The sequence below is a fragment of the Leptospira langatensis genome (genome assembly GCF_004770615.1).
GTDB classification, from domain to species: Bacteria; Spirochaetota; Leptospiria; order Leptospirales; family Leptospiraceae; genus Leptospira_B; species Leptospira_B langatensis.
The window spans coordinates 346,029-396,314 of the sequence record NZ_RQER01000010.1 but is presented as its reverse complement, the minus strand read 5'-3'; the positions used below and the strand labels follow the sequence as shown (position 1 = coordinate 396,314).

Here is a 50,286-nt window from a genome sequence, read left to right as displayed (position 1 = left end):
CTCATCACCTTACATCAATCTCAGCTAATAAAAAATTTAATTTCTCATTCGCAGTTATTAAGTTGTAAAAGAACTATTTTTTCCTTCGGCTCCCGATCGGAAGGGCAAATGCCGTTCCTTTCAAAGGGCTTCAGTTACTGGCAGTAAAAACAGCCAGAAGACCAAAATACAAAATCGGCCCGACCAGTCAAACCGTTTTTATAGATTTTTTACCAACTTTCAGAACTGATTGCATCAAGAGAAGATCCGCTAATGCGACATAATGCAAAAATAAGGAACGCTCCGCAAAAGCGATCCTAAGGCTTGGGGACATAGAAGAATAATATTATAAAATCATAATATTTTACTGTAAAAGTGATCAGCGAGCAAGAAGAAGGAAACGCGCACTGGTAATCAGAATTCCGCGCTAAAACACGAAGTTCGTTGTAAGAGAGGCCTTGATGTGATATGGGGATTCGCAAGGATCACTCCCACGAACCGCTCCCCCCACCCAAGCCCCGGGTGGGGGCCACAAAAAAACAACACTGAAAAAGTCTTGTGAACGAACGGAAACGACTCATTTTGACCAAAATCTCCAATGAAACTCCAACGCTCCCTTAATCTCTATGATTCCATCTCCCTTATGTTTAGTTCGATGGTGGGACCGGGAGTTTTTATCACCACAGGCTACATTCTTAGCCAGATCCCAAACCCGAATCTCGCTCTATTCTGCTGGATCTTGGGGGGATTTTTAGCGGTAGCCGGCGCGATGAGTTATGCAAAATCGGCGAGCATCTTCCCTTATGCGGGAGGAGATTACGTTTATTTAAAAGAAGCCTACTCCCCTATCGTAGCCTTTTCGAGCGGATGGCTATCTCTCTCCGTAAACTTCTCCGCATCCATTTCGCTTTCTGCAATCGCTTTCTCTAAGACACTTTTGTCCTTACTTGCTCCAGCTTTAGATTTTTATTATATAGAAGCGAAGTTCCTTGGGATCACCTTCTCCTTAGGAAATGCGCAAATCATCGGGATCTCTACGATTCTATTCTTTACGATCGTGAATTTCTTTGGAATAGGAATCGCTTCCAGGATCCAGAACTTCTTTACTACTTTTAAGATCTTAGGTTTAGTCGCGTTCGTAGTCTTAGGATTAACGATAGGGAACTATGATGTGGGAAATTTCGAATCCTTCTCCTTGATCCCTTCTGAACCTAAAGAATGGGGTTTCCTATTAGCGGGCGTTATCCCTGTCACATTTTCCTATTTGGGATGGAATATGATCACTTACGTGGCAGAAGAAGTCAAGGATCCGGACAAAAACATATACAAGTCTGTGCTCATCTCCTGCTCCTTAGTAACCCTACTTTATGTTTTAATAAACTTCTTATATTTAAGCTCAGCACCTAGCCAATTACTCGCAGGCGACGAGAAGATCGGAGTGACTGCCGCTGGATTCCTATTCGGGAAGGAAGTAAAATTACTCGTTACCGCGTTTATCTGTTGGGTATTTATGGGTGGAATTTCCGCCTATATCATCGGAGGCTCTAGAATATACTTCGCAATGGCAAGAGACGGATTCTTCTTCCCAAGCATGTCCAAATTGCATCCGAAGTATCATAGCCCCTACAAGTCCCTGGTTTTTCAATTTGCATACGCATGTCTATTCTGCTTTGTAAAAGAGATCGAGTCATTGCTCTACCTGATCACTTGTTCGACTCTTTTACTAGCCACAATCACCGCCTACACCCCGATCATCTTTGAAAAAAAACATTTGAAAACGGAATTTAAGATCCCTGGATACCCTTACTCCACATATTTATACATACTTTTTAATATTCTAATTATCTCAAGTCTTGTATGGAGTAGACCTGCTGAAGCATTATGGGGACTTGGATTTACTCTCCTCAGCGTCCCGATGTATTTTTATTTCAAAAATACCAAACCCAGACACGGTTCAAAAGGATTTACCGCTCCGGAAATACTTCCGGATGCTCCTGTGGTCAGCCTATTACCCGAAAATGAACGAATCCCCGTAGTCAGTGGAAATCGAAATTAAGACTCTTTGACCTTGGAATTTTCTCCAAAAACAAGACTCAGAACCCATCGCTATATCGGAATATTATCCCTGTTATTCCTGTTCCTCAGGCCTTTGGCAGATATATTCAATTATTATAATATATCTCCTTTCGCACTTGAATCCATCTACCTAGGAAGGATCGGGGCCATTTTCGGAGCCTTGGCCTTTTTTACGGGAGGAGGACTGGGAAATTACCTTTCGGAAGAAAAATCCAAACTCGCAGAGATCCACACGATCGTAATATTGGCAGGTCTCCTTCTTCAGATCCCGATCTTGGCGGAAGCACAATCCAATTTTCTACTAAATTCTGTTTCTGCTCTTGGATTAGTATTTCTGATCGTAGGTTGGGTTTTGGGAAGAAGAGTCTTTCCGAACAGAAAGAGAATCCTTCCATTTTGATCTAAAGCGATCAACACTCATCCAAATAGTTCCCACATGAAAACGCCGAAATAAAAAGGCTTGCGAATAACGGGAATTTGTGATAAACAAGGCGAGCAAACCCACGGGCCACTCCCCCCACCCGAACTCGGGCGGGGGCTCTCTGCGCCGCTTACAAAGAGTTCCTACAAATTACCGACTCAGACCGGAATTCTTGTACAAAGCTTCCTCGAAAGAAGAAACAAATAGATCCACGTCCTCCGCCTTCCAGCGAGTGCGATCGAAGTTCATATTAATGGTCATTCTATTTTGGAATGTGGTAACAGTGGTGAAAAGTTTTTGGGTCAAGGCGGGATGGACGGTAAAGGAAAGCTCGTTTATCTTCAGGCCTTCGAGCTTCAGGTCCGGTATGATCCCCACATTACTGATCACACTCGACTGAGGATTGCGCACCATAAGAGAATTGAATACCCTCATCCCATCTTCTCTTTCCAAGAATTGTTCGGGAGACGGAAGAAGTTCGTAAAAAGCTCTACCCTCACGTTTCGCAAGTCTAGCCTTGATATCCTTAATGACCGTCATTGCCTTCTCTTGGAACGAATCCCTAAGATCGACGATTGTCGTGAACAAGGAAATATACAGCCCAAGAGCGGAATCCGGAATAGAATGACTCAAGTAAGGACGAAGATCCACAGGAGTAGATAGATACAAAACTCCTTCTTGGTATTTCGGAAAGAATTTAGAAAAGGCAGTCACCTGCACTGCTCCTAAAAATCCATGCACAGACATTCCTTTCTGTTTCACGTTTTGGATCAAAGAAGAAAGCTGATCTTCGTCCAGAGAAAGACTCACGATCTCTGGATCCGCTTCTCCGCTCTTTCTCATAAATTGAGGAACTAAAAGAGGCTTTTCATTCTTCTTGTCGCTCTTATACAACTCCTCCGCAGGATATAAGTCCATAAGAGAAGAGAATTCGATTGGTTCTTTGGGAACATCTGAACTCTCTTCCGAAAAACTGGACTTCATAACATCCAAGAGGAAATGGCAACCGGAACGACCATCTGAAATACTATGATGGAATATGATACCTAACGCAAATCTGGAATCTTCCGACTCATATAAAATCGCACGGATAAGAGGAGCATCTTCTAGAGAGAAAAGTCGGATCGTTTCTTTTGCGAGTCTCGTCTTCCAGTCGGAAGAATACGTTTCCTTTTGGATCGGTATCTTCTTTTCAGACCGAGCGAAATAAAGATGGGAGTCTTCTCCCGTTTGTTTTAAGATTTGTGCCTTGGCAAGTACATGCTTGGACTGTACACGATCCAAGCCTTTGCGAAATTGTTCTTCGGAGAAGGTACCTTCTCCCTCCAGCATTACGCTGAAATTCATGGAGGATGAACGATCGTATAACCAAAAATTTGCCTCCGCTTGGTCTAAGGAGCGGAGGAAATTTGTCTTAAGCTCTTCCGGTTCTTGCAAATTCTGCATGTATACCCGTGTATTAATCTACGCGGTAGCAGGAATCGATTCAACCTCTTTTTCATACCGATTTGCCCTTGTCATACTCTCGAAATCGTTAAAACGTACCCCGTACTTCTTAAGGATAGGCCTAACCTTAGGAGCAACTGCTTGTCTTAAATAGAATGGTTGGGTCACCACGAAATGATGGATCCCGTGAGTCGCTCCAAAATTAAAGCAGAACAAATGCAAAGGAAGAACCCACCATGAATCCAGTACTTGCGTCTGCTGGTATAAGCTCTTTACGTCTCCGTAATAATGCATATTGGAAGAAACGATCTGGATAGAAGTTTGTCTCAACCAACAAGGGATCAAATACACTACGGCAGCGGTATTTAAGAAATGGTGAATGCTCGCAGCGACACCCGTTTCTTGGATCGGATTTCCCAAGGCTAAATTGACCAAGGAGAAAAGACCCCAAACCAAGAAGGAATACCAGAGCAAAAGAAAGATGGACCTGTAAGGCCCTTTAATCGGAGAAGATTTGATCTTCTTCAAATAGTAGATCGCATCTTTACGGATCCGAGGGCCTTGCAAAGCCACAGCCATAATAGGATCTATCATTACTAAGATCCTTCTAAGCCCCCAAGGCATTCCGTTACTGATAAACCTTTCTTCTATGTCTTCCTTGTTTCCGGAAAGTTTATGATGAAGAAGATGGATCTCTTTTCTAAACCATGGATTGACAGTGTTTGCTCGGAACAGCCAAACCATCCAGAATAGGAAATTCTGCATCTTAGGACTCTCTTTAAAGTAGATGCTATGGATAAGATCGTGCTCCATCTCATGCAGAAAAGAAGCCAAGATACCGTTCCCGATAATACAGGCCCAGAAAGGGATCAAGCCTATCACGTACAATGTACCGAGAAGTATCATTCCTCCCGCGGAACCGATCGTGATCCCAAAGCCGATCGCATTTTGGTATTTCAAGAAGGAGAATTTCTTTCTCAGCTTTGCATCCGAATATCGGATCCATTTAATAATACGTTTCGTTTTCTCTTTGTCGGGAATTCTTTCCGCCGACAATCTTCTCTCTAACACTAAGGAACCCATTGATAACTCCGATGCACTCAAGTAAGATCTATTATACTCGGATCGGAATTCCGGTCGTTCCATTCTATAAACCGAAACCGGCCCATCGGTATTAAATGATATTCTGGGACAGCTACTTAGGCCTTTTTTCCCTAAATTCCGAGGGCGGAACTCCCACTTGTTTCGTAAACGCCCTGTGAAAGGATGTTTTACTCCGAAACCCTACTTCGTAGGCGATATCCAGGATCGATCTATCTTCTTTTTCCTGAAGAAGGCGACATGCTTCCTTGATGCGATACTCATTTACGAAAACCGAGAAATTCTTCCCCATTTCCTGATTGATCAATTCGGAAAGCTGGTGAGAAGAAAGCCCCAATTCATCCGCGAGACTTGCAAGGCTCAAGTCTTCGTCCTGAAACAATTTCTCTCTCTCCATGGTCTGCAATAGATTCTCTCTCAGGACTTGGATGTCCATTCCCTGCAATAAGGATCTTGCGTATTTCTGATTCGTGACCCTGGCTACCTCTTGTAAGTTCTGGAAATAAGCAGGGTATCTTCTACCGATCAAATAGGAAATACAGAGACTTAAGGCCATCATAGAAGCACTGATCAAGAGAAAGATGGAATTCTTTCCCACCAAGAAGAAGGCCCCAATGGAATGGTTCACGATCGTCGCAATGATAATATAGAGTAGAACCCTTGCGGTCCATTCTTCTTTCAGGACCCCAAGTTTAAAAAGGATCCTGGTCCCTCTTAAGAGCCCGAGTATATAACCGGCCAATATGATTAGAGGAATGTAAAATACGAGATCGTATGTTCTGACTTCGCTCGCAAAGACCAATATTCCGTTTCGGATCTTCTCCGTATCGGGAAGAAAGCTCAGAAGAAAGAAAAACCAAATGATCGCAGGAAGAATTGCGTGTTTTGCGCTCAGACCGAAAGCCGACTTTTCCACTTCCGAATTCTGTATGATCCTATGGATCCCGTATAAGATCGGCCCAATCGAACCTAAAACAGGAATATGTAATAGAATCAAATGAGGAAGGGAATACAGTCCGAAGATAAAGCAAAGTCCGCTAGCCTGCAATAACCCTAAGCAAATAAATAAAAGCGAAAGAAGTCGATTTAAAGCGGTCTTCCTTTCTAATACGTTCTGTCCTATGAAAAGAAGGGGCCCCAAATACGTTCCGAAAATAGAGAAAGAGACTGGAACCCATAAGATCGGATGATCGGATAACCAAGTAGGGATGGATATCGACAAATTCTGCATTTAGAAAGGCTTTATCCTCTACTCCTGCAAGCTGTCAACTCTCCTAATATGCCTAAAAAACCGGTGTTCGGTAAGAATTCGGTCGCATATCGGACAATCGATAGAAAGCACCAGCTCCTTATGTTGGAAACGAAACAGGATCTGTAAGCTCTTGCGAAAGCGTAAGCACAACAAAACCGATCGTCTGTTTCGGATCAAAACTACTTGTTTGATATCAAATTTTGAAAAACTAAAGACAGGAAAGATACGATCTGCAAGGATAAGTCCCTGTCACTCATCAAGGAGAAGGTCTATGACATCGTATGCTTATATTCTTACCGAAAAGAAAGGACCCGTATTTTCCATCATTCTGAATCGCCCAAGTGAAAGGAACGCGATGAACACTCAGATGATCTTCGAGCTATGTGATGCCCTTACAAAGTATGAGGACGATACGGAAGCGAGATGTGCAGTAATCCATGCAAACGGTTTGCATTTCACCTTCGGATTGGAACTTCAGGAAGTAGCGAACACGCTTTTAGAAAGAGGAGAAAACCTTTTCCCACCAAAAAGCATCAATCCTTGGGATACTGGAGGAACCGGAAGGATCCGTAAGAAGCCTGTGATCTGTGCGGTCCATGGATTTTGTCTAACGTTAGGTATTGAACTCTTACTTGCCTGCGATATAGGCCTCGCCGCAGAAAAGACAGTCTTTGCGCAAATGGAAGTACAAAGAGGAATCCCTCCCTTCGGAGGAGCCACAGTTCGTTTCGTCAGGACAGCCGGTTGGGGAAATGCAATGAAATATATCCTTACAGGAGATAGCTTCGATGCGAAAGAAGCCTACCGCATGGGGATCGTGCAGGAAGTCCTACCTAAAAAGGATCTTCTCCCAAGAGCTTTCGAACTTGCAGAAAAGATCTCCGCCCAAGCTCCCCTTGCAGTACAAGCAAGCATCGCAAATGCAAGAAAGGCTTTAGAAGAAGGCCAAGCTCCGGCAATCTCCGAATTATTCTCTATTACGATCGAAAACCTGAGATCTCCGGACGGCCAGGAAGGAGTACGTTCTTTCTTAGAAAAAAGGAATGCAGTGTTTAAGGGCAAATAATCGAAAACAGACTTTAGATCGATCCGAACAGTATTCGGTCCTCGTTTACAGAATTCTTCTTGCCTTAGTCAAAAGATTTCCAAGCTTAGCAGCATTATAGAGGACCAATATGGATTTCAACCTTTCTCCAGATGAACAAGAGTTCACTGGATCCTTTCGTAATTTTTGTAAAAAGGAAATTCATCCCTACGCGGAAGAAGCAGATAAGAAGAAGGAGTTCCCAAGATCTCATTATACTAAGCTTGGAGAAGCAGGATACCTAGGACTTCTACACGAAGACGAATATGGCGGACAAAGCGCAGGACTTTTCCTAAGCACTCTTGCTATGGAGATCGTTTCCGAATTTTGCGGTTCTACTTTTTTTAGTGCTGGTGCTTCAGCCGGTTTATTCGGGCTTCCTCTGAAACATTTTGGCACCTCGGAACAAAAGGCAAAATACCTGCCGGATATCATCACCGGAAAGAAGATCGGCTCCTTAGGAGTAACCGAACCCGACGGAGGCTCCGACGTTTCCGCAGTTTCCTCTCTCGCTAGAAAAACGGGATCGGATCGTTATATTCTTTCCGGCCAAAAGACGTATATCACAAACGCACCGAATGCAGACTATTGCCTGGTCCTAGCAAGGACCCAGGATGAATCCGGAAAAGAAAAAGGACTCACTCATTTCATTCTGGACCTGCATAGCAAAGGAGTCTCTAGATCCGCTCCTATGGATAAGATGGGACTCAAGGCATCTCCTACGGGAGCCTTGTTCTTCGAAGATGTCGAGATCCCGGAAGAAAATATATTAGGAAAACTGGGTAAAGGTTTTCGTCAGACCATGCAAACCTTCAATGCGGAGCGACTCTCCTTGGCCGCTTATTCTCTCGGGGTCATGAAGGCATGCTTGGACGAGTCCAAGGCATTTTCTTCCACCAGAAAGAGTTTTGGTAAATCCATCTCCCAACACCAAGGAGTGGCCTTTATGCTCGCAGAGATCTACTCCAAATATGAAGCGGCCAAATGGCTGACATACAATGTGGCTTGGGAAATGGAAAAAAGTGATCAGGAAGGAAAAGGAAATATGAGTCTCGCCGGTAAATGCGCCGCTTGCAAACTATTCGCCACCACTGCCGCGAGAGAAGTAACGAATCTTGCCGTCCAGATCCATGGAGGCGCCGGTTTTATGGATGAATACAAGGTTTCTCGTTTATATAGAGACGTAAGGCTCGGCGAAATTGGTGGAGGAACAAGCGAGATCCAGAAGCTCATCATCTCCGGAAGCATCATGAAGGAATAATATATCTTCTTTAATAACCCTCTTCGGAAAGATTGTATAAGCCGATCGGATCCAGAATCGTAATCCTGCTTCCGTTACTGGATACAAAGCCTTCTTTCTTTAAGCCTCTTAATTCTCTGACGATCACTTCTCGGACTGTCCCTATCGAATCCGCAAGACTTTGCTGGGAAAGCCTTACGGAAAGAAAAGGAGGCTCCATATCACTAGTGGCATTCAAAAGCAAATGTTTCGCCAGCCTTTGCCTAACGCTCGTAAAACTGGCCCCGTACAATTCCCTTAATGCCGCGAAAACCCTTTCGGCACATTCTTCAGCAAATAGCCAGCCTAACTTCGCTGACTTCTTTCCATAATATCGCAAATCGGAAAACGAAATCGCAAGTATTTCCGAATCTGTGAGAGCCTGTACAAATGTATCTTCCGGTCGCCCGCTTTTCGGTTCCGGAACTAAGGCACCCACGATGCCCATCATATCACCTTGTTTCGTATAACGGACTGTAGTCTGACGTCCCGATCCCGAAAATAAATACATTCTAAAAAAACCCGATACTACTAACCCTGCGTATTCGGGATCCCCCTCCTTTCTTTCCACGATATGGCCGGCCCTTAACTTTACCATTCTGCCGCACTTTAAAAGAGGTAAGTATGCCTCTTCCTCTAAGGAAGAGAAAATGCTTAGTTTGATAGCCCTGAATACTTCGTTAGTGAATTCCATTGCGCGCTTTTTTTAGTTTTGGTGGAACAAAAGTCCCAAGCGATCTCTCGCCATCCTTGTATCCTTCTTACTCAAGATTCGAAAATCTATTTTTCTAAAATCGAGGGAAATCAAATGCATAAACACCGCCAAAGAATATTTTTCTGGGCTTTTTTCACAATCTATCTGTCAATTTGTGCGAATTGCTTTTTAGGAGCCCCTTTAAAAAAAGATGCCAAAAGTTGGAGTAAAGATGCCACAAGAGACCACACGCCCAAAACTTGGGAAGAGGTCTTTTCCAAACCGACCCGTTTGGAAATTACGGCATTGTTGACCGGGTATGTTCTTACTGGTCCTGCCATCCTTATCGACGCAAAGGATCCTAAGACTCCGGAGGATCAAAAAAAGGAGCAGTGGGTCCCGTCGCTTAGCTATCTGGTCAAGCACCCGAGGAGAGGGTATTTTCTTTTGGATTCGGGAGTACCGAGTATCGACACTGAAAACCGATGCGATTTCAGCCTTATCGGCCCTCTTTTTAATATACAATGTAAATCGGAAAAAGGTAGGGACACAGCGAGTCAATTGGACGAATTAAATATTCCTAATACGGATCTTGACTTTGTCTTAGCTTCGCATCTTCATTGGGATCATATAGGAGGTATGGAGGCTCTAAGAAAAAGAGGACCGATCCGAGTTTTACTTTCTGAGGAAGAAGCACGCGACGCTGGTAGAAACTTCGCAGTATTCCACGGTTACTCTCACAAGGCACTCTCGTTCGATTTCGAAGTTTCCACTCTACCCAAATCTGGATTTATAGATATGCCTATACTCGGACAAGTTTACGATCTTTATGGTGACGGCTCGGTCTGGATCGTTTCGGCGCATGGACATACCGAAGGAGAAATCGCGGTCTTGTTGAACTCGGTTGGCGGCCCGATCCTATTTACTTTCGATTCTTCTCATTTAAAAGCCGGATTCCAAAATGGCGTGCCTCCCGGAGCGACGGTCGACAGAAAAAAAAGCTTAGAAACCTTGTCGAAGATGCGAGCTTTTGCCCAAAAGTTTCCCCGGCTTAGAGTAATCTATGGACATGAGCCGTCACAATGGACGGATAAGGCACGGGTTAATTTGGAAAAATAAGATCGAGACGGAGGACTGACTACAATGGGAGTGGTTGGGATTTATTTCCCTTCTCCCAATTTTTCCTCTAGATATCTATTGATCTCAGGATCATTGTCTTCGATCAACTGCCAAAAAGAAAATCCGCGAATTTTATATTTCTCTAATATTTTCATTTTGGCCTCGAAAGCGGAGCGATTCATGTAGAAGGCTACTCGATCACAGCCACCCATTCTATACCAAAGAGAAGGATCCGAATACACATGTCCTTCGTGTCTATATAAATATGGTCTTAGGTATTTCCAGTCCCCTAATTTAGGTTGAGTCTTAAAGATCTCCAGTATATCCGTCGGTTCTTCTTTTCGGGGAAGCATCTTATCCTGGATCCATTTTGCTCTAGAATAATATACCGATTTAGAGTCTATATCGCAGTTCAGAGGCCAATCGTATCCGTAAGTAGGAATTGCCATGTACAATTTCTCATTCGGAATTCTACCCGAAGCATACTCTAGGATCCTATCGATCCACCAATCGGGAGCTTGCGGTCCTGGCCCAGGAAATCCGTTCTTGCGAGGATGAAGTTCGTAGGCCATGATCTTTACCTTATCTGCGACCTTTCCTAAGAACTCATAATCGTGAGTAAGCTGTCCTCTATATGCTTCGTAAAAATCCACCTGGATGGGAGATTTCAATCCTTTGCAAGAATAAACGGAAGGCTTTTCCGCAAGGGTCTTAGGATGAATGGCGACGGAGAGCAACTTTCCCCGCTTATGAAGTTCGTCCCGAAGCAATATTAAGAATTCCTGAAATGCTTCCTTCTTCTCGCAGGTCATTCCTTCATAGTCGATGTCTATCCCGTCGTAGCCGTATTTCTCCACCTCTTTCAGGATGGACTGGATATGAAAATCGCGAGTTTTCGTATTTCCGTTCAGCCCAATTACATCCGCAACCTTCTCGAAATCATTCTCCCAACGAAAGATAGTAGGAATGATCAAGGTCCGAGGTGACATGATCCGCAGCCATTGGATCCTTTCAGCGATCTCATCCGGTTTCCAGACGGAGAGAATGCGTCCGGTATTCTTTCTTCCTCCTTCCAGATTATAGATAAACGGATGCATCTCATCGTAGAGATGGATGTATTTCATCATCGCGAAGAAATCCTGGGACCAAGTAGAGGCCCGGACTCGTTCCATTGATACTGAATTCTTTAGATTCGATTCGTTCTTTCTTTCTGTTTCCGAAAGCGAACAAGTTTGAAAATGAATTAGAAGGGAAATGAAAACTAGGAAACTGAGGATTCTATTCGGAAACATTTCGGAGGATCCAATATGACAAAATGCCAAGTCCTCCGAATTGAGATAGGATAATTCTTCTTACGTAATGATTTTAGGTTCCTTTGCGAACAGTTAGGTTTTTTTCTTCCCCCATCTTTTCTCCAAATGTTCCTTACAAGCAGGAGCGAGCTTTTCAACATTCTCCATCAAGCAGTCTCTCACCCTTCCTTGGCCTTTGACCATATCCTTACAATACTTTTCCCGATCTTCAAAACAAGGACTCCCCGGCCCGCCCATTCTAGATTTACGGGAACCGCCTCCTTGCGCGTAAATCGAAACACCAATGACCGAAACTATTAACAATAATATTATACGTTTCATATAACCAATCCCCTTTTCATTTCGATCATAGATCGATGAATTAGGTCTTGTCAAATCATCCGACATGCGCTGCTATCCCGATTGTCCTTGATAATTCTCAGAGACCGGAATATCAAAAAAGGAAGATTTCCATTCTAATCCTTCTAATCTGTAGAGGCAATATCTGAGGAGAGATGATGAAGACTGTCGCAGGAAAAAGATTACTGATCACTGGTGCTTCCATGGGCATGGGACGGTTATATGCTCAACTCGCCGTCCAAGAAAGAGCGGATGCGTTAGTGCTTTGGGACATAGATACAAAAAAATTGCAGAAGCTAAAGGAAGAACTATCCTTTGGAACAACCAAGGTCTTTACAGAGACCGTAGACATATCGGATCTAAAGCAGATCCGCAAGGCTCTCTCAAAACTAAAATCCTACGCACAGAGAATTGATATCATCATTAATAATGCCGGGATCGTGAGAGGAAAATATTTTTGGGAACATGATCTCGAATCGGATATAGACAGAACGATCGCAGTCAATTGCCTGGGTCCTATGTATATCACTCGATTGCTCCTTCCTCAAATGCTATCCGATCGAGATAACCAATGTAGGATCGTTAATATTTCTTCAGCAGCCGGTTTGATCTCCAACCCTAAGATGAGCGTCTATTGCGCTTCGAAGTGGGCCCTGACCGGTTGGAGTGACTCATTACGTTTGGAATTAGTACAAACAGGAAATGAGCATATCAAAGTGACTACGGTGAATCCTTCTTATATCTCTACGGGAATGTTCCAGGGAGTGAAGCCCATGCTCTTCACTCCGATACTGAAACCCGAATACGTCGTTTCTAAAGTTTGGAGTGCGATGAAAAAGGGAAAGGCTAGGGTATTATTGCCCTGGACGATCTATCTTTCTAATATGTTAAAAGGGATCTTACCGATTTCGGTATTCGACTGGGTGGCGGATAGGATTTTCGGAGTGTATGGAACAATGGAAAGCTTTACTGGCAGAAGTACTTCCCTAGATTAAACGGACATTCCATTCTTCTTCAGAATATCCAGAGCAGTCTGGCGAAGAATAGGATGCACTATAAAATCTTCCGGATCGGGAGCCTTTCTTTCCGGCTCTTGGACCTTGAACTTGTCCGGACCGATCCATTGAGACAGAGCCCAAAGCATTCTTTGGAAGATCTCATCAATCCTTCTTTGATAGCCTGCCTTTTTATAGTATCCGTAGGCGAGGATCGGGAGCTTTTTCTCAAACATGAAATAATCTCCCAGGCGAATGAGCCCGTCCTTATATTCTGTTTTCAGAAAGCATTCTCTGGCCTTGCGAATATCACCCTCGTTAAAGGCCTGATTTCCCTGGCGGATGAGCTCCATTCTTTCCTTAGGATCCATACCCAAACTATCGGTCGATTTTGGAATTTCGCAAGGCTTTTTAGTCCTCTTCGCTCTCCTATGCTAGCTCGAAAAACAAAAAATCTTGTATAGTTCCCGAGTTCCCTGTCTCTTGTCTTCTGTATGAGCAATTTAAAAGCGGGTGCCAAGGCTCCCAGTTTTACAGGCGTGAACGAAGAAGGAAAAAAGGTCTCCCTGAAGGACCTGGCGGGAAAGAAGGGACTGGTATTATATTTTTATCCTAAGGACCAAACCCCGGGCTGTACCACGGAAGCCTGCGACTTTAGGGATAATTTCGCTAGGTTAAAGAAGGAAGGCTATAACGTAGTTGGGGTTTCCAAGGACTCGATCAAATCTCATCAGAAATTTATTGAAAAGCAGGAGTTGAATTTTACCCTTCTTGCGGATGAGGACGGAAGCATCTGCGAGGCATACGGAGTCTGGCAGCTCAAAAAATTCATGGGTAGGGAATTCATGGGGATCGTTCGAACCACCTTCCTGATCGGGACAGATCTAAAGATCCAGAAGGTTTATCCAAAAGTAAGCGTGAAAGGACATGTGGACGAAATACTCGCAGACATCAAGGCACTAGATAAAAAATGAAGATAGAAAAATCCAAAATCAATTTTGCAATCGGAAAGAATTCCTCAAAGAACATCTACAAGATCATACCGGTAACCAAAGACAATCTTCCAAAAGAGTTGGAAACCAAGTTTTCCGACCAGATCCGTTCCTCTATCTTCACGGGAGAAGCAGGACAAAGTCTTACCGATGAATCGGAGCGCATTATCTACCTAGGGTTGGGAGATCCTTCTAAGGTAAGCATTCGCTCTGTGGCTCAACTATTCCTTACTATCGGGGAGAAACTCCGCAAATGGGATTCGGTAGGCTTGGAAATCAAGCTCACTCGCTTCTTAACAAAAACATTGTCCCCTTCTACTCTTGTGTATCAGATCGCAAACTCAATCGATCTGGGTGCCTTTCCGATCAACGCTCTTGCAAAAGACTTTAGAGAAAGAAAACTGAAATTCGGCACAGTGACTTTCTTGGTAGAAGATCCCGGCGCGGAGAAATCCGCTAAGGCAGGCTTAGACAAGTCCAGAGCTGTAAGTAAATATGTGAACGGAGCCAGATATATCGCACATCTTCCGGCAAACCATTTTACTCCGGAAGAATTTGTTGCCCGCTCCAAAGAGATCGCGAAAGAAAACGGATTGAAGATCACTGTCTTCGACGAGCCTCAACTCAAGAAAGAAAAAATGGGAGGCATCCTTGCCGTTTCCCAAGGCTCTGATAAGAAACCTAAGATGATCGTCTTAGAATACAATCCTCCCAAACCTAAATCCAAAAAGAAACTGGCATTGATCGGAAAAGGACTTACCTTCGATTCAGGTGGGATCAGTATCAAGCCCGCACAAGACATGCACGAAATGAAATATGATATGTGCGGGGCCGCTGCAGTCATTCACGCGATCGGTGCGATTGCGGAGTTAGGACTGTCTGTGCCTGTGATTGCCGCCATTGGAGTCGCAGAGAATATGCCGGATGCTGCCGCTTTGAAACCGGGGGACGTATATACGGCCCATAACGGACTTACTGTAGAAGTGCAGAACACGGATGCAGAAGGAAGACTGGTTTTAGGCGATGTACTTTCTTATATAGGAAAGAAGTACAAACCGGATTATATGATCGATCTCGCGACCCTAACGGGAGCCATCATCATTTCTCTGGGACATGAGGCGGCAGGAGTCATGAGTAATTCCGACAAACTGCGTTCCCTTCTGGACGATGCCTCCTCTTCTTCCGATGAAAGGACCTGGAATCTACCTCTCTGGGACGAATACGGCGAAGATCTAAAGAGCGATATCGCGGATCTCAGAAATATTGCGGGTCGTCCGGGAGGAAGTCTTTCTGCAGGAAAGTATCTAGAGAGATTCGTAGATGCTGGGATCGATTGGGCACATATCGATATCGCAGGTACAGCTTGGAGAAAAAAATCCTCGGGCACTCAAATAGGCAACGGACCGAGCGGTTATGGAGTTCGTTTGCTTGTAGACCTTGCAGAAAAGTTGGAAAAAAACCGGGGAGCCTAAGCGCTCCCCGTAGAGTCTCACTCTGCACCGGTTAGGAGATCGAGCCGGACGAATGTCCGTTTCTGGGGTTGCTCAGGTCTCCTAACTTTTAAAATTTATATTTCCGAATACGGCGAAAGAAGGTACCGTATATTGTCTTAAGTAAGTATAATCGGATTGTCTTGTATACAGATTCGATTTAGGGGTCAGTCCTGGATCGTCCGCCTTAGAATCGTATAAGTTTTGTGCCGCTCCCATTTCGGATTGGCTAGGTTGAAAGACCTTGCCGGTCAATACAGGGAACATTAGATCCTGTGGATCCGGAGAGTGACGAAGACCAAGACAATGTCCAATCTCATGAGCCAAGGTAGCTTGGATATAATCCTTAGGATCCGTAGCACTATCCTCGTTCATCATCGCTTCCGCAGTCGCCTCTACTCTATCGGTAAAGATAAAGATCACGCTACTTTCTATATGAATGTCTGCGCTGATGGAACAAGCCGCCAAGTAAAACGGATTCGAAGAGAAGATCTCACAGGCGACTATGCTCTTAGGAGAGACGCCTTCCACATTGCATTTACGCGATTCGGTAAAGACGATAGTATTTCTCATTCTATCGACCCTTACTTTTGCGGGATACACATCGATCCCCATTCCCCATTTCTGAGCGGCCCCTTGGGTAAGATCCAGACCGTTCTTCATTTCCTTACCGTACATCATCCAGAGGATCTGTTTTTCTTCCCAAGTAAGATCTCCGGACGGAGTCTCCATTTGAGAGCAGTAAGTAAAAGCCATAAACCAAATAAACAATAAAGAGAAAGATACCCTCATCAAAATTTCCCCAGAAAAATTCGATCTCTGAATCTGTTTTAAAATCGAATCGCAGCTAGCTTTGATAAGCGAGCTCGGTGTATCTTTTAAAAATTCCTCAGTCGCCTTCTTTGTTTTTTAAGAGCGAAAGAGTTTTTATTTTTCTATTTCTTTCTGGTTCGTTTGTTCAACGAATCCCCGGTTCTAAAATTTAAGACGGTTGAGTAGGGAAGATTTTGCACAAAAAAATATTTTTTTGAAAATTTAGTATATTATATAAATCGAATGTTATATTTCAACATTTCGGGATGGATCTTAGGAGGAAGTACGAGAAGAAATACACATTTCAGCTTAGTAAATTTTTTTCTATTTTGTTTATCTTAGTACGTTTACACTTTCGTTTTAGTTTTTCTTCTCCCTTACACCGAAAGGTCTATCGAAGGATAAGAAATAATTTTTTGACAATAAAGGATCCGACAATCCATTCCAAATTCCAAGTATTTCATTCCTAAGATCAGGATCTTGGAATGTTCCTGTTAAATTTTGAGAATGCCTCTCTGTTCAGAGCCGAGTTTCCCTTCTCCGTTTGCGAATTCTGTCTCCTAAAACCTATCCCTGTAGGAACTCCAGATTTTCCGTTTTTTGCTTTGTCCATAGTGCGTTGCAAAAAGAATGGTCATATATAGTGCATTGCACAATAAACAAGTTGGAAGAAACAGATGCTCCAGCCCAAAGTTAGAAAAAGATACCTATTCATCGCCGCCCTTCCCATGGTGTACCAGTCCTTGGTTGCCCCAATTACGGGATCCTTATTAGGCGGCAATGGGACTTCTCCGGCTCCGAAGCCGGAAACAAGTTATATCCGGGAATTCATTGCCTCCCAAAGACCCAGCATACGGGAAGAAGAGCTGGAATTGCTCACCCAAACCGTTCTCAAGGAAGCGCTCCGGATCGAGGATTCCGCTTGTGGGATCTATTGCGAAAAAGGAGAGAAGGTTGGCCTTCTCCTGGGACTGATCTGGACAGAATCCGAATTCTACAAGAAGGCAAGATCCAAGAAGAATGCCCGAGGTTATATGCAGATCATGCCTGGCACCGGAGCCTGGATCGGTTCCTGGGAAGGGAAGACTGTGAAAGAGAAAGACTTGTTCGAAACGGAGACAAATCTCCATTTAGGAGTCTCCTATCTGAACCACCTTCTGGAAACGGAAAAAGGGGACGTGAGAAGGGCGCTTCTGGCATATAACGCAGGCCCCGGGGCAGTGAAAAAATGGGGTGGAGTTCCTTCCTACGCGGAGAATATTTTCTCAACCCAATCGGAATACCTGGGTAGTAGAAACTAAGCCAGGTCGGAAAGTCCAAAGCCTTTGCAAGGATTGGAAGTCTGCCTGGTTACGAGGGTGAATCGAGCAAAGACTGCCTCCTCACCTACTCTCTATCCAAGTGAGTGACACGATCTTATCTGCTCTCCATCCAGGAGACACAAGCGAGAAGCAGTTCCTTCATCTTCTCTTTGTGGGAGTGAGTCGGATGTCCATGACCGGGGAGAACCCATTCAAAATCATATTTCTCTAAATTTCTCATGGATTTTGTCTGCTCTTCCCAAGAATACCAGCAAGCGTTCCGAAATGCGATCAATCGTTCCCTCTTAGGGTCGAATGCAAGATGATCTCCCGTGAACAGGAATTCGTTCTTATACAATAAAGTACTATGACCTCTCGTATGTCCCGGTCCCGGAAGAATAAGCAGATCCTCCGCTAACAGATATTCCTCATTCCCTCGGACTACGATCTCTGCTTCCGGCAATGCGGATAGATCTCCTTCATGAATGATCCTTTGTGTCCCGAATTCTTGGTGGAATTTTTCGTGATCGGCAATATCATCCCTATGAGTCAGGAAATGGTATCGAATCCCACCCAGGTCCTTGATCTTCTCGGCTAAAGAGGGAAGGTATCTAGGAGAATCTATGAGTACGTTCCCTTCTTCCCGTAAGATCAAATAGGAGAAGGCACCGAAAGAGGATTTGGAATGGAACCCGCAATGATATACATTGTCTTGGATCTTTCTAGGAAAGGAGGCCTTTGCCTCCTGCTGGTCCAAACGATCTTCCGTTCCGATGGAAGCGGTAGGACAGGATACCAATGCTTGCAACGCTTGGAAGGTTTCTTGTGCCGACTCAGGTTGTTTTTGGACGAAGGAACCGATCCGATCCTCTCCGAATACTTGCGGCGCGAGAATACGGCAAGTCTCGCAATCAATACAACTCGAATCCACATAAAACGGACCCGGAAGATTTTCGGGTCTTCTTTTGGAGAGAGTGGCCATGCTACTTAGACTAAAAAAGCTACTTCACCCAACCGCTTCTGTTGAAGTATTTGTCTTCTAAGGCCTTCAGTTCGCCTGTTCTTCTCATCTCGGAGAGGAAGAATTCAAAATTGCGTCCGAAGACAATATCTCCCTTCGGCAAGAATGCACTCACATGATTCTCTTGGACCGGTTCGATCAAAGCCCTATAGTTAGAAAGAATGGCTGGTTGTTTGAGAAGATTTCCCTTGATATATAGTGAATCCCCGACGAAACAATTCGCCTTTCCATCCTTCACAGCATCCCAAGCGGCATCCGAGGATCCGTACGTAAAAATACGGGAATTGGGAAAGGATTTCATAATATACTCATGGCTGCTGGAAAAGGCACGGACCGCAAAACTCAATCCGCTCACATTCTCCAAGTCTTTCAAACTTCTGAAATATACCGTTGAGATAATATTTCCTTCCGGAGGAGGAGGGATCGCATTCTTGTTAACCAACGCTCCGGGAGTAGAGATCAGATAGGGAGAACTGAATTTCCCTCTTTTAGATCTTTCTAATGTAGAACTTAAACCGGCGAGCGCGATGTCTATGTCTCCGGCCTTCATCGCCTCCGCGTAGTCCTCGAACTCGGGAAGATTGATGAATGTGTATTTAACGCCTAAGAAATCGGCGTATTTCTTTCCTAACTCCACGTCGAAACCAGGATAGCCGTCCTTAGGGTCCGCGATATAGAAAGGCTCGTAGTTCCTGTTCCCGGCTACTTTTAGCTCTCCCCTCTTTTTGATCTCGTCGAATCGGGAGAAGGTTCCCTCCTGTGCGGGAAGAGAGAAAAAACCGAAAAGAAGGAGGATGATTGCGAATCTGCCGACCACAGTTCTTTTATAAGAAGGAACCACTTAAGGATCAAGAAAAAATAATTCGATTTCCGTTCTAGGATCTTCTTCCGGCTTTTTATTCTAAAATCGGGAACGTTTTCCACTCTTCGGGTTTACTTATATAAAAGAAAAAGACGGGACCCTCGGTTTGGATCAGAAGAATCAACGCGCAATAGAGAATTCGAATTTACTTTCGCTAGCGAGACCTATATTTCGTTATACCCTTGCGTGTTTCTGTTTCTCTTCCGTATTCCTGGTTTGCCAGAATGCAAGTTCGGACAAGGTCAATCTGACTGTTTACGGAGACGGAGAAGCGTTCAGTATAGACGGAACAGTGGACATGGACAAGACCGCAAGTTGCGGCACGGCAACCCCTTATAGTTCTTCTTCGACTACAACGACTACTACCACAACCACGTCCACCTCGAGCAGCACGAATCTATTTACTGTGATCAGTCGTTTATATTTTACGAGCGGAGAATATATCTATCTGAAATTCCTGTACGATAGTACCCAAAACCAAGGCTCCATAGATTCCACGCAAGGGTTCTCTTATTCGGGCGGGATCGGTACTAAGGCCGTTGTTGCAAATTATGGCAAGATCTATTGGGGAGGGAGTGGGGTTCCTGTGGATACCAGTGTAACTTCTTCTCAGGCTCTCTCTTATCTAACTGTGACCTTGGATCTAGTCGGGACTGCTGTTGCCAGCGGAAGCACTGCCCTTGCTCTCACTCAATGTTATACTGTGGACTTTATCAATTGTACTTCGGCAACTTCTACCAGTATGTGCTATACGCAAGACGGAAGCACTTGCTATAATACCCAGTCGGTCACCGGACCTTCCGTAAGTATTCAGGGAGAAGTGAACTGCACGAGCAATACTGTCTCTTCCGGTAGTTCTTCGAGTTCCAGTACTACGCAATAGAGAAACATTTCGTCATAAAATAAAAGAAGAGGATTTCGCTTTGAAACCGAATACATTCAAAAAATTTCTACTCATACTGCTGATCTCAGGAAGTTCCAATCTGCTTCTTGCGGATCCTCCTCCGCCACCCCCTCCTTTCGGTCCGGAACCTTTCGATATGTTCGGTCCTGGTCCGGGAGGCGGCCATGGACATGGACATGGCCCCAGAAGAGAAGAAGCCAAGGACTTCGAGAGATTCGCAAAAGAGCTCGGACTGAGCCAAGAGCAGCTCGATAAGGCAAAGGCAGCCAGAGAAAAGAGATTTTCCGCCAGTCGAAATATGAGCGAAAAACTCCCTAAATTGCACGAAGATCTCAAACAAATATTAGAATCTACTAAAGTAGACATGAATGCCGTCCGCTCCAAATTGAAGGAGATCGGAGATCTTCAACTAGAATTAAGGATCATGCATATACAAGGAAGACTCGAATTCGAGTCTTTCTTAAATCCGGAACAAAAACAGAAACTGACCCAGATCCATAAGGAAAGGATCCAAAGGCTTAAGGATAGAAGGGACCATTTCCCTCGTCCGCCTGGTCCTCCTGGGGATCGGGATTGTAAAGGAATATGACGGAAGCCGAATTAGCCTTCGCAATCGAATCCAGTAAGCAAACAGTCCTGAGATCCATTCAAAGGCATATTGCTTCGGATATGGTGTCCTTGGTCGAAGATCTGGCCCAGGACACCTATCTGCGTTACTACTTGACCTTTAAGAACAGACCTCTCTTAGAGATAGGAGAATTGAATCGATGGCTATACGTTGCTGCAAGGAACGAATGCAGAAGAGCGATCCGAAAATGGATCCGAGAAGGAAAAGCCTACTCTCGTCTAAAAGCGGAGATCATCGTATCCGGCAGAAAGGACGATTGGGAATTGCCATCCGAGAATTTGGATGAGGACAAAAGGAAATGGCTGGAACTCCATATTAATCTCTTGCCTTCGCCATATAAAGAAACTATGACGTTAAGGCTTACCGGAGAGAAATTAGAATCCATAGCCCAAAAGCTGGAGATCTCCGAAGGAACCGTAAAGTCCCGGATCTCGCGAGCTAAAGAATGGTTGTCCCGATTCACAAACTCGAGTCGAAAAGACCAAGGAGGTAAGATATGAAGAATCCATCCGAATCAGAATTAGACCAAACAGTGGAAAGACTGATCCAAGATCCCGATTTCTCTCGCAGAATTGCTGGAAGGATCATGGCTCAAGTAGAAGAGGAACATACCGAGTCGGCAAATCTGGAATTCGCTTGGAAGGCGATCGCAGCTCTGGTTCTTTTAGGTCTTACTGCGATCTTTGCATCGTATTATTCCCGAAGCCAAAAAGAATCTACTGATTCATTTTCAGGCCTTTCCAATCCTGCGGCGGAACTGATCGCTTCTCCCGTAGAAACAGAATACGTCTGGGAAGACACAGATCTGATCATAGAGACTTCGTTTACGGCAAGATAGATCAATCCACCGAAAGCTGCGGGAGATTTTTATAATATTCTAATGCTTCCGGATTGATAAGTGCGTCTTTATTCGTGACAGGCTCTCCCTGCACGGTCTTCTTGACTGCGATCTCCACCTTTTTCATATTTCGGGTATAGGGGATATCCGCGATCTCTACGATCTTTGCAGGCACATGTCTAGGGGAAACTTTTTCCTTAATGTCCTTGCGGATCTTGGCCTCTAGTTCGGAGGTAAGCTTTGCTCCCGTAGACATCTTTAAGAACAAGATCACTCGTACGTCGTCTTTCCATTCTTGTCCGATCACTACGGAATCCCCTATCTCGGAAACAGTCTCGAGCAAACTATACAGATCCGCAGTTCCGATCCGAACTCCACCAGGATTCAAAGTCGCATCTGATCTTCCATACACGATCATTCCACCGTTGGAAAGAATTTCCGCAAAATCCCCGTGTCTCCAAATATTCGGAAAGGTATCAAAATAAGCGCCTTCGTATTTTTTTCCATCAGGATCATTCCAGAATTCCAACGGCATGGAAGGAAAGGGTTTCGTGCAGACCAGCTCTCCCTTTTGCCCTTGCAACGGTTTGCCCGAATCGTCGAAGATCTCCACTGCCATTCCGAGTCCTAGAGATTGCAGTTCGGACGCATGCACAGGAAGATTCGGATTTCCTAATGCAAAGCATCCGTTCAGATCTGTACCTCCGGAAATAGAAGAAAGCCTTAGGTCCTTCCCCCAAGAATCGTATACATATTCAAATCCGTATCCCGGCAAAGGAGACCCTGTGGAAAGAACCGCTCCTAACGAACTCAGGTCCGAGACCGGTTTATACTTATCCTTTTCCAAAGTAAGAATGTATTTTGCCCCCACTCCGAAGATCTTGATCTTTCTATCGGACGCATATTGAAAGAGGACTTCCGGACTTGGATGGAATGGATTCCCGTCGAATAGATGGACTGTAGCTCCTATAGAAAGAGAACTTACGAGCCAGTTCCACATCATCCAACCGCAAGTTGTATAATAAAATATATTGTCTCCCTCTCTTAGATCGGAATGAAGGGCAAGTTCCTTCCAATGATTCAGGAAGACACCAGGACCTTGGACCATGCATTTTGGCAATCCTGTGGTTCCCGAAGAATACATGATATAGACCGGATGATCGAAGGGAGCCTGAAAGAAGTCCGGATCCTTCCCCAAAAACGGTTTATAAGATTCTTCTAATGCAATCGAGTTTTTGGGAAAAGACTCAATTCTCTTTTCCACATTGCCGGCTTCCAAGCTAGGATATTCACCGATAAGTATCTTTTTTAACTCGGGAAGTTGCGCCGCAATTTCAGTAACGATCCCTGATAAAGGAAGTGATTTGCCTTTGAACTCGTATCGATCCGTGCTAAGTAAGACCTTGGGACGGATCTGTCCGAAACGATCCAAAACGCCTTTGGCACCGAAATCCGGAGAGCAAGAGGTCCAGATGGCCCCTATGCTAGTTGTAGCAAGCATACCGAGAACCGTATCAGGCACATTCGGCATAAGACCAGCGACCCGATCTCCCGGACCCACACCTTCCGAGACCAGATAGGCTGCCAAGGCCCCCACTCTTTTCCATAATTCCGAATAAGTAACTTGGACTTCCGCTCCGCTTTCTCCTCTGTAAAATAGAGCAAGACTCTCATCCTTCTTCCTTAAAAGATTTTCCGCAAAGTTCAGCTTGGCACCCGGAAAGAATTTTGAGTCTCTAAATCTTGTACCAAGACGGAGCACTTCTTCGTATTTTTGCGAATGGATGACGGGAGCATATTCCCAAAGAAGTCCCCAAAAACGATCCAGATCCTTGACGGACCAGGAGTGAAACTCTGAGTAGTTTTTGAATTTCTGATTGATCGTTTTTTCCACAAAGTTTTGGAAATCGGTCATTCTAGAATTCTGTACGGATTCTTGCTGGGGAGTCCAAAGGAGTCGATTCATAGTCGGGCTAATATGCTCGTATTTTTCAACTAGAGGTCAACAGTAAATTAGTTGTGAAGAGCACGGGTCGGTATAAGATTTGCGAGTTGCAAATCGTTCGGAGAACCCGCCTTGTCAGATCTTAGTCATCTCAACCTGCCCACTATCATTTTCCTCTGTGTGAGTCTTGTGTACGCCTTTCACGGGTTCTTGCACCAATTGATCGTGGGAGGAGCAATCTCCGTCTTCCAGCATCCGGATGAGAGACAATCTAGAATGATATTGATGATCTGGATCGCGACCGGTGGCTTCATGAGTTTTCTGGGACTTCTGCCGGCCGTACTTCTTCTATTGTACGGAGCAGAACCGGAGCCAGTGCGTGCAGTCCTTTGGGTCGACTCCTTAGCCCTAGGGTTTTTAGCGGTTCATTTTATCCTTTGCGGGGTGATGCGTTTGCCAAGGCCGCTACGAATGGGATTCTATCTGACCATACTCTATGCGGTTGCGAATTTAGTTTTTCTTTTTACGTACGGAAAGTTTTGAGCAGATCAAAGCGGTTCGTAATACGCTAGATTCTCGGGACCTTCGTGGATCACGATCCGATCTACTTTTCCATTCGCCGCGATCACACTATCCTTCAAGCCATGATAAAACCAACGCGCCATATTTTCCGAAGTAGGATTGATGGTCTTAAAGTCCGAATGTTCGTTGATCAGAATATGGTCTAACTCTGCCACAAGCTCTTTCAAGCGACGCTTAGAAGTTAAGAAGTCGAAACTGATCCCATCCTCTCCTATATTATCCTTTCCGGAAAGGTATACTTCCACCTTAAAGGAATGGCCATGGATCGGCTCATCGGAACCATCCGGGAAATACTTATAGAGATAATGGGAGGACTCAAACCTTTCCTCGATCCGAATGTAGAATTTGCCTGTTTCTTTAAAAAACATGGAATTGACTTACGCCTAGGGAGTCTATATACTGGAAGAAACCAATACCATTAGGAGATTTTCCACATGTCGGAAGCGGTCAAGCCAAGATTTTTTAAGGAAATGACGGTCGGAGAAGCGATCGGACTCCATCCAGAAGCAGGCCTAGTTTTCTCTAGCTATCATTTAGGTGGATGCTCTCATTGCTCCATCAACGAACTCGAGACAATCGAGCAAGTTTGCATGGGTTACGGCGTCGAAGTAGACGTCCTTCTCGAAAGCTTAAATAACCTCTTAGAAGACGGAGAGTAATCTCCTTCTTCCCTCTGAAAGGATCACTTTTGGGGATGAAAGTGATCCTTGATCAGTTCCATCTCTCTTTCTCCTTCGCAATCCAACCAACTTAAAAGCCTGGCCAGTGCCCTCTCTCCTTTACGATTCAAAATCAATTTGTTCAAAGCGCTTCGGATCCCCCAGAACTTTCGCACATCCGGTATCTTGGGAGAAGGAACCTTAACACTCAAAAACGAGACCCCTACGCTCGTGTCTCCCAACTCACTTCCCTTTTTCATATCCGCCAGGTCCTTGTTCACCAAGTCCAAGGTCTTCTTAAAATTAGAAACCTGACTAGGATCCTCGCTCTCGATTGCAGCCTGGTATTCTCCGATCCATTCTCGGATCCTCTTGTATTTCTCCCTAAGTTCGAGAGAGGAGTCTATGATCTCCGAAAGATTGGAAGAAGATTCCAATACTTCTGCGACCAAGGGAGGAAGGATCAGTTCAAAGTGATGCACCTTTCCAAGCGGTGTCAGACCGGCGAATAGCTTCACTCTTTCTTCATTGATCCATTCCTTTACTTCCGTTCCCAGATCTACATTCGGTTTTAAGAAGTTCGTTCGCTCCAGAAGAGAAGCTCGGATCGGATGGGGAACGTAATGCGCACCTAAGAAGGAACTCCTTCCGAAATTACCTGCGGTTCCCCAAACCACTTGGCCGAAATAGTCATGAGGGGATTTCCTTGTTTCCTGATAACCGATGAGGTTTTCCTTTTGGTGTTGTCTCATCTTCTCCGTAACACATAGCAATTCCAAGGCTTGGTTTCTAGAAGCTGCTACAACCGGATTGAATGTGGGAATGTCCACAGGAATAAGAAGCGTCCCGTCCAAGGAATTCAATCTTTCGAAAGATCTCCAACCGTCGGAGAATTTACTATCGTAGAAGATCTTTTCTCTGAGCACGAGTTCATTGATCAGACTAAATAGGCTCTCTATCTGAACGCAAGCCTCGCAGATCTCTTCCCAATCGTAAGAATTACGATCCCGATCCACTTTCAATCGTTTAGAATTCGAAAAATCCAGTCCTTCGGAATACAAAGAAGAGATACTTTCAAAAGTCCAATTGTCCCAGAAAGAAAAATTATGAGTTACTGGATCGTTCATCCGAAAAATAGAAACAAATGAAGTTCGGATTTTCCGGCTTTTCTACAAAATTGCAAACGATTTTCGTAGAACTTCGATTAGACGTGTGTTATGTCAGAATTACTATGCTCAATTAATAAATCTGCATATTGCATCAAATGCCTAATCGCTATTCTGCCAGGTAAGAATAGCTTCTTGCCCGTCGATTAAATCTGAAGGGATGTAATCGTTACCAGAATATAACTTAACTTTCAACCAGGCCTCATGAGATTCTGACAATTTTTCAAAATCGATTCTCACCCACTTCGATTCATTGTAAGAATCCAAGATAGATTGGATGGCTTCGGCCAAACGAAAATCAATGTTTCCAGGATTGCCGTCCGGAAATAACTTTCGGATTCGAAAATCTAAACTAAGTTCGTAATCGATATCCGAATATTCATCGGAGATTGGGATAGCGAAACCCTCTATTTCTTCTTGGAGGCAGGCAGTACCACAGGTTTGATTTGTATAAACAACACCGGTGGCTTTCGGTACGAGCAAAACCGGAGATTTTATACACCATAAGAAAATCCATATTTTACCGGCCATTTTTAAATAGTCCCACTGTCATCCTATAGCTTAGATCTTATATTTTCAGGATCCTAACTCGTAGAACAAAGATCACCTAAAGAGCTGATGAAATCAAATTGTAAATATTCGAATTTTTCTTATTAGGAAGAAGATCGTTGGAAAAACCAATCATTCTCCTTTCTGCGGAATATAATAATAACGAGTTCCCGCCTTGCGGAAATAATATCGGATCTCTCCACCCTGTTTGTCCGTAGGCGTTAAGCGTCTTTTAAACGTATCTTCCGGGATCCGGAACGTATCCCCTATCGCATCGCATCGGAAGAAACGGATGCCTTCCGGATAACGTATCATCAATAGATTTCCAGGTTCCGTTTCCCAGGCCCTTTCTTCTCCTTCCCAGGAGAAATAGATCGATCTACTCGGAAAGATAGGATACTTCTTCCCTTCGTAGAGCACCTTGTCTTTGTTCCGATTTATATTACGAAAAACTTTTTTAGGTCCCGACTTCACGATGAAATGAACAGTGCCACATCGGAACGTCAGAAGAAGCGGAATTCCCGCTAAGGATCCGGGCTCTAAATGATTTGAAGCGGAAGTGATCGGGAAGCGGGTCGTGTTTTCCGAGATCCTTGCGATTGTGGAACGCATAGACTCGTCTAAAAATTCTACGGTGTCGTCTTTGCGGATCTTTTCTAACTGTCTATAGATCCTATCGAATTCGCTTTTTTCGTAAGCCTTCGTACGAACGAATCCGTCCAATTGTCTTTTTAAGTTAGAGAGCCTGGCCTTGAAATAAGGAGTATCATTGCGGGAAGCGACATCGAACATCTCTTCCCATAAGGATTCGAGTTCTCTTACTTCCGAGTTTTGGTCGAAGGTATTCTTCTCCACTTCTTCTAAAATATACCGAAACTTTCGTTTCAAGTCGAAGAGGAATCTGGAATCCTTTACTCTTTCCATGCTTTATCGAATAATAGGTAAGAAGTCTGTATTTGCAAACGGAAATAGCATGGATCTCTTTTGATTATCGACTGCGATTTTGACTTTCAAAAGGAATTTTCCGCTCGGGGTCCGGGGCGGAGCCCCGGAGAAGGGGGTGGCCGAAGACGTTTTACGGCTGAGGCCAGGGGGAAGACTTTCCCCCTCCAAACAGTCTTTTAGTTGGCGTGTTTTCTCATCTTAATGGATAGAATGATCCCGACTGCCACCATGGACATGATCAAGTGGGATCCTCCATAACTCATGAAGGAGAGCGGGATCCCGGTCACAGGCATAAGCCCGAGCACAATCCCTATATTGATCGCCATGTGATAGAATAGCATGGCAACGATCCCGGAAGCAAGCAAGGAACCGAATCTATCCTTACTTTCGTAGCTGATCTGTAGTCCTCGGAGCGGGATAGAGAACAAAAAGAATAATAAGAACACGGATCCTATGAATCCTGTCTGTTCCGCCCAAGAAGCAAAGATAAAATCGGTGCTGGCCTCTGGCACATGAGGGATCTTTCCTTCGGTCATCTCCGCGTTCAGGAATCCCTTTCCAACGAGCTTTCCGGAACCAACCGCAGGCTTAGAAGCTCTCAACTGGTATCCGGCTCCTTGCTTGAATTCGTCCGGATTCAAGAATGCAGTCAAACGGATTACCTGGTTCTCTCGGAACGGAACCGTTTTCATCACCACTACCGCGGAGAGAAGGCTGACTCCCAAGATCCCAAGGGGAATATAATAAGTACGTAATGTTTTAGAACCTCTTGCAATTCTTAAAAGGATCATCACGATACTGAAGATGATGAGTGCCGCCCCTACTCCGATCAATAATGTTTGGTTGGAGAGAAGTTTGAACACGAAGCTCGCTTCCAGATCCACTACCTGATCCACAGCCTCTTTCAAGGCAGATAAGGTCTTAGGCGTGAGATTCGCTCCGGCGACTTCTTTTCCGTCTACGACCTGCCAGGTCTTTCCACCCAATCTGTTCACCACGGAGAGAAGGTCCGTCTTTCCTGTTCTTTGCAGAAAAGCTAATATATCGTTTAAGAGTGTGAGTTTGGAGTATTCTACATACATAGGGAGAACAAGTGAAATGCCTCCGAACGTAATAAAGGAACCGATATGCAAATAGTCGGCTCCTCCCAGAAACAACATAGTGAATAAGATCGGTAAGAAGGATACCGCAGTTCCAAAGTCCGGCTGCAATAGGATCAGCACCATCGGAAGAAGAACGATCCCGAACGGGATCACAAGCACGACTAACTTCTTCATCTCTTTTTCTTTTAAGACCAAATACTGTCCTAAGAGGATCACTGTCGCAAGTTTTGCGAACTCGGAGGCCTGCAATAGAAAGGGACCTATCTTGATCCAAGATCTCGCACCCCGGCTAGAAGGAAGATACCCGATCCATTTCACCAAGGTGAGCATCAAAAGAAGAATGGCAAATCCGTACACGAACAAAGCATACGCGCCGATCAACTGGTAATTGACCCTGGACACGAACCACATCACCACAAGACCGACTAAGAAGAATAAGAATTGCTTAAACCATTTGTGAGCCATGAGCCCCACCGATGGATCGTCGAAGTTATATTCTTGGGAATACAATGTGAGAACACTGCAGAGCACTACTATGATCACGGATCCGACTAGGAAGTAATCGATTCTATCTATGGATCTGTCGGACATCATTGGATCTTCTCCGGTAATACCGGTGCTGCTTCCGGCACTTCTGCAGTTCGTTTAAAACTTCCCGGTGGGAAGGCGGCCCTAAACATTTCTCTCGCCACAGGAGCGGCTCCGGCGGCTCCACCCACTCCGTATTCCACGAATACTGCGACTAATACTTGTTCGCTCACAGGCGCATTTGCAGGAGCGTATCCGATGAACCAAGCGTGGTTGGAACCGGAGGCTCCCCTTCTTCTGGTTTGAGCGGTTCCTGTCTTTCCTGCAATGTCCGGAAGTCCCGGTTTATTCAGAACGAATGCCGCGGTCCCGCTCTTCACAACTAAACGAAGACCTGTCTTGATCGCTTCGATCGTAGAAGCTTGGATAGGAATATCCCTGAGTCTTTGCGGCTCTGTCCGATTGATAATGGAATTGTCCAAAGGATCCCGGATCTCATTCACCACATACGGCTGATAGATCTGTCCTCGATTCAATAAGCCTGCATAGAACAATGCCATTCCGAGAGGAGTGACCGACATGAATCCTTGTCCGATAGAAAGGTTGATCGTGTCCCCGTCGAACCATCTGGTCCCGTACGTTCTCTTCTTCCAAGCAGAAGAAGGTACGAATCCGCTGATCTCTCCCGGCAGATCTATCTTGGATTTTTGATCCAATAAGAACAAACGAGAATAGGTTAAGATAGGATCGGAACCGAGTTTATAACCTAGATTATAGAAATACACCGAGCAGGATTTTTGGAGAGCATGAGCCAGGTCGTTCGTTCCATGACCACCCTTCTCCCAACAGTAAAATACCTGATCCGGAACACCTGCAAATGTGGACTTCAAGATATAACTTCCGTTGCAGCTATAACTGGTTTCCGGAGTATAATCCACCTTGTGACCGCTCTCCAGAGCTGCCATAGCAACTAACGTTTTATAGGTGGAAGCGGGTGGAAATTTGGATTGGATCGCTAAATTCAAGAATCCACCGTTAGCATCCACTCTCTTATAATGGGCCGTTCTCTCGGATCTGCTTTTGCCTGATAGGATATTCGGATCGTAACTCGGATTGGATGCCATCGCAAGCACCTCTCCGGTAGAAGGACGTAACGCGATCGCAGTCCCTCTCGCTCCCTTGAGAGCCTTGTACGCGGCGAGCTGGATATCCTTATCGATTGTTAGGACAAGGTTATTTCCGGGAGTGGAATGTTCTACCACTCTCTCCTCTTCTATATTTCCTTCGGAACTTCTCTTTTGGATCCTGAATCCGTCCGTTCCTCGGAGACGAGCATCGTATTGCAATTCCAGTCCGTCTTTTCCAAGCCACTGATACGACTTGATCTCCCGAGTCAAAAGATCCGTCTTGCTCGGCTTTCCAATATAGCCGGTGACATGCGCCAGAGCAGGTCCCATTTTATAGATCCTTCTGGGAGAAGGTACCAATATTACATATTTTGAAATCGTATCGAAGACGGAGATCCTTTCCTGTTGCGCCTTACTGATGGCTTCCAAGAGAACGAACGGTTTCTTGGACTTGATATTCTTGGAAAACTTCGGCTCTATGAGATCCTCTTCGTAATAGGACATCGGGATCGAAAGAGTTCTCGCGAATTCCTGGAGGAAATTTCGTACTTTAGCAGGATCGTATTTTAGAAGGGAAGTGTTTAAGACCGCATCCAAGCTGGAGTAATTGGAGACCAGAGCCATCGAAGTTTCCGGAGTGAGGAAGTTCCGATCGAACATTTCTCCGCGTGCTGCGGGAATGGTCTCACTTTTTCTTACGAACTTCTCAGCTTTAAGAGAGTTATCAGTTCCCTGAACGATCTGCAAATTGAATAATTGAACGACAAACGCGACTAACGCGAAGGCCACGAGTCCGGAGAACATGTATAGTCTTAGCCTGAAACTGCGCTCCAGTCTAAATTCTGTGGCTGAAGAAGATCCTCCTCCCCCAAGCATATTATGCTTCCGCCTGCTCCAAACGATAGAGTTTGCCTAAGATCCAGAAGAAAATAGGCGCAATAATAGCGTTAAAGATAGAAGTACTAAAGATAGAATAATTCAGATTCTCATGAAAGAAGAGCGAGAATAGAAAGTACGTTGCAACTCTCGTGACCAAGGTCACCACCAATGAATACAACATGATAGAGATCTGATTTTCGTGATAGGCGGGCCTTGCGAATTTTCCTACGATATAACCCATGAGGCAGAAAGTAAGGGAATGAAGTCCAATCTTATAGGTGACCACATTGCCTACGATCTCACCGCCCAGTCCCGAATCAGAAAGAAGACCGCCAAAGAATCCGATCCAGATCCCTGCCATGGTCCCTCTTCTGAGTGCGAAGAATAGAACGAATAATACCATGAAATCCGGTTTGTATCCGGAGATCTCGAAAGCGTTGGTACCATTCAAGAAATGGGAAATGAAAATCCCCGCGCCGATGACTACATATTCTAGGATCATCAGTTGGTTTCCTCTTCCGTAAAACCGGATCCGCCATCTTGTTTCGGTTTCAGCGGCTTGTTCTCAGCGGGCTTCACCGCTCCGGGAGCCGGAGCCTTGGGCTCTCGATCTTCTTTAGGATAATTTAATTCACCAAAATACGGATTTTCAATATTGATATTCTGTCCTTCCGGCCAAGTCTCCGCCCATTTTTCAGGAAGTTTGAGTAGAATGGTCACCGACTCGATCATATCAAAACGCACGAATGGTTTTAAGAATGCTGTCTTGAAGCTTCCGTTCCTAGGACCTTCTTCTGTGATGATCCCAACCGGAATGCCCGGAGGAAAGATCCCGGAGGCACCGGAACTGTAGACTGCTTTTCCGATCTTGCTTAAGGATTCGGTGTATTGGATCATCTCGCTTGGACCCATAGGATAGTCCCCGAACACTCTCGGATCTATGATGATACCGCTATCGATATAATTCATAAGAGACTCTGTTCCTCTTCCTGAGTTACCGGAAAGAGTGGCCCAAAGATTGCTATCCGGAATGGAAACACCCATGCTAAAATTAGAATTTATTAATGGTTGTACGATGGCAGAACCGCCTGTCACAGCGATCACCTTGCCTACGAGAGCTTCTATGATCTCGCCCTTCTGGTTTACCGCTCTCGCGGTAACTGGCATGTACGGTTTGATCCCCGCTTCGGAACCTTTGTCTATAATGATAGTACGATAAATAGAATTCAAACGAACGGAAAGGACTTCCGCTTTAACGGTTGCAAACTTTTGTCGAGTATTAAAACGAAGCTCTCTTCGGAGGATCTCGTTCTCTCTGTTTAAGCGTTCCAAGTCTTGGGGAAGGAGTTTATAATCGTCCACTGCGGCAACGCAGGCATCTCTCTCCTGACGAACTGCTTCAAAAGATTCTAATTTAGTATAAGCTCCTTTGAAGAAGGAACCGACCCCGTCTATCGAACCGGAAACGGAGTCCCCTACTCTTTGGAAGCTAGCGATCCCTCTTACTAAGACATTGCTCTTGAACGTCAAAGAAAGGATCGAAAATACGATGCAAAAAAGAAGAGAGACTGTTTCCTTACTTTTATTTACTTGGAGCCAAAGCATATTAACGGTTCAAAATCTGATCCCAAGCAAATTAGGATCAGCGAATTCCAGGCTTAAGGTATTTAACTTCGTCTAGGAATTTTCCGGTTCCTAAGACCACACAGGTCAAAGGGTTTTCCGCTCTGAATACAGGAACTCCGGTTTCTTTGGAAAGATATGTTTCTAATCCGCGAAGAAGGCATCCTCCTCCGGTAAGAACGATCCCTCTCTCTACGATATCGGAAGCAAGTTCAGGAGGAGTTCTTTCCAGAACTCGTTTGATCCCGTCCAAGATCTCGTCGGTAGGTTCTTTGAGCGCTTTACGGATCTCGTTAGATTCCAATTCCAAAGTACGAGGAAGACCGGAGATCGCATCTCTACCTTTGACTTCCATGGTCTCTGTCTTCTTCTCCGGGTATGCGTTACCAATGGTAAGCTTGATATCCTCTGCCGTTCTCTCACCAACGACTAGATTGTATTGGTTTCTGAGATACTTGATGATTGCATCGTCGAACTCGTCCCCACCAGTACGGATGGACTCTGCGATCACCATACCGCCTAATGAAATCACTGCGATCTCTGTGGTACCACCGCCGATATCCACGATCATGTTCCCTGCAGGCTCGTTGATCGGGATATTCGCACCGATGGCTGCCGCAAGCGCCTCGTCGATGAGGAAGATCTCTCTCGCGCCCGCTTGCTCTGCGGACTCACGAACGGCACGTCTTTCCACCTCGGTAATTCCGGAAGGAACTCCGATCACGATCCTAGGTTTTACGAATGTAGTACGATTGTGAACTTTGGCGATGAAGTAACGGATCATTTTTTCGACCGTTTCGAAGTCGGCGATCACCCCGTCCTTCATAGGGCGAATTGCCACAATTTCGCCAGGAGTACGGCCGAGCATTCTCTTGGCCTCCTGACCCACTGCCAGCACCTTTCCGGTAGCAGCATGCACCGCTACTACGGAAGGCTCGGAGAGTACGATACCTTGCCCCTTTACATGGACGAGAGTGTTGGCGGTTCCGAGGTCGATTCCCATATCGTTGGAAAATAGTCCGTAGAGCTTGTCGAATATCATTACTGTCCTTTGCTTGCCGAGAGGCGGTTGATCTTTTTTATTATTATCTGCGCAAATCCCGAAAATCTCTAGGATTTTCCCATCGCCGATCGAATTCAATATTTCCTGCCCGATCCCCAGGGGCAATTCCAAAACAAAAAAAACGAAAAACAAATTGGAAGCCTTTACGACCTCCATAAAGTTGGGGAACTTATGGTCCGGGAAAACACCCTTGCAGCCATCGATCTAGGCACAAACTCCTTTCACATGATCATCGTTCGGGTCCGAGAAAACGGTACCTTCGAAGCCATAGCCAGAGAGAAGGAGAACGTTCGTCTCGGAAGCGGTTTAGAAGAAGGAGGAGAGATCGATCCTCCCGCATTCAAGCGCGCTATAGACTGTTTGAAGCGCTTCAAACTATTGGCGGATAATTCCAAGGCCGAGATCCGAGCAGTTGCTACATCTGCCTTGAGAGAAGCCTCCAATCGGTCCCAATTCCAGGAGGCCGCTTGGAAGGAAGCGGGCATCAAGATAGACGTTATCAGCGGATACGAAGAAGCCCGACTCATATACTTCGGGATCCTGCAAGGACTCCCGGTATTCGATAAGAAGATATTGCTGATAGACATTGGCGGAGGAAGTACCGAGGTTCTGGTAGGCTATAGAGGAGATATACTCTTCTCCAAAAGCTTTAAATTGGGAGCCATACGACTCACGGAGAAGTTCTTAAAATCGGATCCATTGGATTCCTCTCAAATCCGAAAATGCAAACTATATGTAGAAGAGACCATTCTTCCCTTTCGAAAGATCATCCGGGACCTAAGACCGGAAATGGTCATCGGATCCTCAGGGACAGCACAGGCTACTGCAGGAATTATCCGGGCCTTTGACGGAGAGACCGAAGAGATCCCTCTCAATCACTATACATTTACCTCCGCAGAATTCAGAAGGGCAAGAAACCTTGTCCTAGAAGCGGACACCTCCAAGAAGAGGGCCAAGATCCAAGGTTTCGATTCCAAGCGTTCGGATATTATCGTTGGAGGCATACTGATCTTAGAAGAACTCTTCCAACTATTGGACCTACCCAATATGACTATCTCCGAGTTCGCTCTTAGAGAAGGGATCATTTACGATACCATCCGCAAATGGGAACATTTCCAGGACCAGGAACATTCTAAGCATCTGGACGATATTCGCCAGAAGTCCATACACAATCTTCTTGTTTCTTATACTAGGGATGAGGATTACGCGAGGCATGTGGCCAAACTCTCGTTGGATATCTTCGATCAACTCGCGCCAGTCCACAAATTAGGCAAGGAAGAAAGGGAATATTTGGAAGCTTCTTCTTTACTTCATGAAGTAGGGCTTTTTATTTCCCACTCCGCCTATCATAAACATAGTTATTATCTGATCCGGAACTCGGAAGCAATGCTCGGCTTTACATGGGGAGAGATAGAATTGATCGCACTCACAGCCAGATACCATCGCAAGAGTTCTCCCAAATCCAAGCATAGGGAATTCCAAAGGATCGGAGGAAGAGAACAGGACATCGTTCAAAAACTTTCCGGTATTCTTAGGATAGCCAGTGCCTGCAATCGGAACAGACAGGGACTGATCGAAACCGTAAAATGCCAGGTAAGAAAGAACCAGGCCATCTTCTCTCTTGTCACGAATCAAAATTACGACAAGAGCCTGGAACTTTGGGCCTGCGAAGAACAGGCAGATGCGTTCGAGTCCGCCTATGGATTCGTTCCGATCTTCCAGTAGAGATGTCCGAGGATCGCAAACACATTCCCTCTCCTATTCCGATCCCATTCCGAAAATTGAATATTGTAACGCTACTCCAGCTCCTAATTTTGATTTTCTTACTTCCCGGATGCTTCCAAGTCTATGCGGTCCGAGAAGAAGTATTGGAGACGAAGGTATTAACCTCCTCCGATTCGGATCGGATCGTCGACTCAGTAGAGATCCAACATGCTTTCGTAAACAAGTATCTGGAACTAACCATCCACGAGACTACTAAGCAGGAAAGACTTAGGTCCGAACGAATTGTAGAAAGAAAAAAGATCTCCTATGACTATCGCAAATCGGAGAACTACAGACAGATCTCCACGGACGAGAAACCTTGGAACCGAGACATTCTAGGTAGTTTCGCGGACCTAGTCGCATTGTTCGAACTGATCACAATCCCATTCCGCACTATAAGCGATACAAAAGAAGAAGGCTCCGAAAGAGAGATCGTCCTTTCTTCCGAAGAAAAAGAAGCTTCCGTAAAAACGGATCTCACACTGATCGTTCGCATCGAGAACTCGGAAGTTTTAAATCGAAAATTAGAAACTAGGACAATGAAGATCCCTCTCTCGGAGATCCGAAAACGATTTCCTAGATCCAACCAAATGGAGATCTTAATATATAAAAGCAATGAAAGAGTGGCGTATAAAGCGATTTCTTTGTATGACGCATTAAGAGAACTTAGGTAGCAAGTCGATAAGACCTAGTTCGATCAAGGGATCTTATCCACCCAGAGAGGGCGACTGCCCACGATCTCTTTTCCCACTTTGAGAAGAAGGATATAACGTCCTTCTTTCGGAAAGACTGCATGAGGAATGGGAATGCCGATCTCGACCGGTTCCGAGCCATTATTCACATGGATATTCCCACCCACGCCCATGACCTTCTCTCCGGTATCGGCAAATTCAAGCTCTAAGGAAAACTCGTGATCTCCAGGCGGGAGATTGGTAATGCAAACGTAGATGCCCCAAGGAGGAAAGACAACGGGAAACTGCTGGGCAAAGAACTTGGTAAAAGTCCCTATGATTCCTTTTTTTCCGTTGTCCTCCGTGATCACCCTGTCCGCAAAGATCAGTGCTAAGAGGACAGGTTCTCCTACGTTACTCGACATCTAAAGGATCAGGCAGAATACGCGTCTGCGACTAACTGCTCTTGTTGTTGAGTATGTACCTTCATGTGACCGGCAGCAGGGCTCGCAGATTCTTTTCTTCCGGCATATTTCAGTTTCTGGCCAGAAGGAAGTACATCTTCGAACCTGTCTCGTACGAATGTCCAAGCACCTTGGTTCTTAGGCTCTTCTTGGCACCAAACAATGGTCTTAGCGTTCTTATAAGTCTTGAACACTTCTTCGATCGCATTCGCAGGGAAAGGATATACTTGCTCCACACGGATAAGAGCGGTATTCTGCACATTATTCTCTTCTCTATATTTAAGAAGATCATAATATACTTTCCCGAAGCTGAAGATCACCTTCTCCACCTTATCCGCTTTCAGACCTCCCGCATCTGGCAGGACTTCTCTGAACGCACCTTTTAAAAGGTCTTCGATCGGAGAAAGGGCTCCTGGGAATCTGAGTAGGGATTTTGGAGTGAAGATGATAAGAGGCTTACGGAAATTCCTAAGGATCTGTCTACGAAGCAAGTGGAAGTATTGAGCCGCGTTTGTACAGTTCGCTACTTGCATATTATTGTCCGCACAAAGCTGGAGGAATCTTTCTATCCTTCCGGAACTATGCTCTGGTCCTTGTCCCTCGTATCCATGAGGAAGAAGAACAGTCAGACCGGACATCCTCTGCCATTTCACTTCCGAACTGGAAAGGAATTGGTCGAAGATCACCTGAGTATTATTCGCAAAGTCCCCGAACTGAGCCTCCCAAAGCACGAGCGCACTCGGATCGGAGAGAGAGTATCCGTATTCAAAGCCTAGTACGGAGAACTCAGATAAAGAAGAGTTCACAACCTCCGCCTTTGCTTGTTTCTCAGAGATATGGTTGAGTCCGATATACTTGTCCCCGGAATTGATATCCACCAGAACCGCATGTCTATGAGAGAAGGTTCCTCGTTGGCTATCCTGACCGGATAAACGGACTCTAAATCCGTTCTCTAAAATGGAACCGAAGGACAGAGCTTCCGCCATTCCATAATCCAAGGAGATCTTTCCTTCCGCCATTTCCTTTCTGCTCTGCAGAAGTTTGACTAGCTTAGGATTCGGAGTGAATCCTTCCGGAACTGTGGTGATCGCTTTTACGATACGATCGATCTGTTCCGCAAGAAGAGAAGTTGCTGTTCCACTATCCAAAGGCTCCTTGGAATACTTGGACCAAACACCTTGCATGGTGTCCACTTTCATCTTGATGTCTTGCTCTTTAGCTCTCTGGAAGGAATCTTCCAGGCCTTGCGTAGATCCATTCTTAATGAAATCCAGTTCGTCTTGAGTAACGTCCCCATCCGCTACCAGCTTCTTCTCGTATAGTTGAGCGGTTGGAAGATGGTTCTTAATGATGGAATACATCTTAGGCTGTGTGAATGCAGGTTCGTCGGTCTCGTTATGGCCCAATCGGCGATAACAGATCAGGTCTATGATAAAGTCCTTTTTGAACTTCTGACGATATTCCATTCCAAGCTTAGTGACTCGGTATACTGCTTCCGGATCGTCTCCGTTTACGTGAACGATAGGGATCTGGTATCCTTTGGCAAGATCGGTTGCATATATCGTGGATCTGGATTCGTTCGGAAGAGTCGTAAATCCGATCTGGTTATTGATAACGATATGGAAGGTCCCGCCTGTCGTATATCCGTCCAGGTTCATGAGGTTGATGGTCTCTGCCACAACACCCTGTCCAGCAAAGGCCGCATCCCCGTGAATGGTGATCGGCATGAACTTAGCGCGGTCCTTGTCCCCGTACTGTTCTTGGCGGGCACGAACGGAACCGGTCACTACAGGATTCACTGCTTCCAAGTGGCTGGGGTTGAATGCGAGAGAAAGTTTCACTTCTTTTCCGCTAGCGGTCATCTTGCTATTGGAATATCCCAAGTGATACTTAACGTCCGCATAACTTTGGGCATTCTTATCCGCTTTCTCTTCGAACTCGGCAAATACAAGAGAAGCCGGCTTCTCTATCACGTTTACTAGAACGTTCAAGCGTCCTCTATGCGCCATACCGATGACCAGTCCGTCCATTTTGAAACGGCCCGCTTCTTCGATGATGGTATCGAGCATAGGGATCATGCTTTCTCCTCCTTCTAAGGAGAAGCGTTTCTTACCCACATATTTCTTAGCAAGGAAGGTCTCGAAATGATCCGCTTGGAAAAGTTTCTCGAAAAGCCTCAGACGAATGCTCTTAGGAAGAGGAGCATGGAATTCGGCGGACTCCACTTGTTGTTGGAGCCATTCTCTTTCCGTATCGTTTACGAGATAATATTGTTCGTATCCTACGGTACTGCAGTAGGTCTTCTCGAACCAGGAGACAACATCCCTCAACTTCGCTCTGCCAAGAGAAGGGTTCTGTGTGTCGACTACTGTGTCGAGATCTGCGTTCGTAAGGTTACTTAGTTTGGAATCGATAAAATTGCGGTTCGGTTTAGAAATGCCAAGAGGATCCAGGTTTGCAGCCAAGTGACCCTGTCTACGATACGCATTGAGAAGGTTGATAATCCCCATCTCTCGGATAGAGCCTGCCTGCGCATCCGTGAAAGAAGTGGAAACAGCGCCCTTGCCGTTCCCATTTCCATTCGCTCCGTTCCCGTTCTGAGGATAAACCCCATTTGTCTCCACTTCTTGGAAGAAGAGGGACCATTCCTTATCGAGAGAGTTCGGATCCTTCTTAAACTTTTCGTAAAGTTCGTCTAGAAGCGCTCCGTTCTCTCCGTATAATGCCATCAATTGTTCGATTTTCATGACCGGATCTCCCCTATTAGGCGTGAATCGCCCATTTGTCGACGGCCATCGCCGCCTCTTTTACAACTTCAGCCAGTGTCGGGTGAGCATGGAAGGAACGAGCCAGATCTTCGGCTGAGGCTCCGAACTCCACTGCGACTGCAAGCTCGGCAATCATATCGGAAGCCCTAGGTCCAAAAACCAAGGCTCCTAATATTTTGTCCGTTTTCTTATCGGCTAATATTTTGACTTGGCCTTCCGCTTCGTTCATTGCCTTAGCTCTCGCGTTCGGCTTGAATAAGGACTTGCCTACCTTGTATTCTATACCGGCAGCCTTGAGCTCTTCTTCGCCCTTGCCTACCCAAGCCATTTCCGGCCAGATATAGATGATATAAGGTACTGCGTTATAATTCACATGCCCGGATTGACCGGCGATGAGTTCCGCAAGAGCGACCCCTTCTTCCTCCGCTTTATGAGCGAGCATAGGTCCGTCGATCACGTCACCGATCGCATAGATGCCGGGAACATTGGTACGGAAGTGAGAGTCCACTTTGATTCTTTTTCTCTCTGTTAATTCGACCCCCGCAGCGTCCAAACCGATCCCATCAATAAATGGTCTTCGGCCTACTGCGACTAGAACTACGTCCGCGTCCAGTTCGGATTCCTTTCCGTCCGGAGCGGCAATCTTCACCTTCGCACCGGATTTAGAAGTAGTCGCTCCTAAAACCTTATGCTCGAATAGGAAATTGAATCCTTGAGATTCTAGACTTCTTTGGATCAAACTGCCAAAAGAACGGTCCACATTCGGAATGATCCCTGGCAGAAGTTCCACTACGGTTACTTCGGAGCCTAGGCGAGCCCAAACGGAACCCAATTCCAGACCGATCACACCGGCACCTATAATAACAAGTTTCTTAGGAATGGTTCTCAGATCGATCGCATGGTCGGAAGTAATGATCGTCTTTCCGTCCACAGGAAGACCAGGAATATCGATAGGGACGGATCCGGTAGCGAGCACGATATGCTTCGCAGAAAGGATCTCTTTCTTGCCGTCTACTAAGGCGACTTCTACCTGACCGCCGCCGAGCAGCTTTCCAAAACCCTCATAACGAGTGATCTTGTTCTTTTTCATGAGGTAGTCCACACCGTCTGTGACTTCCTTCACTACTCCGTTCTTACGTTCCATAAGCTTGTTCAGGTCCAGAGTGACTTTTCCTACTCCGATCCCGTGAACATCCACCTTATGGAGTATCTTATGATATTCTTCGGAAGAATCCAAAAGTGCCTTGGAAGGAATGCAACCTACGTTCAAGCAGGTGCCTCCCAAAGTCTTTCTCTTCTCAATGATCCCAGTCTTAAGGCCGAGCTGAGCCGAACGGATCGCGTTTACATAGCCACCTGGGCCCGATCCGATTACTAGTACGTCGTATTGTTCCGCCATATATATTAGACTTCCTTAAACATCCAAAAGAAGACGAGTAGGATCTTCGATCGCTTCCTTGACTTTCACGAGGAAGGTTACCGCTTCTTTTCCGTCCACGACCCTGTGGTCGTAAGAAAGAGCCACGTACATCATAGGTCGGATCACGATCTGATCGTTCACTACTACTGCACGTTTTACAATATTATGAAGTCCTAAGATACCACTCTGAGGAGGGTTCAGGATAGGAGTGGACATCATGGAACCGTAGATCCCACCGTTGGAGATCGTAAATGTTCCACCTTCCATATCGGAAAGGTCGATCTTTCCGTCCTTCACCTTATTCGCGAGTCTTACGATCTCGGATTCGATCTGAGCAAACGTCAGAAGATCGGAATCCCTTACGATAGGAACGACGAGTCCTTTAGGACCACCGACTGCTACGCCTATATCATAGTAATTCTTATAGACTAGATCGGTTCCTCTGATCTCCGCGTTGATGGCAGGAACATGCTTGAGCGCTCCGATCACCGCCTTGGTGAAGAAGCTCATGAATCCGAGGCCCACATTGTGAGTGTCCTTGAACTTGTCCTTGTACTTGTTACGAAGGTCCATGACCGCACTCATATCTACTTCGTTAAAAGTAGTAAGATGAGCCGCATTATGCTGAGCGGAGACCAAACGATTCGCGATCGTCTGGCGAAGTTTGGTCATAGGAACCACGTTCTCTCTCGGAAGATTTCCTCTAGAGGCCGCAGGAACCGCTTTAGGAATTTCTGGAGAAGGAGCGGACTTAGCTGCTGCTGGCGCTGCGGAAACCGCAGCCGCAGGTGCTGACTGTTTATTTGCGATTGCGTTTAACACATCTTCTTTGGTGATCTGTCCGTTCTTGCCGGAACCAGAGATAGAAGCAGGATTTAATCCGTTATCGTCTATCAGTTTGCGAACAGCAGGAGGAAGTGTATCGTTCTGCGTTGCGTTAGCTGTGTTAGTTGGTGCTGTATTCGTTGTGGAAGGAGTGCTGGAAGTAGGAGTGCTTTTTGCTGCGGTGGCCGCTGGATCGATGAGTCCGATCACTTCTTTGATCTTGACCGTCTCCCCCGGCTTCTTGTTAATTTTTTGGAGAACACCCGCCGAGGGGGCCGGCACCTCCATGGTCACCTTGTCGGTTTCCAATTCCACCAGGACCTCGTCCTGTTCTACTCTCTCGCCTTCTTTTTTAACCCAGTTTGCTATTGTTGCTTCCGTAATGGATTCGCCCATTTCGGGAACCTTGATCTCTATCGACATCTTGATCCTACGGAGGTCGGTTTATATAGTACCGTTGATCGGAGACCGCCTCCATTTCACTTTCGAAAAGCGGAAAAATTCTGTAAAGCCGTTCTTGGCAAAACCGTGTTTTGGAGCGGTTTTCAGGAAGGATTTTGGATTTGGGGCAGAAAATCCAAAGACCGAAATGACTTAGGTCAATCCTCCCCCAAAACTCTTTAATCGGTCTTCGGTTTAAACTTACGTTCCGTTTTTCCGATCTCTTCGTCGCTGATCTGGTATTCCTGCTGCAAGAATTCACGGAAGTCTATGGACTTATGATGGTCCCTGTCTCCGTCGCATTGACGATTCGGCTGCACGGATTTGGTAACTCCCGCAACTGTGATCGGTTTTAGGGTAAGGTTCTGCGTAAGAGGACATACTCCCGGCTTAGGAGACAATCCGTTATAAGCGCAGGTGCCTCCGTTCTGTACTTCTTCCGGCATAGGATCGTTCCCGTGCTCGTCCCCAAACTCAGGATAGTTCTCTCCGTTATAGAAACGACGGTACATTTTTCCCCAGATAGGAACCGCGATCACACCCGCCGCCTGGCCTCGGCCGAGGGAGATAGAACTCTTATCGAATCCCATCCAGATAATCGTGGTCAACTTAGGATCGAAACCGCAGTACCACGCATTCGTAAAAGAAGAAGTGGATCCTGTTTTACCTGCGGCGACTCCCTTATAATTTCCTTGGTCAGGACTATGCAATCCGTTCGCCGCAGTTCCTCCCATGGCAACCATGGTCAGCATCTTTCTGAGAATATAGGCAGTTCCTTCCGAAATGACTTGGATAGAACCGTCTTCTCTTTCCTTATCCAGTTCCGCACGAACCAGGGCTTCTTCGTTATAGATTACATTTCCGGATTGATCGATCACATAGCGGACGGCGATCGGGATCACATTCCTTCCTTTGTTTGCGATGATGGAATAACCCACTGCCATCTCATACGGAGTGAGCTCCGCAATTCCCAACGCCAAGGCAGGGCTTGCAGGGAATCTGCTCTTATCAGCCTTGGTTAAGCGAGATGCAAAATCGATAATGGCGTCCGCTCCGGTTCTCAAGAAGACTTGTACGGATACGATGTTCAAGGACATGGAAAGCGCTCTGGACAAAGGCACCATTCCCTGGAAGTCTCCGTCAAAGTCTTGCGGGGACCATCCTTCTCCTTCTTCCGTTAGAGTGGTAAGAGGAGCGTCCATGATCCCTGTTCCGGAACCCACCACTCTTTCGGAAATGGCAGCTCCGTATACGAACGGCTTGAAAGAAGATCCGGTCTGTCTTCTTGCCTGCACCGCTCTGTTAAATTGGTTCTTCGGAGTGAATTCGTAACCACCCACCATAGTCTGGATGTACCCGTTGGTATGATCCATGGTGATCGCAGCACCTTCGACGTGTAAGTTCTTGCCGAAGACTGCGGATCTTTTTTGGAATTCAGTGAATGCCGCAGATTCGTTATCCGCAGGTGTAAGGAGGCTCAACACATCCGCTGCGTCTATGAGTTCTCTTTCTAAGGCCACTCGGAAATTTGCCTTATCGTCCAAGCGACTTACAAATGTAGGAGCCAGTGGGAATAAGGAACCTAAGAATCCGTACAAGCTGACCAGTCCCCTATCTGCACCACCCGCATAATTTACAGTAACCCCGGAGACAAGATCATCGTGTTTCTTGAGCGCTTTTCGTAATTCGTCCTGGGCAATCTCTTGCTTATTCACGTCCAGAGTGGTGTATATCTTTAAGCCCCCGCTATAGATCCGCTCTTCGCCTAATTCTTTTAACAAACGTTGTCTTACGAATTCAGTGAAGTGAGGTGCACGGTTCAACTTGGTTCCCCAAGTAGATTGAGAAGGAGACTGAGTGATCACGATCGGCCAGTACTTCTCCCAGAAATCGTCGTGAATGGCTTGCACCTTATCCGCAGGAACGAACCCTTGCCCCGCCATCAATTTCAGCACTTCTAAATGCGCTCTCTTAGAGGCTGCAGGGTTCTTGTATGGGGAATAATCCACAGGAGCCTTTGGCAATCTGGCAAGAAGAGCCGCTTCTGCCACATCCAGATCCGAAACGTCCTTATGGAAATACACATCCGCTGCGGATGCGAGTCCGGTAGTCCCGTGCCCCAAGTATATTAAATTAAAATAAATCTCTAGGATCTCTTCTTTAGAGTATTCCTGTTCGATCTGTAAGGTAAACAGTGCCTCTACGAATTTACGGATAAAGGATTTCTTTCTGTTATTGAGTACTGTCTTTGCCAGCTGCTGGGTCAGAGTGGAACCACCCTGCTTGATCCTTCCGGAGATCACGTTCACCACTGCTGCTCTCATGATCGCAGAGAAATCTATCCCGAAGTGATTGAAGAAATTATTATCCTCCACCGAAAGGAAGGCCTGGACCACATGAGGAGGGATATCTTGGTATTTTAAAAGCTGTTGTTTATGACGATACAGCTCCGCGAACACGATCCCGTTATTATCATAGAGACGAGTAGGAGTGGTCGGCTGATAGGAAGCGAGAATGGCGAGCTCTCCCCCTTCATCCACCTCTGAAAGAATGTATCCGAAAAGCAAACCGCCAAATAATGCGAGTCCCAAAAGAGCCTTAACGGCCCAGTGAATTCCGTTGCTAAATAGATTCATACAAGTTCGAATTTCATTCCTTCTCTAGCCAGGACTATGGAAAGGTCCTTAGCTCCAAGATTCTCAGCATGGGTTTTGGCGTCATCCAAGATGATGGCTAAAATTTCGTCGGAATAGGCGGGTTCGTGGTGGGTCAAAGCCAGGGTTTTGACTTCCCAGGAAGAAGCGCAATTGACCGCCATAGTGTAGGAAGTATGGCCCCAGTCGAATTTTTGGAAGGATTCGTCCAAGGTATACTGAGCGTCCAGGACCAATAGATCCGCTCCCTGAAAGAAAGGCTTTTGCTCCTGGATCAAAGGGAAATCTTCCCCATTGTACTCCGCATCGGTGGCAAAAATAAAACTCTTCTTCCCTTCCGTGAATTTATAGGCAATGGATCCGCCCGGATGTTTGAGAGGAAGCCATTCTACCTTCACTCCTCCGATCTCCAAACCTTCTCCCTGCTTCAATTGATGAAAACTTCTCTCGGAACCGAAATGGTCGAAATGAATGGGAAAGAACCTAGGCTCCTGCTGGTATTTCAATCTTTCCGGAAGATCTGCAAGAGGAGAATGGAATACGAATTTATTTCCGGGAATATAGAGGGGTTTGAAAAACGGGATCCCATGAATATGATCCCAATGAGTATGGGTGAAGAAGACGGAGGCCTGCCCTTCTCCCTTGCCGAAATTCTCTCGGACAAGATCTTCCCCCAAAATGCGAGCTCCGGTTCCGAGGTCTACGATCAGTTCCGCACCGGATGCGGCTCGGACCCGAACGCAGGTAGTGTTCCCACCAACCACATAGTTCAAGGGCTCCGGAAGAGCATCGAACCATTCTTCAGGAGAAGAAAGGGCCTTTCCTTCGGACTTAGCGGCCAATCTCAGAATGGAAATTACTTTTTCCTTGTATTCCTGGCTCGACAAGGGGGAAGGGATCGAACCTCTGACTCCATACAAAAAAATTTCCATCCTGTAGGAACATTTACTATAGATCGCCCCAACTGTCAAAGGAAACAAAATTCGGGATTTGGGTTGTCCTTCCGAAGGAAGAGTTAAAACTAGGGGCGATGGCGTCTTTCTCTAGCGGATTCGGGATCCAGACCACTTCTATAGTGCGCAGGCTTTTGTTTTTGAATTTCGGGATCTTCGTCGCGGAATTCATCCTAAAATTGGCCTTTCCGGAATTAGCACTTAGGCTCTTGGAATTCTTCGGATTGGTTCCGGAACTAGTGCTTAAGAAATTCTTTTTCTGGCAGATTTTCACCTATAGCTTCTTTCATCATCCCACTGCCATCTTCCATCTTCTATTTAGCATGCTCTCTCTTTGGATGTTCGGCTCGAGCTTAGAAGCCCATTGGGGAAGCAAGAACTTCTTACGATACTTTCTTTTCTGTATCTTAGGAGGAGGGATCGCTCCCATCATCGCTTATCTCTTGGGATTTCCGCAAGGGATCGTTTTAGGATTACTCGCTCCTCTCGCAGGACTCTTGGTTGCATTCGCACTCATCTGGCCGAACCGAGAGATCTACTTCTGGGGCATCTTTCCTATCAAAGCAAAGTATTTAGTCATCATCTTCTTACTCATTCTGGCAGTTTCCGGTTTAAGCGCGGGAGTTGCCGTGGCAACCGAACTGGGAGGAATGGCTGCTGGAGGACTGTATTTTCTATATTATACTAAATTAAAGTATAGGTTCGGGATCAGCCTTCCTAGTTTTTCCTTCTCTCGTTGGAGACAAAAGAGAAAGATGAATCGTTGGCAGGACGAGATGAAGAATCGCGAAAAAGCCAAAGAAGAAGTGGATCGCTTGCTCGAAAAGATCTCCAAAGAAGGAATGAATTCCCTGAACAGAAAAGAGAAGAAATTCCTAAAGGATGCCTCCACTAAGTATTACGATCCGAGCCAATAGGGATCGCAAAGCGTCTTACTTTATATAACCCACATACAAAGCCCCAACTTCTCCCAAGCCCAACCTTTCTAGCAAAGTAAAGATCTGAATCTTCTTCTTATTCATCCAATGGAAGGATGTATTGGTATCCTACACGGATCCCCCTGTCGTAGGTATTGCCTTCCCTTAAGCCGTACAACCCGCTGATCGATACACGAGAATTCTCACCTAAAAGGATCTGCACTCCGGGATGCAGATTGAAAGCGTCGGATCTCTGTGCGATGGTTCCTTCCACTGCGGAACGGTATGTCGTCTCCAGCAAGAGGATCAAATGCCAATCCGTTTCGTAGGAAAGAGTGGCTCCCGCTTCCATATATCGATAATGCTTTTCCTGGACCGGATCCTGTAGATGCGAATCCGCTTCTCTTTCATAGAGACCGTAAGCCTGGAATTTAGTCTTACCGAAATCCAAGGCAAACCCAACCTGAGGTCGGAGTAAAAGCCAATTCGGATTTCTCTCGCCGGTCCAGGGCTGGGAAACTGCAGGACCATACACGCTCACTCCCGCGCCTAAGGAAAGGATCCCGAATCTGTAAAAGGATTTGAGCCCTGCCCTCCATCTGTCCCAACCACTCCAGGAAGTTGCCTTCGTAGCATACTGATCTGTATATCCATATCCTCCGGAGACTGAGAAATAATTCCCCAACTTCACTTCTCCAGTTAGAGTTGCGGTCCGAGTCCTTTCGTAATCGGGTGACTTGCTGTATTCTGCACCGTCCGCATTCATTACGATTATATTATACACTCCGATTGCTTGTCCCCAAACCGGATAAGGTAGATACGCATTTTTGCCGGAAGAAACGAAAGAAGGTGCAGCGAGTATTTCTCCCGCTAAGAAGAAGGAGAACAGGACAAGACCGATCCGTATGTAGTATAAGGATCTCATACTACATGTATTCCAACCAGAACTCAGGTAATGTTAACTTCAGATAATCGCGAACGCGCTCCGAGAGAATACCGTATCCTTCCGGAGTCAAATGCCCTCCGTCCAAGAGCATCTCAGGTTGGATCAGATCTTCCGGATCCACTCTTGGAATGAAGTTCACCTTAGACTTCATCTCCACATTGATCATACTCGCCGCTTCCACAGGCCAAGGAAGTCTCACGTTCCAAGTGTTCAAAGCGATGATATAGTCGCAGTGGTTTCTCAGTATACCTATGGTCTGGACCTGGCGACCGACCGTTGCCTGGACCTCTTCCCAAGTAGGCTCATAGTTATTCAGGAAATCGTTCACTCCACCGTTCAACATACATGCTCGATAATGACTAGTATTGTTTATAGCGGCACTTTGGATCTCTATCGTGCTACGGACAGGAAAGGCTACTTTGTAGGTTTGAAAGTCGGAAAACTGGTCTTCCACCGGCCAAAAGGCGGAAATACTATCCCCGAATAATGCGAAGGTCGGTTTATATAATTTGTTACTCTTAGAATCCTTTTCACCTGGGCTGGTGCAATAGGATAGAAAGACCACGAGAAGTATGGCTAAGGTTTTTCCCGCGGTTTGCAAATAGAGACCGGAGTCCGAATGCTGATTCGAGAATAGATCTTTTGTATTTATACGATCTATATTCATTTTTTTTAATTCTCTATTTTTATGACAGCGGAAACTCTGAGTAAGTTTCCATTTTTCTAAAAACCGTAAACTTCAAGTTAACTTGAAGTTATCTAGACCGAAGTCCCTACATAACGTAGCAAAAACAAACCCTAGTATATTATATTTATTTAATACAAAAATGGAACGCAGTCCAAGAATCTCATTCCATGAAGGCTAAAAATTCCTGATCTTTTCTATAAGTGGAAAGCAGTCTAATGGATATAAGGATGAGTAAGCCTCGGAGGTTTCGTATTACTCAACTTTCGTGCGAGATCCTTCTTAGAAAAGCCCACCGAAAGATTTAAAACCCTTGGACGAATGGAGCTTGTACCGTAGTTTGGCTCTATCCATGCGGACCTTCTTACTGAACCAAAGGGCGATCCGAACCCCGTATTATAATTTAGCCTTAGAAGAAGCTCTGGCCCTTCAATTGGTTTCCCATGGATTAGTGGGCGGTTTGCGTTTTTGGGAAGGACCGCGTTCTATTATCCTAGGTCTTTCCGAAAGACCGGAGATCTGTGCGGGTACAGAAAATCTCAGCGCCTTCTTATCCGAGTTCCAAACGAGACCGTTGCTTAAAAAACCTTCTTCGCGAGATCCTATATATATTTCGCGAAGAGCAAGCGGCGGTGGGACAGTGGTCCATGAGCCGAATTGGAATTTGAATTTTAGTCTGTTCGTATCTCTAAAGGCGAAACCTGAATTATATCCTGTTTCCGGTTCTTATCAAATTTTTTTAGGACTGATCTCTTCCGCATTGAATCGCCAAGGACTTTCGACGAAATGCAAGGGTAAGTCCGACCTTGCCATGGAAACTTCTCCCGATCATTGGAAGAAGATCTCGGGGAATGCTCAGTTCCGCAAGAGAGACTGCATCGTCCAGCACGGCACTCTAATATTGGACCCCAGGCTCATTCCCCTTGTAGTCGATCTACTACCCCATCCTCCGGAGGAACCGGATTATAGGAAAGGAAGGGCTCACGATCTCTTTGTGACTTCCCTTCCTTCTTCTTTTTCTCCCGGAAAATTCAAAGAGGACCTTTCCCTTTTATTTGCGGATTATATGGGGGTTGAAAACCTGGGTACGGGGGCTGATCCTTCCTTCTTACAAGCAGTTCGTAAGGATGCAAATCGCCTATTTCAGGATAAATACGCAAACGTGCGCTATATTCTGGGAGAATGATCCCAAAACCAAACCGAGGAACCGATGAAATACCTTCCCCAACAAGATCCCGAAATTTTCCAAGCTTTGAAAGCAGAGGACCAAAGACAGGACGAGAACCTGGAAATGATCGCCTCCGAGAACTTCGTATCCCAAGCGGTTTTGGAGGCATACGGCTCCACTCTCACAAACAAGTATGCCGAAGGTTATCCGGGCAAAAGATATTATAACGGCTGCGTGAACGCCGATCGAGTGGAATCCTTGGCGATCGAAAGAGCCAAGAAATTATTCGGTGCGGAATACGCAAACGTCCAACCTCACTCCGGCGCACAGGCAAATATGGCGATCTTCCTTGCTGCCATGGAACCGGGAGATTCCTTCCTGGGAATGAACCTGGCCCACGGAGGTCACCTATCCCACGGTTCTCCGGTGAACATCAGCGGAAAATATTATAAGCCGATCCCCTACGGAGTGGATCCTAAAACAGAAACCATTGA

The 50,286-nt window shown here is 45.7% G+C and carries 48 protein-coding genes (1 of these 48 cut by a window edge); 20 read left to right on the top strand and 28 right to left on the bottom strand.

The window, feature by feature from the left end; translation table 11 throughout:
• Positions 1-577 precede the first annotated feature (577 nt).
• A complete protein-coding gene (locus EHO57_RS16125) occupies positions 578-2,035 on the top strand; it encodes an APC family permease (RefSeq protein WP_135645723.1) in 1,458 nt (485 codons plus the stop codon).
• A gap of 93 nt (positions 2,036-2,128) precedes the next feature.
• Positions 2,129-2,455: a hypothetical protein gene (locus tag EHO57_RS16120; RefSeq protein WP_246050741.1), complete on the top strand. Its 327-nt coding sequence runs from the start codon at positions 2,129-2,131 to the stop codon at positions 2,453-2,455.
• 171 nt (positions 2,456-2,626) lie between these two features.
• On the opposite strand, the gene EHO57_RS16115 is transcribed toward EHO57_RS16120, so the two are convergent.
• The 3 genes from EHO57_RS16115 to EHO57_RS16105 form a co-directional block, all read right to left on the bottom strand.
• Positions 2,627-3,922, bottom strand: coding sequence for a condensation domain-containing protein (locus tag EHO57_RS16115; RefSeq protein WP_135645725.1), 1,296 nt, complete (start codon positions 3,920-3,922; stop codon positions 2,627-2,629).
• Between the two features lie 18 nt (positions 3,923-3,940).
• Positions 3,941-5,005 carry a fatty acid desaturase gene (locus EHO57_RS16110; protein WP_135645726.1) on the bottom strand — a complete coding sequence of 355 codons (1,065 nt, stop codon included), beginning with the start codon at positions 5,003-5,005 and terminating at the stop codon, positions 3,941-3,943.
• Between the two features lie 112 nt (positions 5,006-5,117).
• Positions 5,118-6,254: a helix-turn-helix domain-containing protein gene (locus tag EHO57_RS16105; RefSeq protein WP_135645727.1), complete on the bottom strand. Its 1,137-nt coding sequence runs from the start codon at positions 6,252-6,254 to the stop codon at positions 5,118-5,120.
• A gap of 292 nt (positions 6,255-6,546) precedes the next feature.
• Between EHO57_RS16105 and EHO57_RS16100 the strand changes: the two genes are divergently transcribed.
• Together EHO57_RS16100 and EHO57_RS16095 are read left to right on the top strand one after the other, a co-directional pair.
• Positions 6,547-7,341, top strand: coding sequence for a crotonase/enoyl-CoA hydratase family protein (locus EHO57_RS16100; protein ID WP_135645728.1), 795 nt, complete (start codon positions 6,547-6,549; stop codon positions 7,339-7,341).
• Positions 7,342-7,450: 109 nt separating this feature from the next.
• The gene (locus EHO57_RS16095; protein ID WP_135645729.1) at positions 7,451-8,620 is read left to right on the top strand and encodes an acyl-CoA dehydrogenase family protein; all 1,170 of its coding nucleotides are present in this window, start codon (positions 7,451-7,453) and stop codon (positions 8,618-8,620) included.
• Positions 8,621-8,630: 10 nt separating this feature from the next.
• Here EHO57_RS16095 and EHO57_RS16090 read toward each other — a convergent pair whose 3' ends face one another.
• The gene (locus EHO57_RS16090) at positions 8,631-9,332 is read right to left on the bottom strand and encodes a Crp/Fnr family transcriptional regulator (protein WP_135645730.1); all 702 of its coding nucleotides are present in this window, start codon (positions 9,330-9,332) and stop codon (positions 8,631-8,633) included.
• 114 nt (positions 9,333-9,446) lie between these two features.
• Here EHO57_RS16090 and EHO57_RS16085 point away from each other — a divergent pair, with 114 nt between their 5' ends.
• Positions 9,447-10,451, top strand: a complete 1,005-nt coding sequence (locus EHO57_RS16085; RefSeq protein ID WP_135645731.1) for an MBL fold metallo-hydrolase — start codon at positions 9,447-9,449, stop codon at positions 10,449-10,451.
• A 41-nt stretch (positions 10,452-10,492) separates the two neighbouring features.
• On the opposite strand, the gene EHO57_RS16080 is transcribed toward EHO57_RS16085, so the two are convergent.
• Positions 10,493-11,623 (bottom strand): glycosyl hydrolase family 18 protein, encoded by a 1,131-nt coding sequence (locus EHO57_RS16080; RefSeq protein ID WP_425460797.1) that lies wholly within the window; start codon positions 11,621-11,623, stop codon positions 10,493-10,495.
• 213 nt (positions 11,624-11,836) lie between these two features.
• Positions 11,837-12,085 (bottom strand): cysteine rich repeat-containing protein, encoded by a 249-nt coding sequence (locus EHO57_RS16075; protein ID WP_135645733.1) that lies wholly within the window; start codon positions 12,083-12,085, stop codon positions 11,837-11,839.
• Positions 12,086-12,258: 173 nt separating this feature from the next.
• Here EHO57_RS16075 and EHO57_RS16070 point away from each other — a divergent pair, with 173 nt between their 5' ends.
• A complete protein-coding gene (locus tag EHO57_RS16070; protein ID WP_246050740.1) occupies positions 12,259-13,098 on the top strand; it encodes an SDR family oxidoreductase in 840 nt (279 codons plus the stop codon).
• Here EHO57_RS16070 and EHO57_RS16065 read toward each other — a convergent pair.
• Entirely contained in the window at positions 13,095-13,469 is a 375-nt protein-coding gene (locus EHO57_RS16065; protein ID WP_135645734.1) for a hypothetical protein, read from the bottom strand. The genes EHO57_RS16070 and EHO57_RS16065 overlap by 4 nt on opposite strands.
• Before the next feature lie 123 nt (positions 13,470-13,592).
• On the opposite strand from EHO57_RS16065, the gene bcp reads away from it, so the two are divergent.
• A complete protein-coding gene (bcp, locus tag EHO57_RS16060; RefSeq protein ID WP_135645735.1) occupies positions 13,593-14,072 on the top strand; it encodes a thioredoxin-dependent thiol peroxidase in 480 nt (159 codons plus the stop codon).
• Positions 14,069-15,562, top strand: a complete 1,494-nt coding sequence (locus EHO57_RS16055; RefSeq protein WP_135645736.1) for a leucyl aminopeptidase — start codon at positions 14,069-14,071, stop codon at positions 15,560-15,562. The genes bcp and EHO57_RS16055 overlap by 4 nt, the downstream gene beginning before the upstream one ends.
• An 81-nt stretch (positions 15,563-15,643) precedes the next feature.
• On the opposite strand, the gene EHO57_RS16050 is transcribed toward EHO57_RS16055, so the two are convergent.
• The gene (locus tag EHO57_RS16050) at positions 15,644-16,372 is read right to left on the bottom strand and encodes a matrixin family metalloprotease (protein ID WP_246050739.1); all 729 of its coding nucleotides are present in this window, start codon (positions 16,370-16,372) and stop codon (positions 15,644-15,646) included.
• 698 nt (positions 16,373-17,070) lie between these two features.
• On the opposite strand from EHO57_RS16050, the gene EHO57_RS16045 reads away from it, so the two are divergent.
• Positions 17,071-17,694, top strand: coding sequence for a lytic transglycosylase domain-containing protein (locus EHO57_RS16045; RefSeq protein WP_135645737.1), 624 nt, complete (start codon positions 17,071-17,073; stop codon positions 17,692-17,694).
• Positions 17,695-17,809: 115 nt separating this feature from the next.
• On the opposite strand, the gene EHO57_RS16040 is transcribed toward EHO57_RS16045, so the two are convergent.
• Positions 17,810-18,676, bottom strand: a complete 867-nt coding sequence (locus EHO57_RS16040) for an MBL fold metallo-hydrolase (RefSeq protein ID WP_135645738.1) — start codon at positions 18,674-18,676, stop codon at positions 17,810-17,812.
• 19 nt (positions 18,677-18,695) lie between these two features.
• Complete coding sequence (locus EHO57_RS16035; RefSeq protein WP_135645739.1) at positions 18,696-19,556, bottom strand: substrate-binding periplasmic protein; 861 nt, start codon at positions 19,554-19,556, stop codon at positions 18,696-18,698.
• Positions 19,557-19,788: 232 nt separating this feature from the next.
• Between EHO57_RS16035 and EHO57_RS16030 the strand changes: the two genes are divergently transcribed.
• Genes EHO57_RS16030 through EHO57_RS16015 form a run of 4 tightly spaced genes read left to right on the top strand, consistent with a single transcriptional unit; the run spans position 19,789 to position 21,947 of the window.
• Positions 19,789-20,460 carry an LIC10920 family plasminogen-binding lipoprotein gene (locus EHO57_RS16030; protein ID WP_342776493.1) on the top strand — a complete coding sequence of 224 codons (672 nt, stop codon included), beginning with the start codon at positions 19,789-19,791 and terminating at the stop codon, positions 20,458-20,460.
• A 40-nt stretch (positions 20,461-20,500) separates the two neighbouring features.
• Positions 20,501-21,070, top strand: a complete 570-nt coding sequence (locus tag EHO57_RS16025) for a Spy/CpxP family protein refolding chaperone (protein ID WP_135645740.1) — start codon at positions 20,501-20,503, stop codon at positions 21,068-21,070.
• Positions 21,067-21,609 (top strand): RNA polymerase sigma factor, encoded by a 543-nt coding sequence (locus EHO57_RS16020; protein ID WP_135645741.1) that lies wholly within the window; start codon positions 21,067-21,069, stop codon positions 21,607-21,609. Before EHO57_RS16025 ends, EHO57_RS16020 begins: the two co-directional genes overlap by 4 nt.
• Complete coding sequence (locus EHO57_RS16015; RefSeq protein ID WP_135645742.1) at positions 21,606-21,947, top strand: hypothetical protein; 342 nt, start codon at positions 21,606-21,608, stop codon at positions 21,945-21,947. Before EHO57_RS16020 ends, EHO57_RS16015 begins: the two co-directional genes overlap by 4 nt.
• Before the next feature lies 1 nt (position 21,948).
• On the opposite strand, the gene EHO57_RS16010 is transcribed toward EHO57_RS16015, so the two are convergent.
• Positions 21,949-23,913: an acetoacetate--CoA ligase gene (locus tag EHO57_RS16010; RefSeq protein WP_135645743.1), complete on the bottom strand. Its 1,965-nt coding sequence runs from the start codon at positions 23,911-23,913 to the stop codon at positions 21,949-21,951.
• A 111-nt stretch (positions 23,914-24,024) separates the two neighbouring features.
• Here EHO57_RS16010 and EHO57_RS16005 point away from each other — a divergent pair, with 111 nt between their 5' ends.
• Positions 24,025-24,435 (top strand): hypothetical protein, encoded by a 411-nt coding sequence (locus EHO57_RS16005; protein ID WP_135645744.1) that lies wholly within the window; start codon positions 24,025-24,027, stop codon positions 24,433-24,435.
• A gap of 5 nt (positions 24,436-24,440) precedes the next feature.
• Here the strand turns inward: EHO57_RS16005 and EHO57_RS16000 are convergent, their stop codons facing one another.
• Positions 24,441-24,842: a 6-pyruvoyl trahydropterin synthase family protein gene (locus tag EHO57_RS16000; protein WP_135645745.1), complete on the bottom strand. Its 402-nt coding sequence runs from the start codon at positions 24,840-24,842 to the stop codon at positions 24,441-24,443.
• Between the two features lie 66 nt (positions 24,843-24,908).
• Between EHO57_RS16000 and EHO57_RS15995 the strand changes: the two genes are divergently transcribed.
• Positions 24,909-25,133 carry a DUF1858 domain-containing protein gene (locus EHO57_RS15995; RefSeq protein WP_135587981.1) on the top strand — a complete coding sequence of 75 codons (225 nt, stop codon included), beginning with the start codon at positions 24,909-24,911 and terminating at the stop codon, positions 25,131-25,133.
• A gap of 23 nt (positions 25,134-25,156) precedes the next feature.
• Here the strand turns inward: EHO57_RS15995 and EHO57_RS15990 are convergent, their stop codons facing one another.
• The 8 genes from EHO57_RS15990 to EHO57_RS15955 all read right to left on the bottom strand — a co-directional run bounded on the left by EHO57_RS15990 (position 25,157) and on the right by EHO57_RS15955 (position 34,095).
• Entirely contained in the window at positions 25,157-26,260 is a 1,104-nt protein-coding gene (locus EHO57_RS15990; RefSeq protein WP_135645746.1) for a hypothetical protein, read from the bottom strand.
• A gap of 141 nt (positions 26,261-26,401) precedes the next feature.
• On the bottom strand, positions 26,402-26,830 hold the full coding sequence (locus EHO57_RS15985; protein ID WP_135645747.1) for a DUF6210 family protein: 429 nt from the start codon (positions 26,828-26,830) through the stop codon (positions 26,402-26,404).
• A gap of 150 nt (positions 26,831-26,980) precedes the next feature.
• Positions 26,981-27,772 (bottom strand): hypothetical protein, encoded by a 792-nt coding sequence (locus tag EHO57_RS15980; protein ID WP_135645748.1) that lies wholly within the window; start codon positions 27,770-27,772, stop codon positions 26,981-26,983.
• A gap of 197 nt (positions 27,773-27,969) precedes the next feature.
• Entirely contained in the window at positions 27,970-29,490 is a 1,521-nt protein-coding gene (gene rodA, locus EHO57_RS15975) for a rod shape-determining protein RodA (protein ID WP_135645749.1), read from the bottom strand.
• Complete coding sequence (gene mrdA / locus EHO57_RS15970) at positions 29,487-31,427, bottom strand: penicillin-binding protein 2 (protein ID WP_135645750.1); 1,941 nt, start codon at positions 31,425-31,427, stop codon at positions 29,487-29,489. The genes rodA and mrdA overlap by 4 nt, the downstream gene beginning before the upstream one ends.
• Position 31,428: 1 nt before the next feature.
• Positions 31,429-31,932 (bottom strand): rod shape-determining protein MreD, encoded by a 504-nt coding sequence (mreD, locus tag EHO57_RS15965; protein ID WP_135645751.1) that lies wholly within the window; start codon positions 31,930-31,932, stop codon positions 31,429-31,431.
• A complete protein-coding gene (gene mreC / locus EHO57_RS15960; protein WP_135645752.1) occupies positions 31,932-33,035 on the bottom strand; it encodes a rod shape-determining protein MreC in 1,104 nt (367 codons plus the stop codon). The genes mreD and mreC overlap by 1 nt, the downstream gene beginning before the upstream one ends.
• Positions 33,036-33,072: 37 nt before the next feature.
• Positions 33,073-34,095 (bottom strand): rod shape-determining protein, encoded by a 1,023-nt coding sequence (locus tag EHO57_RS15955; protein ID WP_008595388.1) that lies wholly within the window; start codon positions 34,093-34,095, stop codon positions 33,073-33,075.
• A gap of 192 nt (positions 34,096-34,287) precedes the next feature.
• Between EHO57_RS15955 and EHO57_RS15950 the strand changes: the two genes are divergently transcribed.
• A complete protein-coding gene (locus EHO57_RS15950) occupies positions 34,288-35,841 on the top strand; it encodes a Ppx/GppA phosphatase family protein (protein ID WP_135645753.1) in 1,554 nt (517 codons plus the stop codon).
• A 2-nt stretch (positions 35,842-35,843) separates the two neighbouring features.
• Positions 35,844-36,554, top strand: a complete 711-nt coding sequence (locus tag EHO57_RS15945; protein WP_135645754.1) for a hypothetical protein — start codon at positions 35,844-35,846, stop codon at positions 36,552-36,554.
• A gap of 23 nt (positions 36,555-36,577) precedes the next feature.
• Here the strand turns inward: EHO57_RS15945 and EHO57_RS15940 are convergent, their stop codons facing one another.
• From EHO57_RS15940 to EHO57_RS15915, 6 genes are all read right to left on the bottom strand, one after another.
• On the bottom strand, positions 36,578-36,976 hold the full coding sequence (locus tag EHO57_RS15940; RefSeq protein ID WP_135645755.1) for a DUF6941 family protein: 399 nt from the start codon (positions 36,974-36,976) through the stop codon (positions 36,578-36,580).
• A gap of 8 nt (positions 36,977-36,984) precedes the next feature.
• Positions 36,985-39,762: a 2-oxoglutarate dehydrogenase E1 component gene (locus EHO57_RS15935; RefSeq protein ID WP_135645756.1), complete on the bottom strand. Its 2,778-nt coding sequence runs from the start codon at positions 39,760-39,762 to the stop codon at positions 36,985-36,987.
• Between the two features lie 16 nt (positions 39,763-39,778).
• Positions 39,779-41,182 (bottom strand): dihydrolipoyl dehydrogenase, encoded by a 1,404-nt coding sequence (gene lpdA, locus EHO57_RS15930; RefSeq protein WP_135645757.1) that lies wholly within the window; start codon positions 41,180-41,182, stop codon positions 39,779-39,781.
• A gap of 15 nt (positions 41,183-41,197) precedes the next feature.
• Entirely contained in the window at positions 41,198-42,451 is a 1,254-nt protein-coding gene (gene odhB / locus EHO57_RS15925) for a 2-oxoglutarate dehydrogenase complex dihydrolipoyllysine-residue succinyltransferase (protein WP_135645758.1), read from the bottom strand.
• 197 nt (positions 42,452-42,648) lie between these two features.
• Positions 42,649-45,105, bottom strand: coding sequence for a penicillin-binding protein 1A (locus EHO57_RS15920; protein WP_135645759.1), 2,457 nt, complete (start codon positions 45,103-45,105; stop codon positions 42,649-42,651).
• Positions 45,102-46,055, bottom strand: coding sequence for an MBL fold metallo-hydrolase (locus EHO57_RS15915; RefSeq protein WP_135645760.1), 954 nt, complete (start codon positions 46,053-46,055; stop codon positions 45,102-45,104). Before EHO57_RS15915 ends, EHO57_RS15920 begins: the two co-directional genes overlap by 4 nt.
• Positions 46,056-46,153: 98 nt before the next feature.
• Between EHO57_RS15915 and EHO57_RS15910 the strand changes: the two genes are divergently transcribed.
• Positions 46,154-46,993, top strand: a complete 840-nt coding sequence (locus EHO57_RS15910) for a rhomboid family intramembrane serine protease (RefSeq protein ID WP_135645761.1) — start codon at positions 46,154-46,156, stop codon at positions 46,991-46,993.
• Between the two features lie 97 nt (positions 46,994-47,090).
• Here EHO57_RS15910 and EHO57_RS15905 read toward each other — a convergent pair whose 3' ends face one another.
• Positions 47,091-47,918, bottom strand: coding sequence for a hypothetical protein (locus EHO57_RS15905; RefSeq protein ID WP_246050737.1), 828 nt, complete (start codon positions 47,916-47,918; stop codon positions 47,091-47,093).
• 1 nt (position 47,919) lies between these two features.
• Complete coding sequence (locus EHO57_RS15900) at positions 47,920-48,606, bottom strand: SGNH/GDSL hydrolase family protein (protein WP_246050736.1); 687 nt, start codon at positions 48,604-48,606, stop codon at positions 47,920-47,922.
• Between the two features lie 370 nt (positions 48,607-48,976).
• Here EHO57_RS15900 and EHO57_RS15895 point away from each other — a divergent pair, with 370 nt between their 5' ends.
• On the top strand, positions 48,977-49,810 hold the full coding sequence (locus EHO57_RS15895) for a lipoate--protein ligase family protein (RefSeq protein ID WP_135646056.1): 834 nt from the start codon (positions 48,977-48,979) through the stop codon (positions 49,808-49,810).
• Between the two features lie 24 nt (positions 49,811-49,834).
• Positions 49,835-50,286, top strand: the 5' portion of a protein-coding gene (gene glyA, locus EHO57_RS15890) for a serine hydroxymethyltransferase (protein WP_135645762.1). The gene runs 796 nt beyond the window's last position; the window shows 452 of its 1,248 coding nt (coding positions 1-452); it begins with the start codon at positions 49,835-49,837; its stop codon lies off the right edge, out of view.

What these genes read in the sequence shown, in the direction of transcription:
- EHO57_RS16065 (WP_135645734.1), bottom strand. Translation starts at nt 13,469, where the DNA reads ATGGATCCTAAGGAAAGAATGGAGCTCATCCGCCAGGGAAATCAGGCC.
- EHO57_RS16010 (WP_135645743.1), bottom strand. Translation starts at nt 23,913, where the DNA reads ATGAATCGACTCCTTTGGACTCCCCAGCAAGAATCCGTACAGAATTCT.
- EHO57_RS15955 (WP_008595388.1), bottom strand. Translation starts at nt 34,095, where the DNA reads ATGATATTCGACAAGCTCTACGGACTATTTTCCAACGATATGGGAATC.
- mreD (WP_135645751.1), bottom strand. Translation starts at nt 31,932, where the DNA reads ATGATCCTAGAATATGTAGTCATCGGCGCGGGGATTTTCATTTCCCAT.
- EHO57_RS16100 (WP_135645728.1), top strand. Translation starts at nt 6,547, where the DNA reads ATGACATCGTATGCTTATATTCTTACCGAAAAGAAAGGACCCGTATTT.
- EHO57_RS16055 (WP_135645736.1), top strand. Translation starts at nt 14,069, where the DNA reads ATGAAGATAGAAAAATCCAAAATCAATTTTGCAATCGGAAAGAATTCC.
- EHO57_RS15910 (WP_135645761.1), top strand. Translation starts at nt 46,154, where the DNA reads ATGGCGTCTTTCTCTAGCGGATTCGGGATCCAGACCACTTCTATAGTG.
- EHO57_RS16020 (WP_135645741.1), top strand. Translation starts at nt 21,067, where the DNA reads ATGACGGAAGCCGAATTAGCCTTCGCAATCGAATCCAGTAAGCAAACA.
- EHO57_RS16095 (WP_135645729.1), top strand. Translation starts at nt 7,451, where the DNA reads ATGGATTTCAACCTTTCTCCAGATGAACAAGAGTTCACTGGATCCTTT.
- odhB (WP_135645758.1), bottom strand. Translation starts at nt 42,451, where the DNA reads ATGTCGATAGAGATCAAGGTTCCCGAAATGGGCGAATCCATTACGGAA.
- bcp (WP_135645735.1), top strand. Translation starts at nt 13,593, where the DNA reads ATGAGCAATTTAAAAGCGGGTGCCAAGGCTCCCAGTTTTACAGGCGTG.
- EHO57_RS16090 (WP_135645730.1), bottom strand. Translation starts at nt 9,332, where the DNA reads ATGGAATTCACTAACGAAGTATTCAGGGCTATCAAACTAAGCATTTTC.
- EHO57_RS15985 (WP_135645747.1), bottom strand. Translation starts at nt 26,830, where the DNA reads ATGGCCGGTAAAATATGGATTTTCTTATGGTGTATAAAATCTCCGGTT.
- EHO57_RS15915 (WP_135645760.1), bottom strand. Translation starts at nt 46,055, where the DNA reads ATGGAAATTTTTTTGTATGGAGTCAGAGGTTCGATCCCTTCCCCCTTG.
- EHO57_RS16070 (WP_246050740.1), top strand. Translation starts at nt 12,259, where the DNA reads ATGATGAAGACTGTCGCAGGAAAAAGATTACTGATCACTGGTGCTTCC.
- EHO57_RS16075 (WP_135645733.1), bottom strand. Translation starts at nt 12,085, where the DNA reads ATGAAACGTATAATATTATTGTTAATAGTTTCGGTCATTGGTGTTTCG.
- mreC (WP_135645752.1), bottom strand. Translation starts at nt 33,035, where the DNA reads ATGCTTTGGCTCCAAGTAAATAAAAGTAAGGAAACAGTCTCTCTTCTT.
- EHO57_RS16000 (WP_135645745.1), bottom strand. Translation starts at nt 24,842, where the DNA reads ATGTTTTTTAAAGAAACAGGCAAATTCTACATTCGGATCGAGGAAAGG.
- EHO57_RS16080 (WP_425460797.1), bottom strand. Translation starts at nt 11,623, where the DNA reads ATGGAACGAGTCCGGGCCTCTACTTGGTCCCAGGATTTCTTCGCGATG.
- EHO57_RS16110 (WP_135645726.1), bottom strand. Translation starts at nt 5,005, where the DNA reads ATGGGTTCCTTAGTGTTAGAGAGAAGATTGTCGGCGGAAAGAATTCCC.
- EHO57_RS16040 (WP_135645738.1), bottom strand. Translation starts at nt 18,676, where the DNA reads ATGGCCACTCTCTCCAAAAGAAGACCCGAAAATCTTCCGGGTCCGTTT.
- EHO57_RS15905 (WP_246050737.1), bottom strand. Translation starts at nt 47,918, where the DNA reads ATGAGATCCTTATACTACATACGGATCGGTCTTGTCCTGTTCTCCTTC.
- EHO57_RS15980 (WP_135645748.1), bottom strand. Translation starts at nt 27,772, where the DNA reads ATGGAAAGAGTAAAGGATTCCAGATTCCTCTTCGACTTGAAACGAAAG.
- EHO57_RS16045 (WP_135645737.1), top strand. Translation starts at nt 17,071, where the DNA reads ATGCTCCAGCCCAAAGTTAGAAAAAGATACCTATTCATCGCCGCCCTT.
- lpdA (WP_135645757.1), bottom strand. Translation starts at nt 41,182, where the DNA reads ATGGCGGAACAATACGACGTACTAGTAATCGGATCGGGCCCAGGTGGC.
- EHO57_RS16015 (WP_135645742.1), top strand. Translation starts at nt 21,606, where the DNA reads ATGAAGAATCCATCCGAATCAGAATTAGACCAAACAGTGGAAAGACTG.
- EHO57_RS15935 (WP_135645756.1), bottom strand. Translation starts at nt 39,762, where the DNA reads ATGAAAATCGAACAATTGATGGCATTATACGGAGAGAACGGAGCGCTT.
- EHO57_RS16105 (WP_135645727.1), bottom strand. Translation starts at nt 6,254, where the DNA reads ATGCAGAATTTGTCGATATCCATCCCTACTTGGTTATCCGATCATCCG.
- EHO57_RS15995 (WP_135587981.1), top strand. Translation starts at nt 24,909, where the DNA reads ATGTCGGAAGCGGTCAAGCCAAGATTTTTTAAGGAAATGACGGTCGGA.
- EHO57_RS15990 (WP_135645746.1), bottom strand. Translation starts at nt 26,260, where the DNA reads ATGAACGATCCAGTAACTCATAATTTTTCTTTCTGGGACAATTGGACT.
- EHO57_RS15900 (WP_246050736.1), bottom strand. Translation starts at nt 48,606, where the DNA reads ATGAATATAGATCGTATAAATACAAAAGATCTATTCTCGAATCAGCAT.
- EHO57_RS15950 (WP_135645753.1), top strand. Translation starts at nt 34,288, where the DNA reads ATGGTCCGGGAAAACACCCTTGCAGCCATCGATCTAGGCACAAACTCC.
- EHO57_RS15940 (WP_135645755.1), bottom strand. Translation starts at nt 36,976, where the DNA reads ATGTCGAGTAACGTAGGAGAACCTGTCCTCTTAGCACTGATCTTTGCG.
- EHO57_RS16050 (WP_246050739.1), bottom strand. Translation starts at nt 16,372, where the DNA reads ATGAGGGTATCTTTCTCTTTATTGTTTATTTGGTTTATGGCTTTTACT.
- EHO57_RS15920 (WP_135645759.1), bottom strand. Translation starts at nt 45,105, where the DNA reads ATGAATCTATTTAGCAACGGAATTCACTGGGCCGTTAAGGCTCTTTTG.
- EHO57_RS16085 (WP_135645731.1), top strand. Translation starts at nt 9,447, where the DNA reads ATGCATAAACACCGCCAAAGAATATTTTTCTGGGCTTTTTTCACAATC.
- EHO57_RS16115 (WP_135645725.1), bottom strand. Translation starts at nt 3,922, where the DNA reads ATGCAGAATTTGCAAGAACCGGAAGAGCTTAAGACAAATTTCCTCCGC.
- mrdA (WP_135645750.1), bottom strand. Translation starts at nt 31,427, where the DNA reads ATGCTTGGGGGAGGAGGATCTTCTTCAGCCACAGAATTTAGACTGGAG.
- EHO57_RS16125 (WP_135645723.1), top strand. Translation starts at nt 578, where the DNA reads ATGAAACTCCAACGCTCCCTTAATCTCTATGATTCCATCTCCCTTATG.
- EHO57_RS15895 (WP_135646056.1), top strand. Translation starts at nt 48,977, where the DNA reads ATGCGGACCTTCTTACTGAACCAAAGGGCGATCCGAACCCCGTATTAT.
- EHO57_RS15945 (WP_135645754.1), top strand. Translation starts at nt 35,844, where the DNA reads ATGTCCGAGGATCGCAAACACATTCCCTCTCCTATTCCGATCCCATTC.
- rodA (WP_135645749.1), bottom strand. Translation starts at nt 29,490, where the DNA reads ATGATGTCCGACAGATCCATAGATAGAATCGATTACTTCCTAGTCGGA.